General features: G+C 65.5%; 51 protein-coding genes (1 of these 51 running past the window's edge). 32 read left to right on the forward strand and 19 right to left on the reverse strand.

All coding sequences use genetic code 11. The features are described 5' to 3' along the window. Positions 1–3: 3 nt before the first annotated feature. The 8 genes from O0880_RS09860 to O0880_RS09895 all read right to left on the reverse strand — a co-directional run bounded on the left by O0880_RS09860 (position 4) and on the right by O0880_RS09895 (position 5,953). A complete protein-coding gene (locus O0880_RS09860) occupies positions 4–363 on the reverse strand; it encodes a hypothetical protein (protein ID WP_289886217.1) in 360 nt (119 codons plus the stop codon). 105 nt (positions 364–468) lie between these two features. Further along, positions 469–789, reverse strand: a complete 321-nt coding sequence (locus tag O0880_RS09865; protein WP_289886218.1) for a DUF2288 domain-containing protein — start codon at positions 787–789, stop codon at positions 469–471. 49 nt (positions 790–838) lie between these two features. Continuing rightward, positions 839–1,537: an RES family NAD+ phosphorylase gene (locus O0880_RS09870; RefSeq protein WP_071326379.1), complete on the reverse strand. Its 699-nt coding sequence runs from the start codon at positions 1,535–1,537 to the stop codon at positions 839–841. 2 nt (positions 1,538–1,539) lie between these two features. After that, positions 1,540–1,977 carry an MbcA/ParS/Xre antitoxin family protein gene (locus O0880_RS09875; protein ID WP_034755432.1) on the reverse strand — a complete coding sequence of 146 codons (438 nt, stop codon included), beginning with the start codon at positions 1,975–1,977 and terminating at the stop codon, positions 1,540–1,542. 81 nt (positions 1,978–2,058) lie between these two features. Further along, the gene (gene fos / locus O0880_RS09880; RefSeq protein ID WP_289886220.1) at positions 2,059–2,478 is read right to left on the reverse strand and encodes a fosfomycin resistance glutathione transferase; all 420 of its coding nucleotides are present in this window, start codon (positions 2,476–2,478) and stop codon (positions 2,059–2,061) included. A gap of 17 nt (positions 2,479–2,495) precedes the next feature. Further along, complete coding sequence (locus O0880_RS09885; RefSeq protein ID WP_289886221.1) at positions 2,496–3,083, reverse strand: RDD family protein; 588 nt, start codon at positions 3,081–3,083, stop codon at positions 2,496–2,498. A gap of 120 nt (positions 3,084–3,203) precedes the next feature. After that, a complete protein-coding gene (gene recJ, locus O0880_RS09890) occupies positions 3,204–4,904 on the reverse strand; it encodes a single-stranded-DNA-specific exonuclease RecJ (RefSeq protein ID WP_289886222.1) in 1,701 nt (566 codons plus the stop codon). Next, positions 4,901–5,953, reverse strand: coding sequence for a hypothetical protein (locus O0880_RS09895; RefSeq protein ID WP_289886223.1), 1,053 nt, complete (start codon positions 5,951–5,953; stop codon positions 4,901–4,903). The genes recJ and O0880_RS09895 overlap by 4 nt, the downstream gene beginning before the upstream one ends. A 395-nt stretch (positions 5,954–6,348) precedes the next feature. On the opposite strand from O0880_RS09895, the gene O0880_RS09900 reads away from it, so the two are divergent. The 10 genes from O0880_RS09900 (at position 6,349) to O0880_RS09945 (ending at position 21,176) form a co-directional block, all read left to right on the forward strand. Then, positions 6,349–9,855 carry an SdrD B-like domain-containing protein gene (locus O0880_RS09900; RefSeq protein WP_289886224.1) on the forward strand — a complete coding sequence of 1,169 codons (3,507 nt, stop codon included), beginning with the start codon at positions 6,349–6,351 and terminating at the stop codon, positions 9,853–9,855. Positions 9,856–9,973: 118 nt separating this feature from the next. After that, positions 9,974–10,639: a PEP-CTERM sorting domain-containing protein gene (locus tag O0880_RS09905; protein WP_071323249.1), complete on the forward strand. Its 666-nt coding sequence runs from the start codon at positions 9,974–9,976 to the stop codon at positions 10,637–10,639. Positions 10,640–10,839: 200 nt separating this feature from the next. Next, the gene (locus O0880_RS09910; RefSeq protein WP_289886226.1) at positions 10,840–13,056 is read left to right on the forward strand and encodes a type I secretion system permease/ATPase; all 2,217 of its coding nucleotides are present in this window, start codon (positions 10,840–10,842) and stop codon (positions 13,054–13,056) included. Continuing rightward, positions 13,053–14,366 carry an HlyD family type I secretion periplasmic adaptor subunit gene (locus O0880_RS09915; protein ID WP_289886227.1) on the forward strand — a complete coding sequence of 438 codons (1,314 nt, stop codon included), beginning with the start codon at positions 13,053–13,055 and terminating at the stop codon, positions 14,364–14,366. Before O0880_RS09910 ends, O0880_RS09915 begins: the two co-directional genes overlap by 4 nt. Continuing rightward, the gene (locus O0880_RS09920; RefSeq protein ID WP_289886228.1) at positions 14,366–15,661 is read left to right on the forward strand and encodes a TolC family protein; all 1,296 of its coding nucleotides are present in this window, start codon (positions 14,366–14,368) and stop codon (positions 15,659–15,661) included. The genes O0880_RS09915 and O0880_RS09920 overlap by 1 nt, the downstream gene beginning before the upstream one ends. A gap of 115 nt (positions 15,662–15,776) precedes the next feature. After that, positions 15,777–17,054, forward strand: coding sequence for a lipoprotein-releasing ABC transporter permease subunit (locus tag O0880_RS09925; RefSeq protein WP_071323252.1), 1,278 nt, complete (start codon positions 15,777–15,779; stop codon positions 17,052–17,054). A gap of 55 nt (positions 17,055–17,109) precedes the next feature. Further along, on the forward strand, positions 17,110–18,375 hold the full coding sequence (locus O0880_RS09930; protein ID WP_071323253.1) for a lipoprotein-releasing ABC transporter permease subunit: 1,266 nt from the start codon (positions 17,110–17,112) through the stop codon (positions 18,373–18,375). 16 nt (positions 18,376–18,391) lie between these two features. Beyond that, the gene (gene lolD / locus O0880_RS09935; protein WP_289886229.1) at positions 18,392–19,117 is read left to right on the forward strand and encodes a lipoprotein-releasing ABC transporter ATP-binding protein LolD; all 726 of its coding nucleotides are present in this window, start codon (positions 18,392–18,394) and stop codon (positions 19,115–19,117) included. A 12-nt stretch (positions 19,118–19,129) separates the two neighbouring features. Then, positions 19,130–19,927 carry a TatD family hydrolase gene (locus tag O0880_RS09940; protein WP_289887338.1) on the forward strand — a complete coding sequence of 266 codons (798 nt, stop codon included), beginning with the start codon at positions 19,130–19,132 and terminating at the stop codon, positions 19,925–19,927. A 4-nt stretch (positions 19,928–19,931) separates the two neighbouring features. Continuing rightward, positions 19,932–21,176 (forward strand): PQQ-dependent sugar dehydrogenase, encoded by a 1,245-nt coding sequence (locus O0880_RS09945; protein ID WP_289886230.1) that lies wholly within the window; start codon positions 19,932–19,934, stop codon positions 21,174–21,176. Between the two features lie 10 nt (positions 21,177–21,186). On the opposite strand, the gene O0880_RS09950 is transcribed toward O0880_RS09945, so the two are convergent. Beyond that, positions 21,187–22,698 carry a M6 family metalloprotease domain-containing protein gene (locus O0880_RS09950; RefSeq protein WP_289886231.1) on the reverse strand — a complete coding sequence of 504 codons (1,512 nt, stop codon included), beginning with the start codon at positions 22,696–22,698 and terminating at the stop codon, positions 21,187–21,189. A 302-nt stretch (positions 22,699–23,000) separates the two neighbouring features. On the opposite strand from O0880_RS09950, the gene O0880_RS09955 reads away from it, so the two are divergent. Continuing rightward, positions 23,001–23,474 carry a T6SS effector amidase Tae4 family protein gene (locus tag O0880_RS09955; protein WP_289886232.1) on the forward strand — a complete coding sequence of 158 codons (474 nt, stop codon included), beginning with the start codon at positions 23,001–23,003 and terminating at the stop codon, positions 23,472–23,474. Position 23,475: 1 nt separating this feature from the next. Here O0880_RS09955 and O0880_RS09960 read toward each other — a convergent pair whose 3' ends face one another. Together O0880_RS09960 and O0880_RS09965 are read right to left on the reverse strand one after the other, a co-directional pair. Next, positions 23,476–25,464 (reverse strand): helicase-related protein, encoded by a 1,989-nt coding sequence (locus tag O0880_RS09960; RefSeq protein WP_289886234.1) that lies wholly within the window; start codon positions 25,462–25,464, stop codon positions 23,476–23,478. A gap of 76 nt (positions 25,465–25,540) precedes the next feature. Beyond that, a complete protein-coding gene (locus O0880_RS09965) occupies positions 25,541–26,374 on the reverse strand; it encodes a class I SAM-dependent methyltransferase (protein ID WP_289886235.1) in 834 nt (277 codons plus the stop codon). Between the two features lie 66 nt (positions 26,375–26,440). On the opposite strand from O0880_RS09965, the gene O0880_RS09970 reads away from it, so the two are divergent. From O0880_RS09970 to O0880_RS09990, 5 genes are all read left to right on the forward strand, one after another. Then, entirely contained in the window at positions 26,441–26,908 is a 468-nt protein-coding gene (locus O0880_RS09970; protein ID WP_289886237.1) for a barstar family protein, read from the forward strand. 96 nt (positions 26,909–27,004) lie between these two features. Continuing rightward, a complete protein-coding gene (locus tag O0880_RS09975) occupies positions 27,005–27,280 on the forward strand; it encodes a hypothetical protein (protein WP_289886238.1) in 276 nt (91 codons plus the stop codon). 175 nt (positions 27,281–27,455) lie between these two features. Further along, positions 27,456–29,882, forward strand: coding sequence for a DNA internalization-related competence protein ComEC/Rec2 (locus O0880_RS09980; protein ID WP_289886239.1), 2,427 nt, complete (start codon positions 27,456–27,458; stop codon positions 29,880–29,882). Positions 29,883–29,987: 105 nt separating this feature from the next. After that, positions 29,988–30,500: a hypothetical protein gene (locus O0880_RS09985; RefSeq protein ID WP_289886242.1), complete on the forward strand. Its 513-nt coding sequence runs from the start codon at positions 29,988–29,990 to the stop codon at positions 30,498–30,500. Positions 30,501–30,552: 52 nt separating this feature from the next. After that, positions 30,553–31,074, forward strand: coding sequence for a hypothetical protein (locus tag O0880_RS09990; protein ID WP_289886243.1), 522 nt, complete (start codon positions 30,553–30,555; stop codon positions 31,072–31,074). A 3-nt stretch (positions 31,075–31,077) separates the two neighbouring features. On the opposite strand, the gene O0880_RS09995 is transcribed toward O0880_RS09990, so the two are convergent. Continuing rightward, complete coding sequence (locus O0880_RS09995) at positions 31,078–32,001, reverse strand: LysR family transcriptional regulator (RefSeq protein ID WP_289886244.1); 924 nt, start codon at positions 31,999–32,001, stop codon at positions 31,078–31,080. 153 nt (positions 32,002–32,154) lie between these two features. Between O0880_RS09995 and O0880_RS10000 the strand changes: the two genes are divergently transcribed. The 4 genes from O0880_RS10000 to dcd all read left to right on the forward strand — a co-directional run bounded on the left by O0880_RS10000 (position 32,155) and on the right by dcd (position 35,208). Then, positions 32,155–32,916 (forward strand): TSUP family transporter, encoded by a 762-nt coding sequence (locus O0880_RS10000; protein WP_071326384.1) that lies wholly within the window; start codon positions 32,155–32,157, stop codon positions 32,914–32,916. 34 nt (positions 32,917–32,950) lie between these two features. Next, positions 32,951–33,646, forward strand: coding sequence for an HAD family phosphatase (locus tag O0880_RS10005; protein WP_289886246.1), 696 nt, complete (start codon positions 32,951–32,953; stop codon positions 33,644–33,646). A 58-nt stretch (positions 33,647–33,704) separates the two neighbouring features. Then, positions 33,705–34,505, forward strand: a complete 801-nt coding sequence (locus O0880_RS10010; RefSeq protein WP_071323268.1) for an alpha/beta hydrolase — start codon at positions 33,705–33,707, stop codon at positions 34,503–34,505. Between the two features lie 133 nt (positions 34,506–34,638). Next, on the forward strand, positions 34,639–35,208 hold the full coding sequence (gene dcd / locus O0880_RS10015; protein ID WP_034755486.1) for a dCTP deaminase: 570 nt from the start codon (positions 34,639–34,641) through the stop codon (positions 35,206–35,208). Between the two features lie 38 nt (positions 35,209–35,246). On the opposite strand, the gene O0880_RS10020 is transcribed toward dcd, so the two are convergent. Continuing rightward, positions 35,247–36,479 carry a PrpF domain-containing protein gene (locus O0880_RS10020; protein ID WP_289886251.1) on the reverse strand — a complete coding sequence of 411 codons (1,233 nt, stop codon included), beginning with the start codon at positions 36,477–36,479 and terminating at the stop codon, positions 35,247–35,249. A 159-nt stretch (positions 36,480–36,638) separates the two neighbouring features. On the opposite strand from O0880_RS10020, the gene O0880_RS10025 reads away from it, so the two are divergent. Further along, the gene (locus tag O0880_RS10025) at positions 36,639–36,980 is read left to right on the forward strand and encodes a FlxA-like family protein (RefSeq protein WP_289886252.1); all 342 of its coding nucleotides are present in this window, start codon (positions 36,639–36,641) and stop codon (positions 36,978–36,980) included. A gap of 43 nt (positions 36,981–37,023) precedes the next feature. Here the strand turns inward: O0880_RS10025 and O0880_RS10030 are convergent, their stop codons facing one another. Both O0880_RS10030 and O0880_RS10035 read right to left on the reverse strand, forming a co-directional pair. After that, positions 37,024–38,529: an ATP-binding protein gene (locus O0880_RS10030; RefSeq protein WP_289886253.1), complete on the reverse strand. Its 1,506-nt coding sequence runs from the start codon at positions 38,527–38,529 to the stop codon at positions 37,024–37,026. A 3-nt stretch (positions 38,530–38,532) separates the two neighbouring features. After that, a complete protein-coding gene (locus O0880_RS10035) occupies positions 38,533–39,222 on the reverse strand; it encodes a response regulator transcription factor (RefSeq protein WP_289886254.1) in 690 nt (229 codons plus the stop codon). 217 nt (positions 39,223–39,439) lie between these two features. Between O0880_RS10035 and O0880_RS10040 the strand changes: the two genes are divergently transcribed. The 3 genes from O0880_RS10040 to O0880_RS10050 are packed head-to-tail and all read left to right on the forward strand — an operon-like array spanning position 39,440 to position 41,002. Then, entirely contained in the window at positions 39,440–39,985 is a 546-nt protein-coding gene (locus O0880_RS10040; RefSeq protein WP_289886257.1) for a periplasmic heavy metal sensor, read from the forward strand. Positions 39,986–40,010: 25 nt separating this feature from the next. Next, entirely contained in the window at positions 40,011–40,175 is a 165-nt protein-coding gene (locus tag O0880_RS10045) for a hypothetical protein (RefSeq protein ID WP_289886258.1), read from the forward strand. Then, positions 40,133–41,002, forward strand: coding sequence for an intradiol ring-cleavage dioxygenase (locus O0880_RS10050; protein WP_289886259.1), 870 nt, complete (start codon positions 40,133–40,135; stop codon positions 41,000–41,002). Before O0880_RS10045 ends, O0880_RS10050 begins: the two co-directional genes overlap by 43 nt. Before the next feature lie 11 nt (positions 41,003–41,013). On the opposite strand, the gene O0880_RS10055 is transcribed toward O0880_RS10050, so the two are convergent. Then, positions 41,014–42,459, reverse strand: coding sequence for a DUF1501 domain-containing protein (locus O0880_RS10055; RefSeq protein WP_289886260.1), 1,446 nt, complete (start codon positions 42,457–42,459; stop codon positions 41,014–41,016). Positions 42,460–42,468: 9 nt separating this feature from the next. Further along, entirely contained in the window at positions 42,469–44,298 is a 1,830-nt protein-coding gene (locus tag O0880_RS10060; RefSeq protein WP_289886261.1) for a DUF1800 domain-containing protein, read from the reverse strand. Between the two features lie 418 nt (positions 44,299–44,716). Between O0880_RS10060 and O0880_RS10065 the strand changes: the two genes are divergently transcribed. The 8 genes from O0880_RS10065 to O0880_RS10100 all read left to right on the forward strand — a co-directional run bounded on the left by O0880_RS10065 (position 44,717) and on the right by O0880_RS10100 (position 52,941). Then, complete coding sequence (locus O0880_RS10065; RefSeq protein WP_289886262.1) at positions 44,717–45,289, forward strand: hypothetical protein; 573 nt, start codon at positions 44,717–44,719, stop codon at positions 45,287–45,289. 63 nt (positions 45,290–45,352) lie between these two features. Further along, entirely contained in the window at positions 45,353–46,042 is a 690-nt protein-coding gene (locus O0880_RS10070) for a hypothetical protein (RefSeq protein ID WP_289886263.1), read from the forward strand. Positions 46,043–46,046: 4 nt separating this feature from the next. Further along, entirely contained in the window at positions 46,047–47,402 is a 1,356-nt protein-coding gene (locus O0880_RS10075; RefSeq protein ID WP_289886264.1) for a hypothetical protein, read from the forward strand. Positions 47,403–47,412: 10 nt separating this feature from the next. Beyond that, positions 47,413–49,575, forward strand: a complete 2,163-nt coding sequence (locus tag O0880_RS10080) for a hypothetical protein (protein WP_289886265.1) — start codon at positions 47,413–47,415, stop codon at positions 49,573–49,575. A gap of 20 nt (positions 49,576–49,595) precedes the next feature. Then, positions 49,596–50,663, forward strand: coding sequence for an aminotransferase class I/II-fold pyridoxal phosphate-dependent enzyme (locus tag O0880_RS10085; RefSeq protein ID WP_289886266.1), 1,068 nt, complete (start codon positions 49,596–49,598; stop codon positions 50,661–50,663). After that, positions 50,647–51,501 (forward strand): hypothetical protein, encoded by an 855-nt coding sequence (locus O0880_RS10090; protein ID WP_289886267.1) that lies wholly within the window; start codon positions 50,647–50,649, stop codon positions 51,499–51,501. Before O0880_RS10085 ends, O0880_RS10090 begins: the two co-directional genes overlap by 17 nt. A gap of 29 nt (positions 51,502–51,530) precedes the next feature. Continuing rightward, positions 51,531–52,181, forward strand: coding sequence for a hypothetical protein (locus O0880_RS10095; RefSeq protein WP_289886268.1), 651 nt, complete (start codon positions 51,531–51,533; stop codon positions 52,179–52,181). 25 nt (positions 52,182–52,206) lie between these two features. Then, positions 52,207–52,941, forward strand: coding sequence for an amidohydrolase family protein (locus tag O0880_RS10100; protein ID WP_289886269.1), 735 nt, complete (start codon positions 52,207–52,209; stop codon positions 52,939–52,941). 17 nt (positions 52,942–52,958) lie between these two features. Here the strand turns inward: O0880_RS10100 and O0880_RS10105 are convergent, their stop codons facing one another. Together O0880_RS10105 and O0880_RS10110 are read right to left on the reverse strand one after the other, a co-directional pair. Then, the gene (locus O0880_RS10105) at positions 52,959–54,338 is read right to left on the reverse strand and encodes a sigma 54-interacting transcriptional regulator (protein WP_289886270.1); all 1,380 of its coding nucleotides are present in this window, start codon (positions 54,336–54,338) and stop codon (positions 52,959–52,961) included. 263 nt (positions 54,339–54,601) lie between these two features. Next, positions 54,602–56,625 carry the 3' portion of an arginine/lysine/ornithine decarboxylase gene (locus O0880_RS10110; protein ID WP_071323284.1) on the reverse strand. 235 nt of this gene lie beyond the right edge of the window, so the window shows 2,024 of its 2,259 coding nt (coding positions 236–2,259); the start codon falls outside the window, past its right edge; its stop codon occupies positions 54,602–54,604.

Raw genomic sequence — 56,625 nt, forward strand, 5'->3', positions numbered from 1 at the left:
TGACTAGTCATCCATGCGAAGAAGATTGAAGCCGCTGACATAGTTCCAGCGCGCGGGCAAGTCTGGACACACCGTGGCGGAATCGGTGACCCACAAGGTGACGCTGCGGCCACTGGCTTGTGCCGCCAACAAGGTGGCGTACATCACTTTGCAGGTGGCGGGATTGATGCCGTTGGTGGCCGTTTCCACATTGCACAGAAACCCCCATTGCACTTTCCCGATGCTCTCCGCGACCACGGCGCCTAGGCCGTTAATCGACACGCCTTTTACCGGTCCGCTACACGTATAGTTTGCCGATGCGGGCATGGAAGTGATCAGGGAAGCGATGGCCAGCATGGCGGCGAGATATTTTTTATTGGTCATTGAGCGCCAAGTTGGTGAAGCGATGCCGTAGCTGGCGGTACGCAGATCTTGCCCGGCAGCGCCCCGGCATGCTTGCCGCCCGGCGCTGCGCTTGTCCCGCGGTGCTTAGTGCTTGGTGGGTTTTTCGTGCTGCACCAGGATAAACGGGCTGACCACGACGGCCCACAGGGCCGCGTCGGCCGCCTGCCAGTCCAGCGCCTGCTGGTCCGATACCTTGGCGACCTTGCCGTCGGCCATCCATTGCGTGATGGTGGCCTTGTCGTCGTGCGAGATGCGCACGGCGACTTCCACCAGGTCCAGCTCGTTGGCGACCCAGACGACGTTGCCCTGGGCGAAGTGCTTTTCCAGTTCGCTCCAGGCCAGGCGGGCCGTTTCGCTGTTGACTTTGAGGCGCAGTTCGGTGTCTTTTTCAGGATTGGTTTGCATGCGAAATATCAATGTTCTGTGAGTCGGATGCCGCGCCGCACAGGGTTCTTTACAGGATTTCCACGTGCGGCGTTGGCGTACCCCGCCATGTTAACCGATAGGCGGCGCCTTTGCGAACATTGCCCACGAGGGCGGGGCGGAAGCAGGCCAGGTTGGTGCCGCCCGCCAGCCTCGTGCTGGGGAAGATGATGCCCATGGAACCGGCCTCGAGCAGGATGGCGGCCAGGTCTTGCGAGGCGATATAGCTGGCCGGGTCGAGGCAGGCGCGGTAGCGCTCCTGGCCGCGCAAGTCGTGGAAGCTGGCGGAAAAATCGGCCAGCAGCGACTGGTAATTGACGCTGTCGTCGAAATAATCGATTTCCTGGTATTCCACGGTCTTGTGGAAAATGATCTCGGCCAGCGCCGTTTTCATGTCGAAGGCGCAATACCAGGCGCCCCGCTCGCCATCGTTGAAACGCGCGCCTTCCGGGCGGGCATAGGTGTAGGCGGCGTTGATGATGCGAAAGTGCGGCACGCCAAAAACCAGCTCGTCCACGCCAATTCCTGGTGCGCCACCGTACTCGGCCACCAGGCGCGCATTCGTCGCGTTATCGAGTTCAAACAGCTCGCGCAAGTGATCGTCGTCTTCCGCCAGCGGCGCCAGCACGGAGTCTTCCATGTCGGCAAAGCGCGACGGGATCAAACGGCAGGTATCGATCTGGCGCAACGCGGCCAGTGGCGGCAGGTTTTCAAGCGATGAGGGCGGCAAGATCACAACCCTCCACGCCGCGCATCGAGCAGCTTGCGCACCGTCTGCATGGCCAGCAAGCCGCCGGCCAGCATCTGCGACAGCGGCGTGCGGCCGCCAAACACGGGGTTTTTGTTGGGCAGGCTCACCCATTCATCGGCCAGCTTGTCGCCGTACAGGATGTGAAGCGCTTTATATATGCCCAGCAAATACGAGATGCGCGTGATGCGGTCCACCTCCAGCACGCGGTCCGGATGCTTCTTCCACTCGTAATAGGCGCTGCTGGACAGGCCGCCCAGCAATTCGCGCGCATCGTCGTCGCGCAGCTTCCAGGCGGCGGCCAGCTTGAAAAACCCTTTCAAGGCCGCTTGCGACAGGCGTTCGCGCTCGGCTTTCGCATTCAGGTCGACGAGCACGGCCGGTTCGAAGCGGCTCTTGGGGTAGGCGTAGGCAAGATTCATGATGAACTCCTTTTATGGATTAATATTACTCCTTTTTTGGAATCATTGCTGTCCTGCTCCAATTGTGTGCGATAACACCCCTCATGCGTCAAAGAAGACCATGCCGGTGTAGGGCGCGGCACGGCAGGCGGCCAGGCGCTGCGCCAGGCTGCCCGCATGCGCTTCCAGCCGGTGGCCGTCCGGGTCGAGAAAATACAGCGAGTCGCCCTCGCTGCCGTTGCGTTGCCATTCCGCCACGTTTGCCGCGCGCAGGCGGGCCGCGAACGGGGCGAAGTCGGCGGCAGCGATCGACAACGCGTAGTGCGTGTAGCCGGGGCTGGCGAGGGGCGCGTCCGCCGCCTGGGCGTCCAGCGACAGGCATAGCCACAAATCGCCAGCCGACAGGTAGGCGCCCCGGTCCCAGCGCGCATGCAGGCGCAGGGACAGGGTATCGCGGTAAAACGCGATGCTGCGCTCGAGTTCGCGCACGGACAGGGTGAGGTGGTTCAGGCCGCTCAGCATGGAAGTGGGGGCTGCTTTCAGGTGGGTGTGGTGGCCAGCGGTGGCGCTTGCGTTGTGCGGGCGGGGAGTTTGACGACGACCGTGCCGGCCATGAAGTCTTGCAGGGCCCGGCGCTGTTTATTCAGCATCAGTACGATAAATTCGCTGAGCATCCAGAGAAATGCAAGAAATATAGCCGACAGCTCCCAGGCGTACGCGTTCTCGAAGGACAGGGCTGTCTGTCCCGCCAGGCCAGGAAACGAGAGTCCCAGGAAGTGCCAGAGTTTCGGCAGGCTTGCCAGCAGATAGAGCGTGGCGACAACGCCGTAGCGCAGCCAGGCGGCGCGGCTGGTCACGGCCGATCCGTCCTGCAACTGCAGTTTTAATTTGCATAGCCACATGCCCGGCGTCACACCGTAGCGGGCGACAAGAAAGACGTTGTACGCCAGCAAGACAGGTAACATAAACAGCGGTATGAATTCCTGGTAAATCAGTGTCGGCCCCGGAGTGTCGAGCGCCCAGGAGGCCGTTAGCACAATCGACACTGGAATGATCATGCTCAATGATACGATTATTTGATCAATACAAAACGCGCCCAGCCGGCGCCAAAATCCCCCGTATTCCATGTGATGTCTCCCATTCATGGCAACCGGCGGCTGCCTGTATGACTGGATACGCCATTACTTAGGGGAAATGTTAGCTATTCGCCGCAGCATTGAGGTGGAGCAATAAGACTAGCTAGGTCATCAGGCAGGCTCCGCATGCTCCACCATCAGTTGCACCTTGGTCGTGCCATTGTATTCATTCGCATCGAGGCGGAAGGCGACGCGCGTGCGTTCGCCCAGGGCGTCCGTGTGGCCGAACCAGATGGCGTCGAAGCGCACGCCGTTCTTTTCCAGCAGCAACTTCAAATGGCGCTCCTTCAGGATGCGCTGGCTGACGACGCGGAATTCGTCGCAGAAGACGGGCGGGGCGAAGCCCTGGCCCCACACTTGCCCATCCATCAGCTCGATGAAGGCCGTCGTGTAGTAGGCGTCTTCCAGCGGGCCGTCCGTTTCCACCACGCGCTCAAGCTGCTGCTGGCTGAGCCAGGCCTGGCCCACGGCTTCGAAGGCCCTGGAAAATGCGTCGAAGGCGTCGGCGCGGATGGTCAGGCCCGCCGCCATGGCGTGGCCGCCGAACTTGTCGATCAGGCTCGGCGCCCGTTTCGACACGAGGTCGAGCGCGTCGCGCAGGTGAAAGCCGGGGATCGAGCGGCCCGAGCCCTTGATCCAGCCGTCGGCGCCCGGCGCGAACGTGATGGTCGGGCGGTAGAATTTTTCCTTCAGGCGCGATGCGACGATACCGATCACGCCCTGGTGCCACGACTCGTCGAACACGCTGATGGTGCTGCTGGCGGCCGGCTCGAAGTCATCGAGGTGGAGCAGGGCCGTATCCTGCATTTCCGCCTCGATTTCACGGCGTTTCAGGTTGATGTCGTTCAATTGCTGCGCCAGGGCCCAGGCGCGGCCTTCGTCGTCCGTGATCAGGCATTCGATGCCCAGCGACATGTCCTGCAGGCGCCCGGCCGCGTTCAGGCGCGGTCCCAGCGCAAAGCCCAGGTCGAACGGCGTGGCGCTGCGCGCTTCGCGGCCCGCCACGCGGAACAGGGCGGCCACGCCCGCGTGCATATTGCCCTTGCGCATGCGCTTGAGGCCTTGCGCGACGAGGATGCGGTTGTTCGTATCGAGGCGCACGACGTCGGCTACCGTGCCCAGCGCCACGAGGTCGAGCAGGTTATCGAGCTTGGGTTGCGTTTGCGCATCGAAAATGCCGCGCCGGCGCATTTCCGCGCGCAGGGCCAGCAAGACGTAGAACACGACGCCCACGCCGGCCAGGTGCTTCGATGGAAAACCGCAGGCCGGCTGGTTCGGGTTGACGATGACGGCAGCGTCGGGCAGGGTGTCGGCCGGCAAATGGTGGTCGGTGACGACGACCTGGATGCCGCGCCGGTTTGCCTCGGCCACGCCGTCGATGCTGGCGATGCCGTTGTCGACGGTGATGATGATGTCGGGCGACTTTTCGCGCGCCGTCAGCTCGACGATTTCCGGCGTCAGGCCGTAGCCGTACTCAAAACGGTTGGGCACGATGAAATCGACATCGGCGCCCATGGCGCGCAAGCCGCGCAAGGCGACGGCGCAGGCGGTGGCGCCGTCGCAATCATAGTCGGCGACGATGACCATGCGTTTCTTGGCGGCAATGGCATCGGCCAGGAAGACGCCGGCAGCGCCGATGTGCAGCAAGCCGGACGGCGGCATCAGGGCGGCCAGTTCGCTCGACAGTTCTGCCGCGTCGGACAGGCCGCGCGAAGCATACAGCCGGGCCAGCACGGGATGGATGCCACCCTGGCGCAGCAGTTCGGATTCGCGGTAAGGGCAGGGACGGGTGGCGATGCGGGTACGGGTCATGATGCTTTCAACTTGTTCAGGGTGGGCGCGCGCCAGAATTTGCGCTGCGCATGCTTGCTGGTGGTGACGTCCAGCCAGGCGTCGCGGTGGCTCAGCACCAGGCGCAGGCGCCCCAGGCGGCCATCTTTGAGGGCCGCCAGCAGCGGCGCGAACCAGTGTGCTTCGAGCGCCTGCAATTGCTGCAGCCACAGGCCCCATTCCTGTGCCTGGGCCGGTTCGATCAGCCCGCCCAGCACGACGAGCGCGTCCTGCTTGCCCGCCAGTACACTGTTTGGACTGGCATGGCGCTGCGCCGGTTCCGCCAGCGCCGCCAGCCAGCCTGGCGCGTCCGCCGTATGCAGGCTGGCCGCGCACGGCGGACGCTGCGCCGTCGCCAGACCGGCGCCCCAGACCCAGAAGGAATTGATGGCTTTCAAGCCGCGCTCTTCGCGCGCCGCATTGACCGGGTGTTCATGCCACAGCATCTGCACTTCGTTTTGCAGGCGGCGCGCGGCGCGCGCGTGCTCGCCTTCCGGCATCCAGACGGACAGGTCTTGCGTGGTGGCGCCGTCCGGCGACGCACATTGCAGGTCGGACCAGCCATCGGCGCGCATGAACCAGGTGCCGGCGTCGCCATACGCCAGCGGCTGGCCGATCTCGTCGAAATACGGGCGCGCCGTATCGAACAGGGCGCGGCCGTCCTCTTCGCTCAACTTGAGCTGGCGCAGGTCTTCCAGGCTGATATGGCTGCGGGCGATGGCCAGGTGGGCCGGGTGCAGCAGGAAATAGCGCGCGCCGGGCGCTGGCGCCAGGCCGTAGCCGCGCATGGCCTCCACGGCAAAGGCTGCCTGCGCCGCCGCGCCATTCGGCGCTGGCGCCAGGCCCAGCGCATGCGCCAGCCACGCTTCGTGCGGCAGCAGGCGCTGGGCGGTGTCAAATGTTTCTAAATTGGAACTGGAAGTGCGCGACAGGAGCGCCGCCAGCGCGGGCGCCTGCAAGACCTTGAGCAGATCGGCAGCCAGTTCGGCATTGGGCAGGGCGCAAGGCAAGACGAGGGTAAGTTGATTCATCCCGAGATTGTAGGCGATTGGGCAGTGCCGGAGTAGGGGCATGTCATTTTCATCGGCGGCGGCAGCCACATCAAGAGTATCAAAAATACATCAAAATTATAATAATTTAATCATTATTGATGGAAATCAATTTGCTTTTACAAATATCGACGATATAATTGCGCTAACTTAAATATCAGAAAGACAATCACCCCCTGCTGTGTGGTTGCGTCGTTTGGCTCCTGTGTCCCTCGAAACTGTATACAAGACGCTGCCGGCTTCATTTTTTAAACAAGTCTTTTTCTTGGAAGCCCACCCATGTATACATTCGCCGCTTTGCGCGGCCAGGCTGATCGCGCCCTGGCCTCCCACGTTGCCACTCCTGCCGCCACCGTTGCGCACCGCCAGGAGGCCGCATGACTACCTACAATCTGTCGACCACGGTCCACGTGTGCGAAGACATCAACAAGAATTTCGACATCCGCGACTTGCTGGTGCAAGCCGGCTATTCGGTGCAAGGTGAACTGAACATCAAGAATTTCACCGTGCTGTTGCCCGACGATACGGAGTCGACCGTCAATACGCCGCTGTTCGGCATGCTCGACGCGGACACCGTGTACGTGCGTCCCGGCGACTGGGCCGCCAACTACAACGGCAGCTTCTCGACCATCCAGGTGACGATCGACAAGGGCAATGGCGATATCGTCCAGCTGAGCCTGCAAGTCATCATCGACCCCGTCAATGACGCGCCCGACGCGGCTGACAAGACCTTCACCCTGGTCGATGGCAGCAGCGTGGTACTGAGCGAAAGCGATTTCGGCTTCCACGACGACGTCGAGCATAACGGCTTCAAATCCATCGTCATCACGAACACCACCACGGCCGGGCAAGTCTTGCTCAACGGCGTGGCCGTCGCCGTGGGCACGGAAGTTTCCATCGACGCCATCCGCGCGGGTCAGCTGGTCTTCGTGCCGAGCCAGACCGTGGCCGGCGACTTCGACCTGGGCTTCAAGGTGCGCGACGATGGCGGCACGGAAGGCTGCAACGCGCAAGACCTGAGCCTGGCGCCCCATTATCTGACCTTCAAGGTGCCGATGGCCCACCTGGGCGACTTCGTGTGGGAAGACAAGAACGCCAATGGCGTGCAGGATGCGGGCGAGGCGGGCATCGCCAATGTCGTGGTGCAACTGAAGGATGCGGCCGGCAATGTTGTCGCCAGCACCACCACGGACGCCAGCGGCGGCTACCACTTCGACGTCAATCCGGGCACCTATTCGGTGACGGTGGTGGCGCCGGCCGGCTATGTGCCGACGGCGGCCAACCAGGGCGGCGACACGGGCAAGGACAGCAATATCGATGCGGCCGGCAAGATGGCGCCCGTCACCCTGGCGCCTGGCGAAACCAATCTGAGCCTCGATGCGGGCCTGTACCGCACGGCCGAACTGGGCGACCGCGTCTGGCTCGACACCAACAAGAATGGCGTGCAAGACGCCGGTGAAGCGGGCGTGGCCGGCGTGAAAGTGACCTTGCTGGACGCCGCGGGCAACGCCGTCGGCAGCCCGCTCGTCACGGATGCGAACGGCAACTATCTGTTTACGAATTTGAAGCCGGGCGCCTACAGCGTGCAGTTCGACAAGACCAGTCTGCCTGCCGGCTACGCCTTCACGGGCCAGGACCTGGGCGGCGACGATCAGCGCGACTCCGACGCCAATGCGCTGACGGGCAAGACGGCGCAAGTGCTGCTGGCCTCGGGCGACAGCAACCACACGCTGGATGCGGGCATCGTGGCCCTGCCAGCCACCCTGGGCGACCGGGTATGGCATGACAGCAACGCCAATGGCGTGCAGGATGCGGGCGAAGCGGGCATCGCCGGCGTCACCGTGCAGCTGAAAAACGCGACGGGCAGCGTGATCGGCTCGACCGTCACCGACGCCACCGGCTACTACAACTTCAATGTCGATCCGGGCACGTATTCGATCGCCGTCGTCGCGCCACCCGGCTATCTGACCACGGTCAAGGATGCGGGCGGCAACGATGCGCTCGACAGCGACATCAACGCGGCTGGCAACAGCTCGCTGGTGACGGTGGCCGCCGGCCAGAACTACAAGGACCTCGATGCCGGCCTGTACAAGACGGCCGCCATCGGCGACCGCGTCTGGTGCGACACGAACGGCAACGGCACGCAGGATGCGGGCGAGGCGGGCGTGGGCGGCGTGAAAGTCAACCTGTACAACGCGCAAGGTGCCGTCGTGGCCAGCGCCACCACGGATGCCAACGGTAACTATCTGTTCAGCAACCTGGTGCCAGGCAACTATTACCTGGGCTTCGTGCCGCCGGCCGGCTATGGCTTCACCAAGGCGGACATCGGCGGCTATGCCACCGATTCCGACGTCAATCCTGCCACCGGCCTGACCACCACCTGGGCCACCTTGAAATCGGGCGAGACCCAGCTGGACTGGGATGCGGGCCTCGTCAAGCTGAACACGGCGTCCATCGGCGACCGCGTGTGGGAAGACAATAACTACAACGGCGTGCAGGATGCGGGCGAACTGGGCGTGGCGGGCGTGAAAGTCAATCTGCTCAATGCCAGCAACCAGATCATCGCCACGACGACCACGAATGCCAGCGGTAACTATCTGTTCGACAAGCTGGCCGCCGGCAGCTACAAGGTGGAAGTCATCCGTCCATCGGGCTTTTATTACACCAAGGCCAATGTGGGCAGCGACGCGGCCGATTCCGACGTCGATACGAGCACGGGCCGTTCCGGCCTGATCAACCTGGCCGCCGGCCAGAACGACATGAGCTGGGATGCGGGCATCTACCGCAAGGCCAGCCTGGGCGACAAGGTGTGGCGCGACGCCGACCATGATGGCGTGCAGGACGCCAACGAGGCGGGCATCGCCAACATCAAGGTGCAGCTGTACTCGGGCAGTGGCGCCTTGCTGGCCACCACGTACACGAATGCCAGCGGCAACTATCTGTTCAGCAACCTCGATCCGGGCAGCTATTCGCTCAAGTTCGACAAGTCGGGCGTGTACCACGCCGGCTACGCCATGGACAGCTGGCGCTGGGGTGTGAAGAACGTGGGCAGCAATGACAACATCGATTCCGACGTCAACAGCAATGGCACCCTGGCCAACGTGGTGTACACGGACATCCTGAAACTGGCATCGGGCCAGAACGACATGAGCTGGGACGCCGCCATCACGCCTATCGTGATCGACCTGAACGGCGATGGCGTGCACACGATCGCCCGCGCCGATTTCCACGGCAGTTTCGACTTGCTGGGCACGGGCAGCGCCATCCAGTCGGGCTGGGTTTCGGCCCACGATGGCTTGCTGGCCATCGACAGCAATGGCAATGGCAAGATCGACAATATCTCCGAGTTGTTCGGCGGCAACGAGAAGGGCACGGGCTTTGCCAAGCTGTCCAGCTATGACTCGAACCACGACGGCGTGGTCGATGCCAAGGATGACAAGTTTGCCGAATTGCGCATCTGGCGCGACGCCAACAGCAATGGCGTGACGGACGATGGCGAGCTGATGTCGCTGCACGACGCCGGCGTGGCCAGCCTGACGGTGGCCTACACGGAACTGCCTTTCCTCGACGCCAACGACAACCTGCACCTGGAGCGCAGCAGCGCCACTCTGGTCGACGGCAAGACGGTGGACATGACGGACGTGTATTTCAACGTCGACGCCAAGGATGCGGCCAAGGCTGGCATCACCTTGCCGAGCATGGCCGACCTGCTGCGCGACGACCATGCGCTCGACACGGCGCTGGGCCAGGACGCGACCGTCGCCACGGTGGCCGCCGCGCCAGCCGCGCCGGCCGCGGAAGCCCAGGCCCAGTGCGAAATGGCCGACCTGTTGCGCCGCGCCATGGCGCACAGCACCGCACAGCCCCAGGAAATGGCTGCCTGATGTTCCTTGCCGGGCCGTAATCCTGCCCGGCAATGCCGCACCGGCGCACCCGTCAAGGGGCGCCGGCGCTTTCCACACGTACTTTCTACACTTACATAATAGAAATAGGGAAACCACCATGAAACAATCCATGCACCTGCTCGTTCGCGGCGCCATCGCCGCAGCCGCCTTCGCCCTCGCCAGCGGCAGCGCCCTGGCGGCCTCCAACCTGCAAGTCGTCGATTCGCACAGCGTCAGCCTGTTTACGGCTGCCGGCGGCGCCTTCGGTTCGGGCAACGCCATCTCGCCGACCTTGTGGGAAGTCAAGTACGACAGCAATACCTTCCTGGCCTTTTGCCTCGATCCCCATGTGGCCGTGAGCAACAGCGCGAACAGCTACAGCAGCGGCGCCTTTGCCGCCAGCGATGCCGTCAAGCGCCTGTACGAGGGCTATTACGCGTCTTCGATCGCCAATGTGTCGACCAGCGCCAACAGCGCCGCCGCCTTCCAGCTGGCCCTGTGGGAATTGAATAACGACAACACGAACCTGTTGACGGGCGACCTGCGCTTCAAGAACCTGAGCAACGCCGTCGTCAGCCAGGCCAACAGCATGCTGGGCGTGGCCACGGGCAATGGCGCCATCCAGAACCTGTACAACTACACCAGCCTGACAAGCGTCAACCCGGCCTCGCAAACGCTGCTGGCCGTGTCGCCGGTGCCGGAAGCGCAGACCTGGGCCATGCTGGTCGCCGGCCTGGGCTTGCTGGGCTTCATGGCGCGCCGCCGCAAGTCCGGCGCCGCGTAAACCGGCAATAGCGGTATTGAGTTAGTAGTTTCTGCTGCGGCGCGTCCATCACGACGCGCCGCAGTTTTTCATTTTTACAACATCATTCTGAATAGCTGTTATTACTATGGCACAATGTTTCTGCAGGTTATCGCAGCGCGACCGTGACCATAGTCTCTTACTGTTTATTGCAATTGCCTGAGATAGGACTTGAGTTCCTCATGACGCCACCTTCTGACGCGCACGCCGCCGTCGATGCCTCCCCCTCCACGGCCCGTGCCGACACGCTTGCCGACGCCATCGTCTTCCTGGCCCGCTTTCTTGGCACCGGCGTGCAAGCCGAGCGCCTGCGCGCCAGCGTGACCGCGCATGGCGATCCTGCCGCCGCCGATTTTCTCGAGCAGGCGCTCAGCCATGCCAGCCTGGCCGGCACGCCGCTGCCGATGGACAGGCCGCGCCGCGCCACGGAAATGCCGGCCTTGCTGGTGAATGGCGCCGGCCAGGCGCTGGTGGTGCTGGGCATTGCCAATGATAAATATGAGTGCCATGTGCCCGGCATCGCCGGCACTTCCTGGCTCGATGCGGCGACGCTGGCGCAGGAAGTGCCGGACGGGCGCTGGGTGGCCGTGCGCCCGGTGATGTTTTTCGACCAGCGCAGCCTGCTCTACAACATGCCGGCGGCGGGGCGCTGGTTCTGGGACGTCTTCAACCGCAACCGCTGGGTCTTCCGCTGGGCCTTGCTGGGCACGCTGGTTTTGAATGTCATCAGCGCGCTGGTGCCGTTCTACGCGATGGCCGTCTACGACCGCGTGATTCCCAACAACGCCACGTCCAGCCTGTGGGTGCTGACCGTTGCCGTGGTGGCGCTGACGGGCTTCGAGCTGGCCATGCGATTGCTACGCGGCGAGCTGGTGGAAACGGCGTCGCGGCGCATGGACGTGGCCCTGTCGTCGAATATCTTCGCCCAGTGCCTGCGCCTGCGCGCGGCCAGCCGGCCCGCCTCGGGCGGCGCCCTGGCCAATACCGTGCGCGATTTCGAATCCGTGCGCGAATTCTTCGCCTCGACCACCCTGACCACCCTGGGCGACTTGCCATTTTTGCTGCTGTTCCTGCTGGTCATCGCCCTGGTCGGCGGCTGGCTGGTGCTGGTGCCCCTGGCCGCCATCCCCATCCTGCTGCTGGTGGCCTTCGCCTCGCGCGCGGCGCTGGCGCGCCACGTGGCCGCCTCGATGCAGGAGAGCGGCCAGCGCACGGCGCACCTGTTTGAAACCATGAATGGCCTCGATACCATCAAGGCGCTGGGCGCCGAGGCGTGGAGCCGCCGCAAATGGGAAAGCCTGACGGTGGCCATCGCCGCCAACAGCGTCGAGACGCGCGAAATCGTCAGCCGGGTCAATTACATCAACACGGCCGTGCTGGCCCTGTCCGGCGTGGCCGTGGTGGCCGTCGGCGCGCTGCTGATGGGCGAACACCTGCTGACCCTGGGCCAGATCATCGCCGTCAGCATGCTGACGGGGCGCGCGCTGGCGCCCGTGAGCCAGATCGCCGGCCTGATCATGCGCTGGGAGCAGACCAAGCTGTCGTACGAGGCGCTCAACAAGATCATGGAAGCGCCCACCGACGACGATGCGGCCAGCCTGCAGGCGCCGCCGCTGTCCGGGCGCATCGAGTTCCGCGAGGTGGGCTTCGCCTACCCGAACTCGCCGCCGCTGCTCGATAAACTGAATCTGCAAATCCGTCCCGGCGAACGGGTGGGCGTGATCGGCAAGCTCGGTTCCGGCAAGAGCACCTTGCTGCGACTGCTGCTGAACCAGTATGGCCCGCAAAGCGGCAGCGTGCTGTTCGACGACCTGGCCAGCACCCAGCTGGAACCCCTGAGCCTGCGCCGCCAGATCGGCTATGTGCCGCAGGACGTGACCCTGTTCCATGGCACCCTGCGCGAAAACATCGAACTGGGCCGCAGCCAGGCGGACGACGCCGGCCTGCTCGACGCCATCCGCCTCGCCTGCCTCGACGACATCATTACCCAGCTGCCCAATGGCGTGGCGACGGAAGTGGGCGAGCGGGGCGAGCGCCTGTCCGGCGGCCAGCGCCAGGCCGTGGCCATGGCCCGCGCCCTGCTGGCGAAACCGCCGATGCTGCTGCTCGATGAGCCGAGCAGCATGTTCGATCCTGCCACCGAGCAGCGCCTGATCGCCCGCCTGCGCACCTTGCAGGACACCACCATCGTGCTCGTCACGCACCGCATGGCGATGCTGGCGCTGGTGGACCGGCTGATCGTCTTCGACAAGGGGCGCATCGTGGCCGATGGCCCGCGCGATGAAGTCCTGCGCGTGATCAATGGGCAAAGCAATGGACAAAGTAATGGACAAAGCCCGGCTCAGAGCCAGGCCGCCAGGCCTGCCGCCGTTGCCACCACGACGGGAGCACCGGTATGAGCGCCCTGAATGCCCGTCCGCTGCCGCAGGCGCACCCGGACCCGGAACGCGAGCCGCGCCGCATCATCATCCGCATGCTGGCCCTGACGGCCGTGCTGCTCGTGCTGACCCTGGCCTGGGCCACGTTCGCCCAGCTTGACGTCTCCGTGAATGGCCGCGGCGCCATCACGCCGCCGTCGCATCTGCAGGAAGTGCAAAGCCTGGAAGGCGGCATCGTGCGCGAAATGCTGGTGAAACCGGGCCAGCAGGTGCGCCGCGGCGACTTGCTGCTGCGACTCGATACGGCGCAGTACGACGCCAACCTCGGTGCCAGCCTGCAGAACCGCCTGGCCGCGCTGGCGGGCAGGGCGCGCCTGGACGCGCTGCTGACGGGCGGCACGCCCCGGTTCGCGCCGGAATGGCAGCGCGAGGCGCCCGAGCTGATCGCCAAGGAAACCCAGTTGTGGCGCGACGGCCAGCGCGAATTCGCGTCGGCCACGGCGGCCGCGCGCGAAGGCGTGACGCGCCGGCGCGGCGAACTGGCCGAGGCGCACAGCCGCATCGCCCAGCTGGACGCGGGCATGAAGCTGGCGCTGGAAAGCCTGTCCATCGAGGAGCGCTTGTTCAAGGAGGGCGCCGGTTCGCGCGGCGATTACCTGAACGCGCAGCAGCGCGTGCAGCAGCAGCGCACGGAACTCGACGGCCTGCGCAGCTCCGTGCCGCGCCTGGTGGCCACCCTGGCCGAGGCGCAGGCGCAGGCCGGCGAAGTGGAAGCGCGCATGCGCGGCCAGTGGGGCGCGCAGCGCAGCGAGTACGAAACCAAGGCCGGCGCCCTGGCCAGCACCGTCAAGGGCCAGCAGGACCAGGTCAGCCGGCGCGATGTGACGGCGCCCGTCGACGGCGTCGTCAACCGCGTGCTGGTGGCCACCGTGGGCGGCGTGGCGCAGCCGGGCAAGCCGATCCTGGAAATCGTGCCGGCCGATTCCGAGGTGCTGATTTCCGTGCGGGTGAAGCCGTCCGACATCGGCTTCATCCACGTGGGGCAGGGCGCGTCGGCGAATGTGCTCGCGTATGACGCCACCACGTACGGCCGCATGAAGGCGCAGGTGGTGCGCGTGGGCGCCGACGCCATCCCCGACGAGCGCAACGAGCCGTATTTCGAAGTGCAGCTGAGTACCGACCGCAGCCAGCTGACGGCGCACGGCAAGGTGCTGCCGATTACGCCCGGCATGCCGGTCGACGTCGGTATCCTGACGGGACGCCGCTCGGTGCTGCAATATGTGTTCAAGCCCGTGCTGCGCGGCTTGCAGTCTTCCCTGCAGGAGCGTTGATGCGTGCCTTGCTGATATTTGTCATGCTGGCGTGTGCCGGCATCGTGGTGGAAGCGCAGGCCCAGCTGCCCGGCACCTTGTCCGTCCAGCCGGCGCCCATGCGTGGCTTGCCGGCCCTGCTGGCGCGCGCCGTGCCGCGCGACCCGCAGGTCATCGCGGCGCAGGCGGCGCTGGCCACCACCGAGGCGCGCTACAAGCAGGCCCGTTCGCGCCTGTTCCCGAATGCGGCGCTGCAGGCCAGGCGCGGGCGCAGCAACGACCTCGATGGCACGCTGGACGTGCAACGGCGTACCCATGAAGTGGAGGCGAGCCTGCGCTGGAATGTGTACAACGGCGGCGCCGACCGCGCCGAACTCGATGCGGCCGACCGCGAGATGGCGGGCGCCGCCTTCGACGTGGAGCGGGCGCGCGCGGAAAGCGCGGAAAAGCTGGCCGAAGCGTATTTCGACATGCAGCGCCTGGAGCGCAGCCTGCTGCAGTCGCAGGAACGCCTGCGCGACGTGACGCAGCTGGTGAAGCAGGTGGCGCGCCAGGCGGAGCTGGGCAAATCGTCGGAAGTGGACCGCGAGCTGGCGCAAAGCTCGCAGCTGGACGCGGAACTGGTGCACGACGGCTTGCTGACGGACCGCCTGGCCGCGCAGATCAAGCTCGAGGCACTGGCCTTCGAGCCGGTGGCGCAGTTTGCCGATTTTGTCTTTGCGCCGCTGCCGGCGCGGGCGCTGGAGAACGCCGACGCGCAGCAGGCGCAATTGCGCGCTGCGCGCGAGCGGGCGGCGGCGGCCCAGCTGCGCGTGCGCAGCGTGGCGGCCACCCTGGCGCCGAAAATCGACCTCGATGTCAGCCATCTGCTGAATAACAAGACGACGCCGCCGCCATCGACGATCCAGCAGCGCGGCTGGTCGGTGGGCGTCAGCTGGGAATTTCCGCTCGGCGGCGGCAACCTGGCGCAGCGCGACGAGAGCATCAGCCGCGCCCAGGCGGCCGAGGCGGACGTGGCGCGCGCCGAACAGGGCACGCGCGCCGACCTGGCCAGCATGCTGCCGCGTATCGCCAATGCGCAGCGCACCCTGGCCCTGCTTGACGAGCAGGAGCGCAAAATGGCGTTTGTCGTGCGCGGCGGCACCATCCAGTACGAGGCCGGCCGGCGCAACCTGCAGCAGGTCATCCAGACGCGCGACAGCTACTTCACGATACAGCAGCGCCGGATCGACCAGCAGCACCGCCTGACCCTGGCGCAGATGCGCCAGTACGCGCTGGCGGGACAGTTGCTGCAGGTGTTCGGACTGGCGCAATAGGGCGCTGGCGCCGGATTTGGCGCCAGCGTGCGCTGTTTCACGCACAGTTTCATGCATGAAATGGCCATTGTGTGGCACACTGCGCGCTCGCATATCATCGTTGTCGCGGGAGCGCATGAGCATCATCAAACAATTTCCTTTTGAGTGGCAGGTCGGCGTGCGCTATACGCGCGCCGGGAAACGCAGCGGCCGCAACAGCTTCATTTCCTTCATCTCCCTCATTTCCGTGGCCGGCATCGGCCTGGGCGTGGCCGCCCTGATCGTCGTCCTCTCCGTCATGAACGGCTTCCAGAAGGAAGTCACCGACCGCCTGATGTCGGTGCTGGCGCACGTGGAGGTGTTCGACACGAGCGGCTCCATGCCGAACTGGCAGGCGCAGGAGCGCGCCGCCTACGCCAACCCGCAAGTCAAGGCCGTGGCGCCCTTCGTGGAAACCCAGGGCATGCTGCTCAATGACGAAACCATGCGCCCGTCCGTCGTGCGCGGCGTGCTGCCGCAGCAGGAAGCCACCGTTTCCAGCGTGGCCGCGCAGATGAAGCAGGGCAGTTTCCAGGAGCTGACCCCCGGTTCCTACCATATCGTGCTGGGTATCGACCTGGCCAAGGCGCTGGGCGTGCAGGTGGGACAGAACGTCACCCTGATGCTGGAACGCGAGCCGAGGGCGGGCGATCCGGCCAACGGCCTGGTCATGCCGCGCATGCGCGCGCTGAAGGTGTCCGGCATCTTCGAAGCAGGCCATAACGAACTTGATGGCAGCCTGGCGTTCGTCAACATGCAGGACGCCGAGCAGCTGCTGCAGCTCGATGGCCCGTCCGGCCTGCGCCTGCGCCTGCACGACATGAACCAGGCGCCCCAGGTAGCGCGCGAACTGAAGGCCTCGATGCCGGGCCAGCTGTGGATGCGCGACTGGTCGCGCGCCAGCGCCAGCTGGTATGCGCTGGTGCAAAGCCAGAAGAACATGATGTTCATCATCCTCAGCATGATCATCGCCGTGGCCGCGTTCAACCTCGTCTCGACCCTCGTCATGTCGGTCACCGACAAGCAGGCCGACATCGCCATTCTGCGCACCCTGGGCGCTTCGCCGTTCTCCATCATGAAGATCTTCATGATCCAGGGCGCGCTGGTGGGCTTGCTGGGCAGCGCCCTGGGCGTGATCGGCGGCGTCGTGCTGGCGTTGAACGTGGGCGTGATCGTGCCTTTCATCGAAGGCATCTTCGGCCTGCATTTCATTTCGAAAGAGGTGTACCAGATCAGCGCCGTGCCGTCCGATGTGCACTGGTTTGACGTGGCGCAGATCGGCCTGATCGCCTTTGGCCTGGCGCTGGTCGCCACCATCTACCCGAGCTGGCGCGCCGCCCGCGTGAAACCCGCCGAGGCGCTGCGCTACGAATGATCGCCGCCGTTTGCAAGCTGAAACGAAACCTGAAACGATAAAGACCGCCGGAACAATGAGTATTTTCAAGAATTTGCCTTTCGAATGGCTGGTCGGCCTGCGCTACACGCGGGCCGGCAAGCGCAGTGGCCGCAACAGCTTCATCTCCTTCATCTCGCTCATTTCCATGGCCGGCATCGGCCTGGGCGTGGCCGCGCTGATCGTCGTGCTGTCCGTCATGAACGGCTTCCAGAAGGAAGTGACGGACCGCATGCTGTCCGTGCTGGCCCACGTGGAAGTGTTCGACAACAGCGGCAGCATGCCGGACTGGCGCGCCGAGAAGGCGCAGGCCTTCAAGAATCCGGCCGTCAGGGGCGCCGCGCCGTTCGTCGAAACGCAGGGAATGCTGCTGCGCGACGACGCGCTGCGCCCCGCCATCGTGCGCGGCGTGCTGCCCGAGGAAGAGCCGAACGTCTCCGACATTGCCGGCCAGACGCGCATGGGCAGCTTCAAGGCCCTGCAGCCGGGCACCTTCAATATCGTGCTGGGCATCGAGCTGGCGCGCGCACTGCGCGTCAACCTGGGCGACAAGGTCACCCTGATGCTGGCCCAGGGCCAGGTCACGCCGGCCGGCGTGCTGCCGCGCATGCGCAGCTTCACCGTCAGCGGCATCTTCCAGGCCGGCCACAATGAATTCGACGCCGGCCTGGCCTTCATCAATATCGAAGACGGCCAGCGCCTGTTGCGCCTCGACGGCCCGTCCGGCCTGCGCCTGCGCCTGGCCGACATGAACCAGGCGCCGCAAGTGGCGCAAGAGCTGAAGAAAACCATGCCGGGCGACCTGTGGCTGCGCGACTGGTCGAAGCTGAATGCCAACTGGTTCGCTGCCGTGCAGACGGAAAAGCGCATGATGTTCATCATCCTGACCCTGATCATCGCGGTGGCCGCCTTCAACCTGGTCTCGACGCTGGTGATGACGGTGACGGACAAGCAGGCCGATATCGCCATCCTGCGCACCCTGGGCGCTTCGCCGGCGTCCATCATGAAGATCTTCATGATCCAGGGCGCGCTGGTGGGCATACTGGGCACGCTGCTGGGCGTGGGCGGCGGCGTGCTGGTGGCGCTGAACATCGACGTCATCGTGCCCTTCATCGAACACCTGCTGGGCGTGCAGTTCCTGTCGAAAGATATCTATTTCATCAGCACCGTGCCGTCCGACCTGCGCTGGCCCGACGTCAGCAAGATTGGCGTGCTGGCCGTGATCCTGGCCTTTTTGGCGACCCTGTACCCAAGCTGGTGGGCCGCGCGCGTGAAACCTGCGGAAGCCCTGCGCTATGAATAACCCACTGACTACGACCATGACCGATCTGAATAAACCTGCCTCCAACGGCGCTTCCGCTGATACTGCCGTCCTTTCCTGCCGTGGCCTTGGCAAGACGTTCACGCAGGGCAGCTACAAGGTACAGGTGCTGGCCGGCATCGACATCGACATCCATCGCGGCGAAAGAGTGGCCATCGTCGGCGCCTCGGGCTCGGGCAAATCGACCCTGCTGCACCTGCTGGGCGGCCTCGATACGCCGACCAGCGGCAAGGTGAGCCTGCTGGGCAAGGATTTCGCCACCCTCAGCGAAAAGGCGCGCGGCGACCTGCGCAATGCCTCGCTGGGCTTCGTCTACCAGTTCCACCACTTGCTGCCCGAGTTTTCCGCGCTGGACAACGTCGCCATGCCGCTGATGATACGGCGCATGCAGCGCGCGCCCGCCACCGACCTGGCGCAGCAGATCCTCGCGCGCGTCAACCTGGCCAAGCGCGTGACGCACACGCCGGGCGAGCTGTCCGGCGGCGAACGCCAGCGCGTGGCCCTGGCGCGCGCGCTCGTCACGCAGCCGGCCTGCGTGCTGGCCGATGAGCCGACGGGCAACCTCGATCACGCCACGGCCGAACAGATTTTCGACCTGATGCTGGAACTGTCGCGCACCCTGGGCACGGCCTTCGTCATCGTCACGCACGATATCGAACTGGCCAAGCGCTGCGACCGCGTGCTGCGCCTGACGGACGAAGGGCTGCAGCCGTACCAATACTAAGGAGCCGCCATGCTGTGGATCGACACGCACTGCCACCTCGACGCGCATGAATTCGGTGATGAATCGCTGCAGGTGGCGGCGCGCGCGGGCGCTCAAGGCGTGGCGATGATCGTCCTGCCGGCCGTCGAACGGGCCAATTTCGCCATCGTGCGTGGCCTGGCCCATGCGGCGCCCAACGCCTGCTATGCGCTCGGCATCCACCCGATCTACGTGCCGCATGCCATGGAAGACGATTTGTCGGCCCTGCGCGCCGTCGTGGAGCTGGCCATGGCCGATCCGCGCTTTGTCGCCATCGGCGAGATCGGCCTCGATTTCTTCCTGCCCATGCTGTGCGAGCCGGCCATGCGCCTCAAGCAGGAGCACTTCCTGCGCGAACAGCTGAAAATCGCCCGCGATTTCGACTTGCCCGTGCTGACCCACGTGCGGCGCTCGCAGGACATCGTCCTCAAGCACGCGCGCCAGATCCGCCCGAACGGCGGCATCGCGCATGCGTTCAACGGCAGCTTCCAGCAGGCGCAGGGCTATATCGATCTGGGTTTCAAGCTCGGTTTCGGCGGCGCCATGACGTTTACGCGCGCGCTGCAGATACGCCGCCTGGCCGCCGACTTGCCGCTCGACGCCATCGTGCTGGAGACGGATGCGCCCGACATTTCCCCCAGCTGGCTGCATCCGGGCCGCAACAGCCCCGAAGAATTGCCGCGCATCGGCGCCGTGCTGGCCGAACTGCGCGGCCTGGATATTGCGCAAGTGGCGGCCGAGACCAGCGCCAACGCGCGCGCCGTGATGCCCCGATTACCCCTGATGGAATGAGACCATGAACAAGAAAATGCTCGCGGGCGCCCTGGCAGCCTGCCTTTCCGGCGCGTTGGCGCCCGCCATGGCGGCGGCCGGCGCCCAGTGCGACGGCTTGCCGCGCCTCGACGTCGCCACGCCGCCCGGCTTTTGCGTGGCCGTGCTGGCAGACGGCCTGAAATTTCCCCGTGGCGTGCTGCCGCTGACGAATGGCGACATCCTCGTCACGGACATGGCGGGCTGGACACCCAAGCAGGGCAAATTATGGCTGTTGCAGCGCAAGGCGGCTGGCCCCGGCTATGAACGCAAGTTGCTGCTTGACAAGCTCGACCGCCCGAACGGCATCGTGCAGGGACCGGATGGCATGGTGTACGTGGGCGTGGTGGGCCGCATCTTCCGTTTCGACTTGCGCGACCCGACCCGCGCCATCACCGACGTCATCGGCGGCACGGCCAGGACGCCGGGCTTGCCGGGCCTGGGCCTGCATTTGCTGACGAACATGCGCTTCAGCGCGCAGGGCGACCTGTACGTGAACGTGGGTTCCAGCACCGACCATTGTGAAGGCGCGGATGGCAAGGCGCCCGATCCGGCCAAGGCCTGTCCCTCGGCCGAAGGCGAGCAGGCGCTGGGCGCCATCCGCGAATACAAGATGGCCTGGCCGGCCGGCAGCGTGACGAGCTGGCGCACGCATGCGCGCGGCTTGCGCAACTCGATGGCGCTGGCCTTCCACCCGGCCACGGGCGAATTGTGGCAGGCGGAAAACGCGCGCGATGCCATCCAGGCCGCCATGCCGCAGCTGAAAAGCGATGAAAACCTGCCGCACGAGGAATTGAACCTGATCAAGGCCGACCGGCACTATGGCTGGCCCTATTGCTACGACGATAATGTGGCCAGCCCGGAATACCCGAAGACGGCCTGCGCCGCCCAGTATGCGGCGCCGCAGCGCTTGCTGCCGGGCCACGCGGCACCGCTGGGCATGACGTTCTATACGGCCAGCCGCTTCCCCGAGCTGTATAAAAACAGCCTGATCATCGGCTACCACGGTTACCGCAGCAACGGCCACCGCCTGGTGGCCTTGCTGCCGGATAAGGCCGGCGCGCCGCTGGGCAAGTCCGTCGAGTTGATCGGCAACTGGGAGCGCAAGGGCAAGCAGGGCCGCGGCGCGCCCGTGGACGTGAAGCAGGGCCAGGATGGCGACATCTACCTGGCCGACGACCACAACGGCCTGGTGCTCAAGCTGCACTACGAGGCGCCGGCCAAGCCCTAGCCAGCGCGCCCTACAGCGTGCGGAACGACACCGTCGGGCCGGGCGCGCCGATCTGCACCAGGTGCAGCCCCGACTGCGCGCCGCTCCACCACTGGCTGTCCGGCAAGGTATCCGGCCCGAACTGGTTGTTGCCCGCAGCGGCAAACAGGTCGCCGGCGTCGCCGCGGTTCGATGAGTCGCGCTCCAGGTCGCACAAGCCGTCGGCCTGCACCAGCGAACATTCATAGTGGCGTTCGGCCGTCATCTGTTCATTCTGGTTGTCGCCCAGTTCATCGATGTGCCATATGGCCAGCCCTTGCGCGGGCAGGGCCAGGTCGCGGCCGCTCGCCTGGCGGTTTTCGATGATGAAGTACTCGGTGGCGCTCTTGCGGTGGATGTAGAACTGGTTTTTCTCGGCCGCCGCCGCCGCGCTCATGCCGGGATCGAGGCGCACGGTGGAGGTGGCCCAGCCGGCGCGGTATTTCAGGTAGGCATTGACCTGGGTGGGATTCTTCCTGTCGACGTTGGCGCCCGTGCACATCAGGCAAAAGCTGCCCACGCCCGACGATTCGGCGCCGTAATCGTACAGGTCGGGGAAATCGCAGATCAGGTGGCCGTTTTCATGGCAAAACGTGCCCAACGACAATTCCTTGTCCATGTCCGTGATCTGGTAGTCGAAACTGCAGGTTTCCGGCCCCAGCTTGTATGGCGTGAGCAGGTGGAACGAGTGCGGCCACAAGCCCTTGGCCCAGTTGTTGACCCGCTTGCCCGCGTAAAAGACATTCGTCGCATACACGTAATCCTGCTCATCCGTCGACAGGGTTGAGAAGTCGAAGCCCTGGGCCTTGAAATGGTCGAGCGCTTCCTTGATCAGTTCGCGCGCCCGTTGCGGCTGGCGTATTTTTTCATTCGTGTAGTAGTCGCGTGGCTGGCGCGCCGTGTAGTACGGCGTGACGAGGTTGGTATAGCGCATGCGCCCGGCTGAATTGTCGAAGAAGTAGTCGTAGACGGATCCATGGTTGCCGAAGCCGCTGTAGCCTGGCTGGTTGCAAAAGTCGCTGACCTGCTGCTGCGTGATGGTGCCGGGCACGTCGGGGAAATCGATCAGCAGGCACAGGCCGACAAAGTCGCCCACCGTTTCGCGCTTCGGCGGCGCCGGCATCATGGCGGGCGCCAGGCTGTGCGCGCGCAAGTCCGCCTTGTATTGCTTGCGCCGCTGTTCCCAGCGCGACGTGCCCGGCTTCAGGATGGCGTTGTCGCGCACGCTGGCCCTGGCCGCCTCGGGCTTGACGCGCAGGCCCGGCTCCAGCCCCAGCGCCTGCACGGCCACCTGCCTCGGCCGCGCGCCCGCCGATTCCAGCTGCTCGGCGTCCGCGCTCAGCTTGGCATACATATAGTAGTTGGTGGCCGGATTTTCCACCACCGTATAGCCATTCTGGGCTTCGAATACGGCGTGATACTGGTTTCCCCAGCCGCGCACCGTCAGCGCACTGCCGTCGGGCTGTCTGAAGGTGAACTCTTCTCCGTGAAATGGTGTAGACATGGCATGCTCCTGTTCTCATTATCGTTTCGACACGGCCAGTCCGCTCCAAGCGGCGGACCAGCCTGACCTTGCCCGGCCAGCGGCTCGCAAATCGCTGGCGGGTCTTGATGGACAGGTGGTGGAGGGGAAGGTTCATTGATGGGTTGGCAAGACGGTCCAATCCGCAGTGCGCAAGCGGGTTCTCATCCAGCCCTGCGCTTGCGCCCGCTCATGGTCCGCCCATGGCGGCGTCCTACAATGGAGCATGCTCGTGTCCATCCCGGCACGGCGTTGCTTCATTGCTACTCGAGCGGGAGGTTGACGTGAAACCTGCATTCATCACGCTGCGTGAGAATTACTCGAGCGTGGACGCCGTCGGCCAGGCGGCCCTGTTTGGCGAGATCGGCTGGGAAGACCTGATCGACCAGGAAAACTTCAGCAATACCTGCGCCATCCGCGTCAGCCTGGCCCTGATCAAGTCCGGCGTCCGGCTGAAGGGGCGCATGGCCATCCGCAAGGGGCCGTTCAAGGGCGCGCTGATCGAGCCGGGGCAGGCCAGGCTGTCGCACATGCTGGCCAGTCCCGCGCTGTGTGGCGCGCCCGAAAAATTCGGCAGGGCGACGGCGCTTGCCGGCGTCGGCCAGCGCCAGGGCCTCGTCGCCTTCTTCCGCATCCCCGGTTACCTGGACGGTGCGGGCGGGCATATCGACATCCTGCTGCCGTCGGCCGGCAGCAAGGAATGCGGTAGCGCATGCTACTGGGATTGCGGCGAGGTGTGGTTCTGGGAGCTGCGGTAGATTATTTGAACTTCTTGCCCGAACGTCCTCGCGAGGCCGCGTTGTGCGCGCGCAGGATGGAATCGACGCGCTCGGAGGCGTCGCGCGACAGGTTCTGCGCCACCGCGATATCGGGGAAGAATTCGGGCAGGCGGTAGCTGAGCCACGCATACGCCGAGTAATAGCGGCACGTGTCTTCCACCTGCTGCAGGTTTTGCGTGCCGCCGCCATACGCGTGCTGGCGCAAGGTGGAGGTCTTGCCCTGCGACAGATTCCTGGCCCAGTGTTCCCACGCCGTTTGCAGCGACGGCACCTTGCTGGAGATCGGTACCAGCGACAAGGTGAATTTGTCGGCCACGGACAGGGGCAGGGTATCGAGCCACAGCGCGCGCTCCTTCTGGTCTTCCGTGATGCGCGGGAAGAAGAAGCCGTCCGGCACGTCGATATTGTGGATGAAGCGGCGCAGCAGCTTTGACAGCGACAGTTCGCCCGTCACGGAGGAAATGCGGTGCAGATGCTCGAGCGACGGCGCCACGGCAAAGCCGCTGGTGTTCAGCGGATGCAGCTTCTCCTTGAGCAGGGCGCGCATCACTTCATGCGTCTCGTTGTCGTAGCCGGCCACGAGTCCCTCTTCGTGCACGCCGTAGCGGCCCGCGCGTCCGGCGATCTGGCGCGCCAGCGCGGCGGAAATCTCTTCTTCTTCGCGGCCGTTGTACTTGACGCAGGTGGTCATGACGATGCGCGCGATCGGCATGTTCAGGCCCATCGCCAGCGCATCGGTGCCGACGACGATATCGGCCGTGCCGTCGCGGAAGCGCTGCGCCTGAGCGCGCCGCACTTCGGGCGACAGGTTGCCGTAGACGGTGGCCACCGACAGCCCCGTTTCCGTGATCATGTCGCGCCACATCAGCACTTCGCGGCGCGAAAAGGCGATGACGGCGTCGCCGCGGCGCAGGTTGCGCACCTTGCGCACGGCGTTCGCCTCCATCGACAGCGGCGCCATGCGTTTCAATACATGCACTTCCAGCGGGCAGTCCAGGCGTTCGGCCAGCGCCTCGATGGCGCGCCGCGCCTCGGGCGCTCCCACCAGGTACACGGTGTGGGCCGGCGCGCCGCAGACGGCCGCCGTCCAGGCGGCGCCACGGTCCGGGTCGGCCAGCATCTGGATTTCGTCGATGACGGCCACCTCGACGACGGTTTTCGTGTCCAGCATTTCCACCGTGCTGGCCACGTGCGTGGCGCCGTCGACGACGCGCCGTTCCTCGCCCGTGATCAGGCTCACGGCCAGCGGCTTGCCATGCGGCGCGGCTTCCTGCAGGCGCTCGTAGTTTTCCAGGGCCAGCAGGCGCAGGGGGGCCAGGTAGATGCCGCTTTTCGCCTTCACCAGCGCTTCCATGGCGCGGTGCGTCTTGCCGGAATTCGTTGGTCCCAGCAGGGCGATGAAGCGGCGCGGCAAACGGCGCGCCATCTCGAACGAGGCCGGATACTCGGCCAGGTTGATGCTCTGGCGCGTGCGCGCCGCATGCTGTTCTTCCTGCTGGCGCTCGATGGCGTGGTTGAAGCGCTGGCGGATGCGGTCGAAGACCATGCCGGCCGGCTCCGACGTCTGCATGTCGCCCAGCGTATGCAGGAAGAGCATCGGGTCCGTGTCCACGTCCTCGCACTGGCCCGCGATATCGGCGACGAAATCCATCACGTGCTGGCGCAGTTCTTCGAAGATGGCGGCGCTGGCCCGTTCGCGTATCAGGGCCAGCTTGGCCTCGCGTTCCATCTTGCGCCACTTGGCCGGCCGCGCCAGTACGCCCTGCGCCGGCACCAGTGCATACGGCACGCGCAAGCCGCCCGCCTTGACCATGCCGGAAAAGCGCACGAAGACGCGGCCTTCCATCTTGACCAGGCGGATATGCTCGGCCAGTTCCCCCAGTTCCGCGACCAGGGTGGCGTCGTTATTGTCTTCGGTGCTGTCGGCGAGGTCGGTGGAAGTGTCGGGAGGAAGTGCGGAGGAAGTCATGTCGTGCCTGGGTGTTGAAGTAAGCGAGGCCGATTATACCGTCGATGGCGGACAGCTTGCTTCCAGGCATCCATTTTCAGGCAGCCTGCGCGCGCACCAGGCGCGAGCCCCAGCCCGTGGCGATGGTGCCGTCCGCGCGCTGCAGGCAGCGGACGGCGTCAAGAAAGGCTTGCCGCAGGCGCTGCCTGGCCACGTCGTCGAGCCGGTCGATGTCATAGGTGTCGAGCAGCGCGGCCCACAGTGCGTGCGGCGTCGGCGACCAGGGCACGTCGATGTCGTCGAACGCGACGTGCGCGAAACCGCCATCGAGCAGCTCGCGCCAGCCGGCTTCCGAGCCCGCGCGCCTGTCGCCAAAGCGCAGCGGCGGCAGCGCGTCGTTGGCGATCGGCTTGAAGACGTCCATGAAGGCGTCGTTCACTTCGCCCAGCAGAAAAGTCCGGCCGACGATGGCCGCGAACTGGCCGCCGGGGCGCAGCACGCGGCGTATTTCGCGCATCACCTGTTCCATGTCGTCCATCAGCATCAGCGCCATGTGCGACACGAGGCAATCGACGGCGGCGGACGCCAGGTCCAGCGCTTGGGCGCGTCCCTGTTGCAGGCGCACGGATGGGGGCAGGGTGGCGCGCGCCGCGGCCAGTTCGGCGGCGCTCATGTCGATGCCGATCAGCTGCAGCTGCGGCTGCTGCCTGGCCGCCAGCAAGCCTAGCAGGTGGCCGTCGCCGCAGCCGAGATCGAGCACTGTCAGTGGTGTATCCGTATCCGCTATGAGACTGCTCAGCACGGCATAGGACGACGCATGGTGCGCGCTGGCCGAGCGGGCCGGCAAGTGGCCGAATGCGGCGCTGGTGACGCCGGGCTGGCGTTGATGGAAGTCCTGCAGGTACATCTCGGCGGTTGAAAGCGCGGTCATGTGGCGTTCGATAAAGGGGGGAAGTTGGCGCCCGGGGCGCTGAAGGGCATGCTAGCATGGAAGCGCATGAGAATGCACCGCGATTGCTTTGGCTGGGCTGGCGTCGTTCGTAATATGGAGACTGGGAGAGTAATGATGTTGAGTCGCCGGGGTTTTTTCGCTGTAGATGCCGCAACTGCCGAGCAGATCATTCTCGATTCGCAAACGGACGGCATGCATGTGTTTCACCTCCCTGGGGAAATGACTTCCAAGGACACATTCTTTGATGGGGTACGCCAGACGCTTCCTCTCGATCCTCCGTTACATAGCAATACAAGCTGGGAGGCGCTAGCGGATTCCGTATGGGCAGGATTGGATGGATTGAAGGACGATGGCATCGTGATTGTCTGGCGGGACTCCGGTTGCATGGCAACATGCGCCCCGGAGGATTTCTGCATGGCCTTTGATATCTTGAATGAATTGCCCGGCACACTCGCCGATGTCACGCTAACATTGAATAACCCTAAGAAAGTGGTGGTGCTTCAGGTGGTTTAATCGCCATATGGCGCTGGACGGGCCGTGAATGGGCGATATCGCTTGCTAATGCGCCGCTCAGGCAAGAGCGGCACTGCAGGGTTGCAAGAGATCGTAATGAGATGGCAAACCTTGGGCTTTAACAAGATGCAAAGAAAAATGCAGCTTGAACTAAGCGCAGATGATGATAATGTTGCATATTTAATTCGTCCAGGTCATCGGGGGAAGGGCGTAGCCGGCGGCGTGAAAAAACAAATTCGGCTGCGCTCTGCTGCCAGAAAATTCAGGGAAAACTGGATACCTGCGGGAGCGAATTGGAAAAATTCTTCCTTCGTCCCATTCGATTGGAATTTGGTGGAGCAGCTGAGAAACATTCCTGTCGATTATCTTTAAAATCAGTATGGCGTGGTGTAGATGGGAAAGAAATGCAAGGTGGCTATTGCTTGGTATTAACTGAGCTATTTCGTCTTGTTCTGCTCCCGATCAAACTTGCAGCCTGCATGTGCGCGCGCACCCAGATAGTGCCGTTTATAGTGGTGAATCTGAGTCAGCGCCGCTTCGGCCTGCCATGCGCACCTTCATACTCGGCTTTTCCGCTGGCGCTTTCTGGCTGCAGACGCAGGCGGAACTGCCTGCGCATGCGGGTGCGGCGCTGCTGCTGGCCTGCTTGCTGTTCCTGGGGCTAGGCTACGTCGCGCGTGGCGGGCATGCGGTCTTGCGCCTGTCCCTGCGATGCTTCTTCGGCGTCATCTTCGGTTATTTCTGGGCCGCATTCCTGGCGCACGCGGCGCTCTCATCCCAGCTGGCATTGCAAGACGAGGGCGAGGACATCACCGTCGTCGGCACCATCGCCAGCCTGCCCTACCATTTCGAGCAGGGCGTGCGCTTCAACTTTGCCGTCGAAAAGGCGGTCGGGGCCAAGGTACCGCCCCTGATCGCCCTGTCCTGGTATGCAGGCTTTCGCGACGCGGTGGCGAATGAAGTGGGCAATGTGCAGCCGGGCGAACGCTGGCGGCTGACGGTGCGCCTGCAGCGCCCGCATGGCAATGCCAATCCCATGGGTTTTGACTACGAAGTGTGGCTGCTGGAGCAGGGCGTGCGCGCCACCGGCTATGTGCGGCCGCAGCCGCGCGCGGAGATGCCGAACCGGCGCCTGGCTGCCTTCGTGCCCGGTTTCGGCAATGTGGTGGAAGCGAGCCGCGCGGCCCTGCGCGCGCGCATCGTGCGCAGCCTGGAAGGCAGGCAGTACGCGGGCGTGATCGTGGCGCTGGTGGTGGGCGACCAGCGCGCCATCCCCCAGTCGGACTGGCAAGTGTTCAACCGCACGGGCGTCAGCCATCTGATTTCCATTTCGGGCTTGCACATCACCATGATCGCGGGATTGTTCGCCTTGGGTGCGGGCGCATTGTGGCGGCGCTCGTTTTTTATTGGCTGGCAACTGCCGTTGCGGCTGCCGGCGCAAAAGGTGGCGGCGCTGGCCGGCGCGCTGGCCGCGTTTTTATATGTGCTGCTGGCCGGCTTCGGCGTCCCGGCGCAGCGCACCTTATATATGTTGATGGTGGTGGCGCTGGCCCTGTGGCTGGGGCGCATCACCAGCATAGGCCACGTGCTGTGCCTGGCGCTGGGCGCGGTGGTGCTGCTCGACCCCTGGGCCGTGCTGTGGCCTGGTTTCTGGCTGTCGTTCGGCGCCGTCGCCACCATGCTGTACGCCGGCGTGGGGCGCACCGCGGCACCGATGCCGGCGCAGGCGAGCCGCTGGCGCCGCCTGCGCGCGGCCGTGGCGCTCGGTGCGCAGACGCAATATGTGGTGACGGTGGGACTGGTGCCGCTGACGATGCTGCTGTTCTCGCAAGTGTCGCTGGTGTCGCCTGTGGCCAATGCGCTGGCCATCCCCGTCATCAGCCTGATCGTGACGCCTTTGTCGCTGGCGGGCAGCCTGCTGCCGGCACCGCTGTCCGACTGGCTGTTGCTGCTGGCGCATGCCATCGTGCAGATGCTGGCGCACGTGCTCGATTGGCTGGGGGCGCGCCGTTTTGCCGTGTGGACGGCACCCGCGCCGCCGATGTGGAGCTTTTGCTGGGCGCTGTTCGGCACCCTGTGGCTGCTGGCGCCGCGCGGATGGCCGCACCGCTGGGCGGGCATGCTGGGCTGGCTGCCGCTGCTGACGGCCTTGCCGTCCAGCCCGCCGCCGGGCCGCTTGTGGGTGACGGCGTTTGACGTGGGACAAGGCATGGCCCTGCTGGTGGAAACGCATGGCCACCGCCTGCTGTACGACACGGGGCCAGCCTACGGTCCGGAATCGGACGGTGCCAGCCGCGTCATCGTGCCTTATCTGCGCGCGCGCGGCATTGCCAGTCTCGATGGCGCGATCATTTCGCACAGCGACCTTGACCATGCGGGCGGCGCCATGTCGCTGCTGGAAAATATCCCTGTGGGCTGGCTCGCTTCGTCGCTGTCCGGCGGCCACCCGGCCATCGAGGCGCGGCGGCAGTCTGGCCGTCCCTACCTGCGCTGCGTGGCGGGCCAGAGCTGGACGTGGGAAGGCGTGCACTTCGCCATGCTGCATCCATTGTCCGCCAGCCACGACGACATCGCCTTGAAACCGAACGCCCGCAGCTGCAGCGTGAAAATCACGGCCGGCAAGCACGCTATCCTGCTGGCCGGCGACATCGAGGCGGCGCAGGAAGCGCAGCTGCTGGCGCGCTCTGCAGAAGGTGAACTGGCGGCTGACGTGCTGCTGGCGCCGCATCACGGCAGCGGCACGTCTTCCACGCAGGCATTCCTGGACGCCGTGCATCCGACCCTGGCGATCTTTCAGGTGGGACACCGCAACCGTTATAAACATCCGAAGGCACAGGTGTATGCCCGCTATGGCGCGATGGGGATTACGCGGCTGCGCACGGATGTGGAAGGGGCGCTGGTGCTGGAGTTTGGCGAACGTATCGCCGTGACGCAGTACCGGGCCAGCCGGCCGCGGTATTGGCACGGGCGATAGCGGCCAGGCGCGCATGGCCAAGCTCGTTGAGTTAAATGCAATATCTCTCTATGATGGCGAGCGTAGCGGCGCGCGGCGCTGCCTGACGATGCTGAAAGGATAAGGATGGCGCTGTTTAACTGGTGGAAGAAGGAAGCGGCTATGCCGCAGCTCGGCTTCGAGGAGCGGATTCGTTCGCAGAGTACGCAGGCGACGTCCCGGCAGTTTGACTTGCAGGGGCGGCAGACTGACGCCGTTCGCCAGCAACATCCATATCTATTTCATGTGACCGACGCGGCAACGGCCGAGGCCATCGTAAACTCGCAGCAACTGCAGGGCATTTTTTCCTACGTTACGCTTTCCCAGGAATTGCAAGGCGCGGCACAACAGGCGGAAAGAAAAGGTTGTGCGCTGATTTTTCAATTCCAGGGGCTGTCGATTGTCGGGGACGCTCCGTCAACGAAAGCGAAGGAGGTGGCTTACCACCATGTCGGTTCCGAGGGCTATGTGGAGACGTTTATTGCTCACGGCACATTGGCACAGCTTACCCTCGTCGCGATTTCATTTCGGGGAGAGGCGCCGCTCTACGATGTCGCCTGGGTGCTGCATGCGCCGCTGGCCGTTTACGTGAAAAAATAGCCGCCATGATTGGACACGCCGGGCCAGCCGCCGCGATGAGCAAGGAGCATGAATGACGCACCCCGGCACAACTTACCTTGTCCGCCTGGCGCAGGCCGCCGACATCGACGCCATCACCTCCCTGTTGCAAGCCAACTCTCCTTCGCACGGCGGCAGCCTGACGGGCGAGTTTCCGCGCGACAAGGTGGCTGCCATGGCCGATGGCACGTCGCCCGTCGTCGTGGCGCGGCGCGTGGCCGATGGGCCGGTCGTTGGCGTGCTGTTCAGTGCGGCGATAGCCACCGCGCAGGCGCCCGTAGTGCTGGCCATGCTGGCCGCGTACGCGGGAGGAAACGGCGCCTATGTGTACGGCCCCGTCTGTATTGCGGAATCGGAACGGGGGCAGGGCTTGCTGGCGCTGCTGTATGCCGCCTTGCGCGAGCAGCAACAGGGCGCGGAAGCGGTGCTGTTCATCCGGCGCGACAATCTGGCGTCGCTGCGCGCGCATGCACGGCTGGGCATGCGCGGGGTGGCCGGGTTTGTCTTCGATGGCGCCGAGTTTGCCGTGTATAGCGATGCGATCGTCGCGCAATAGTCGCTAACTTATGCGTTCATCGGGTATGTCCAGTCCCCGCTGCCGCACGTATTCGAGGAACAGCCGCGCCCCCTTGGCCATGCGCGAGGTGCCGTACACGGCGTGGATGCTGGGGTCCAGCTCCTTTGACGAAGTCAGCCGGTACGCCGTGCAGACGCGGCGCAGGGTGCCGGCGGCCACGGCGGGTTCGGCCAGCCAGCTGGCCAGGCGCACGATGCCGGCGCCTTCCAGGGCCGCCTGGAAGGTGGCGATGCCGGAGGTGAAGCGGAAGCGCGGCTGCACCTGGTAGCGCACGTTGCGCTCGTCGGAGACGAAGTGCCAGTCGCGCAGGATGCGCGGCGCCGAGTGCATGATGACGTCATGGCTGGCCAGCTCTTCGGGCTCTTCGGGCGCGCCCATGCGGGCTATATAGTCGGGCGAGGCGTACATGTAGCGGCGGTAATTCCACAGGGGATAGCCGATCAGTTCGCTGGACTGGGGAAAGGCGCCGCGGATGGCGAAATCGAGCTTTTCCTGGATGGGGTCGATCGACTTGTCCGAAAAATGGATGTCCACCGACACGTTCGGATAGTCGCGCGAAAACTGTGCCACGACTTTCGGCAAAAAGCCCAGCGACAGGATTTCCGGCGCCGAGAGGCGCACCCAGCCTTGCGGCGAGTTGCTCAGCTCGGCCAGCTGATCTTCCGCCTCGGCCTGCGTTTCCAGCAAGTGCTTGGCCGATGCGTAATAGGTTTCGCCGGCCGTCGTCAGGGTGAACTGTTTTTGCGTGCGCAGGATCAGCTCGGCGCCGATGGCATCCTCGAGAAACTGGATGGCGCGCGTGACGGCCGACGGCGAGCGTCCCAGCATGCGCGCCGCATGGATGAAGCTGCGCTTCTCGACGACGGTGCAGAAGGCGCGGATTTCCCACATCAGTTTCATCGACATCGTACGGCCCCGGCAGCAAAAGAGGCCAGTAGACCGCACGGGGCGCATTCCGTCAAGCGTTACGCCTGATTGCGTTTTCCGCAATATGAAGTTGCATCCAGAAAAATGCCCTGCGCCTATACTGCCCCTGTTGCCCATTTCCTGCTGCCTATCATGCTGACCATTTCGCTGCTGTGTTTATTTGCCTTCTTTGCCGGCCTGATCGATGCCGCCGTGGGTGGGGGCGGACTGATCCAGCTGCCGGCCCTGTTCAACCTGATGCCGAACATGGCGTCCACCTCCTTGCTGGGCACCAATAAGCTGGCGTCGGCCTGCGGCACCACGTTCGCGGCCCGCTCCTTTGTCGGCAAGGTGCATATCCCGTGGCTGCTGGTGCTGCCGGCCGTGGCCAGCGCCTTCATCATGTCCTTCATCGGCGCGGCCGCCGTATCCTATGTGCCGCAGCAGGTGGTGCGTCCGATGGTGCTCGTATTGATCATCATCATGGCCATCTACACCTTCATCAAGAAGGATTTCGGCACCACGCGCGAGGCGCGTCCCATCGGCGGGCGCGAACGCATCCTGGCCATCGTCATCGGCGGCGCCATCGGCTTTTATGACGGTCTGTTCGGGCCGGGCACGGGCAGTTTCCTGATCTTCCTCTTCATCCGCGTCTTCGGCTTCGATTTCATCCTCGCTTCGGCCTGCTCGAAACTGGTGAATATCGCCACCAACGTGGCGGCGCTGGCCTTCTTCATTCCCGCCGGCCACGTGGTCTACGCCGTGGCCGCACCGATGGCCGTGTGCAATATCCTGGGCGCCCTGACGGGCACGTGGATCGCCGTGCGCCGTGGCGCCGCCTTCGTGCGCATCCTGTTCCTCGTGCTGCTGGTGTTGCTGATCGTGAAGCTGTCCTACGACATTTTCTTCAAGTAATCAGTTCAAGTAAGCATTTAAGCCGAACCTCGCCATGAAAACCATCCAGGGTGTGCTGTGGGACAACGATGGCGTGCTGGTCGATACTGAACAGCTGTTTTATGAAAGCAACCGCGACTTGCTGTTGCCCTACGGCATAGACCTGACGCCGAAGCAGTTCTTCGACTGGTTCCTGGACAATAACTATGGCGCCTGGCATGTACTGCTGGGGCAGGGCCACGATATCGCACTGGTCGACCGCCTGCGCCTGGAACGCAAGCGGCTGTTTGCCGACCGTTTGCGCCAGGCGCGCCGCTTGGCCCTGCCGGGCGTGCAGCAGGTGCTGGCAGCCTTGCGTCCGCATGTCGCGATGGGCGTCGTCACGAGTGCATATGAACAACATTTCGAGATCAGCCATGCCACCACGGGCTTGCGCGGGCATTTCGACTTCGTGCTGACGCGTGAAATGTACCTGGAAAGCAAGCCGGCGCCCGATGGCTATCTGCTGGGCTTGCAGCGCCTGGGCCTGGATGCCGCCCACTGCGTGGCCGTGGAAGACTCGCCGCGCGGCTTGCGCGCCGCCAACGCGGCCGGCCTGGAGTGCATCGTCCTGCGCAACCAGATGAACCGTCACCACGCGTTTGACGGCGCGTTTTGCGTGGTCGAGTCGATGGCCGAGCTGGGCGAAGTGCTGGCCTCGTTCGTGCCGGGCATGGCCGTGGAGCAGCGGCAATTAGAGGCCTTCCTCTGATACGTCTTGCCGGGCTGCCATTACAATTGCCTATCGCATTTACCGGCCCAGCCCCACGATGACACTCCCGCAGCTGCACTTTGCCCACGCCAACAGTTATCCCGCCGGCACTTACCGCAAGCTGTTCGGCTTGCTGGGCCAGTATTTCCAGGTACAGGCCCTCGACATGCACGCGCACGACCCCGCGTATCCCGTCAGCACGGGATGGCCCGAGCTGGTGCGCGAGTATATCGACGACCTCGAGCGCCGCTACACGGCCCCCGTGATCCTCGTCGGCCACTCGCTCGGCGGCATGCTCAGCGTGATGGTGGCCAAGCGGCGACCCGATCTCGTGCGCTGCGTGGTCTTGCTCGATTCGCCCGTCGTGGCCGGCTGGCGCGCCTTGCTGGTGCGCCTGGCGCGCAACACGGCGCTCGGTGAGCGCTTCTCGCCGGCACGCTTTTCCGCCAAGCGGCGCAAGCTGTGGCCCGATGCGCAGGCTGCGTATGAGCACTTCGCGGCCAAGGACATGTTCGCCATCTGGGCGCCGCAAGTCTTGCGCGACTACATCGCCAGCGGCCTGGCGCCGCATCCGGACGGGGTGCAGCTGCGCTTCACGCGCGAAGTGGAAACGGATGTGTACCGCAGCTTGCCGCACCATATCGGCAGCCTCGTGCGCGATGGCTTGTCCGTACCGATCGGCTTTATCGGCGGCACGGCATCGGTGGAATGCCGTCAGGCGGGCTTGACGGCCACGCGCAAGCTGGTCGGTCCGTTTTTCCGCCAAGTGCCTGGCGGCCATTTGTTCCCGATGGAAAACCCCGAGCTGACGGCGCAGGTGGTGCGCGAGATGATCGCTGCGTTGCTGGCGAAACACTAGACTATTGGCAATGATTTTCAGGGGGCAATGGCCAACGGCGGTGGATTTTCGCGTAAAATCCTGCCATCCGGGCCGCGCCTGCTTAAGGCGTGCCGCCCCAGCCATTCCGATATTCTAGAAAGATGCCCCTGCGATGACGATTAAAAGCGATAAATGGATACGCCGCATGGCGGAAACAACCGGCATGATCGAGCCGTTCGAGCCGGGCCAGGTCAAGGAACGCGACGGCAACCGCATCGTGTCCTACGGCACGTCCAGCTATGGCTATGACATCCGCTGCGCCGACGAGTTCAAGCTGTTTACCAACATCAATACCACCATCGTCGATCCCAAGGATTTTGACGCGAACAACTTCGTCGACGTGTCGGGCAAGGGTTATTGCATCATTCCGCCGAATTCGTTCGCGCTGGCCCGCACGGTCGAGTATTTCCGCATTCCCCGCAATGTGCTGACGATTTGCCTGGGCAAGAGCACCTATGCGCGCTGCGGCATCATCGTCAACGTCACGCCGTTCGAACCGGAATGGGAAGGTTATGTGACTTTGGAGTTTTCCAACACGACACCGTTGCCGGCGAAAATCTACGCCAACGAAGGCGTGGCGCAAGTGCTGTTCTTCGAATCCGATGAAGTGTGCGAAACGTCGTACAAGGACCGTGGCGGCAAGTACCAGGGCCAGGTCGGCGTCACCTTGCCAAAAACCTGAGCGACGGCGGGCAGGCGCCAGTCCTGCCTTGTGTCTGCTTAAAGCTGTTTCAGCAGCCAGGCTTTCAGCGGCGGCGATGCCTGATACAGCGGAACATGGCCGCGCAGCAAGATTTGCGTGCTGCGCCGGTAAGCCGCGCTGCGGATGGCCAGTGTATCGCCATCCTGGCGCGCCACGATGCTGGTGTCCAGGATGCCGGCCGGATTTTCTATGCCCACCGCGATTTCCGCCTCGTCCGCTCCCGCGGCCGGCAAGCCGCGCGCCAAGTCGTGCGCCACCGTGCCTGGCATCAGGCAGGCGGCCGCCAGGCAGCAGCCGCCCGAGACGGCCAGCGAAGCGTGGCCCGCCTGCGGCGTAAAGTAACGTACAGCAATATTTCCCTCTCCCGACGCCGGCCCCACGATGCAGAACTTGGGGATGGTTTCGCTGCGCCCGAGTTCATCCAGGCTCATCGGCTGGCCATCGCCCCGCCGCAAGCCCATCAGTTGCCCCGCCGCGCTCCACACCTGGCGGATGGCGTGCATGAAAGCCGCGTCCGCTTCCAGTTCCGCGATGGACTCGCGCGCCGTCTTGCCGAACTGGCTGGCCAGCGCGATGACCATGGGCACGGCCACATCCACGCACGAGGCGTCGTAGCCGAGCACCTTATCCTGCGCCTTGCCCGTCGGTAAGAGCTTGCCCGTCTTGGCGCCCACGGGTTGCTGCAGGAACAGATCGACGCGGGGAAAGCTGCCGGGCACGCCGGGTATGCCGGTCGCCGCAAAGCTGCCGTCCGGTTCGCGCGCCATGCGCGAGGTGGTGATGACGCCCGTGTTGGTGTTGCGGATGTCGATGGCGTGCGGGCCGATGGCCAGCGCCTCGATGACGCCGCTATCGAGGCCCCACAGTTGCAGGGCGGATGACATATTGCCGCAGTTCACGCTCCAGTCGATCCCGGCATGGCCGCCGGCCAGTTGCGCCAGGGTGCTGACGAGGCGCGGCTGGCCCGCATGCTGTTCCACTTCGACAAGAAAGACTTTATTGCTGGTCGGTGCGCCGCGCCCCAGCCCCGTGATTTGCCGGTTGCCCGGCAACTGGCCGGACAGGGGCGCGCCCATCAGGTGGCGCAGCAATTCCTCGCGCAAGGCCAGGTCGGCCGGCACGGACGCCGCGTGCAAGACCAGGCCCGTCGAGGTGCCGCCGCGCATGTGATGGACGGGAAACTCGATGACGCCGCAGCGCAGGCGGGGCAGGAAGTCGGGCAGGGCGGGCAGCAAGGATGTCGTCATCATTGATCAAGGCCAAGGAAGGGGAGCCCCAGTGTGCCAGTTTTGCATGCCGGGAGGCAAGCGTGCGCCGGAGCGGCGTCTTTACCTGGCTTTACACGCGCGCCACTACATGCGCAGCTGCCCGTGCCGTTAACATTGGTATCGACACACACAGGAGGCATCATGGTAGCGGCAATCGGTACAGGCGGCGCGGTCAGTGCCGCGGGAAGCAGCAGTTCGGGCGGCAGCTCGCAAATCGCGGCGCTGCAAAAGCAGATCACGGCGGCGCAAAAGGAATTGACGGAGTCGCAGAAGGGCGAGCAGACGGAAACGTCGCAAAAGCTGCAGCAGCAGCTGGCGCAGCAGATCCAGGCCTTGCAGGCGCAAATTGCCCAGTTGCAGGCCGCCGCCGCGCAAAAGGCGGCCCAGCAAAGCATGCAGGCGGCCGGCAGCGCCGATACGGCCACCAGCCCGGCCGCATCGGCCTCGTCCACCCTGGGCAGCATCATCGATACGCAGGCGTAACAGGGCGGCTGGCCATCCCCTGCGCCAGGCTGGCCGTGATGGCTCAGCCTGGCGTTTTCACGGGCAGCAGCATTTCCACGCACAGCCCGCCGCCGTCGCGCAGGCTGGCCCCGATGCGGCCGCCATGGGCGCCGATCACGTGCCGGGCGATGGCCAGGCCCAGGCCATGGCCATCCGTGCTGTGCCGGGTAGGGCTGGCGCGGAAGAACGGTTCGAAAATGCTGGCGAGGTCGGCCGTGGCCACGCCCGGCCCCCGGTCCAGCACGGCGATGCGCAGCATTGCCTGCCTGCCATCGTCTTGGCGCGACATCGCCACGTCCACCGTGCCGCCGTCCGGGCTGTGCTTGACGGCATTGCGCACGACATTTTCCACGGCGCGCGCCAGCAATTCCGGCTGGCCCGTGACCATGGCGTCGGCGCTGGCCGCGTCGCCCGCCACGGCGATGGCCACCTGGCGCGCCCCGGCCTCGTAGCGGGCGTCTGCCACGATATCGTGCACGAGGTCGGCGATGGCGACGTCTTCGCTGTGCGGTTGCGCGGCGCCCCCCTGCACGGCGCCTGCTTCCAGCCGGGACAGGGTCAGCAGCTCGCCGATCAGCTTGTCCATGCGCTCGCTTTCGCGTTCGATGCGCTGCATCGAGGCGGCCATCTTTTCCGGCTGCTGGTGGGCCAGGCCGATGGCCGCCTGCAGGCGCGCCAGCGGCGAGCGCAGCTCGTGCGAGACATCATGCAGCAGGCGCGTCTGGCTATCCATGAGGTGGCGCAAGCGTCCCGTCATGCGGTCGAAATCACGGCCCAGGTCCGTCAATTCGTCGCCGCGCTTGCTGCTGGCGTGGAAGCGCGGCGCCAGGTCGCCATGCGATGCGGCCTCGAACGCCTGCCGCAGGTCGCGGATGGGACGGGCAAAGTACCAGGCCAGCAGGAAGGCGAACAGCAGGCTGGCGGCGATGGCGGCTGCGAGGGGAATGAAGGTGCGGTAAGGACTGTCCAGGCGCGGGCCGGGCGGCGGGCCCCGTTCGAACTGCGGGCGCGGCGGCGCGGCGCCTGCTGCGCCGGACCGTGGCCCTGGCGGCATGCCGCGCGGACCGCTCATGGTGACGGCATTGAGGGTATCGCGCGCGGCGCCTGCCTCGGCATTGCGGAAGCGTTCGGACGAGGGCAGGAACAGCAGGTAGCGCTTGCCGTCGCTGCCGCCCGCCTCGCGCACGACGGGATGCGACTGCGGCTGCGCCAGCAAGGTGCGCGCCTTGAGCAGCATGGCGGGGTGGACATTGCGTCCCATCAATTCGTGCCCTTGCGCATCGACGGCAAACACGCGCAGCCGCTCCATCTTGCTGAGGAACTGGAGCAGGGCCCCGCTGCCGCCCGCTTCCAGCGTGGCGCTGGCCGCTTCGATGGCCATTTGCGCGGGCGGGCTGGTGTCGATGTCGAGCGCCCGTTCCTGCAGGGCGGCGCGGTTTTTCAGCCAGAAGGTGCCGCCGATGCCGATGGTGGCCGTCACCTGGGCCAGCATGATGCACAGGAAAAACTTCCAGAACAATCGGCCCACGGCTTACTCCTTGATCAGCTGGTAGCCGAGCCGGTACACGGTTTGCAGGCAGGAGCGGCCATCGGCCAGGCTGCCCAGCTTGCGGCGCAGGCTGCTCAAATGCACGTCGATATTGCGGTCGAAGCGGGCCATGGGCCGCCCCAGGCCCAGTTCCGACAATTGATTCTTGCTCACGGGCTTGCCCGCGTGGCGCACCAGCACTTCCAGCAGGTTGAATTCCGTGCTCGTCAGTTCCAGGTGCGTGCCGGCCCAGGCGGCGCGGCGCTGCTCCGGCCACATCGTCAGCTGGCCCACGGCCAGCGGCGCCGTGCCCCCGTTGTCGTGCGGCGCCGCCTGCGCGCGGCGCAGGATGGCGCGGATGCGCGCCGTCAGTTCGCGCGGCGTGCATGGTTTCGTCACGTAATCGTCGGCGCCCAGTTCCAGGCCCACGATGCGGTCCGTGTCGTCGCCGCGCGCCGTCAGCATCAGGATGGGCAGGTTGCTGCCGGCGCGGATGCGGCGCAGCGTTTCCAGGCCATTCATGCGCGGCATCATGACGTCGAGGATGGCGATCGCATACTTGCCCGACAGGGCTTCTGCCGCGCCGCTTTCGCCGTCGTGCACGGCCTTGGCGTCGAACCCTTCCTGCGTCAGGTACTCCTGGAACATGCCGACCAGCTCGACGTCGTCGTCGATTAACAAAACCTTGCTCATGCCTGTACTTTTTCGGTGGATATCGCCCGATGATAGCAGCCAAACGCGGGTGTTCACGGCCGTTTTACCCACTTTTACATGCCGGCGCGCCCGTTCCTGCGACCATTCCCGCCCACATGCCTGCTTACATTCCTTTACACGCTTTTACGCCGCCCTAACGCTGCTTTACATGGCGGACGCCGACAATCAAGGCTGATCGCCACGAAAGGAATGTCCCATGAAATACCTGAGCATAGTCGTCTCCCTGTTGCTGCTGTCGGCCTGCAGCATGCCGCTCGTCGCCCTGGCCCAGCAGGCGACGGCTTCCGACGGCCCGCCGCCGCATCCGATGGAGGGCGCGCCGCCCGGAGCCGGACGCGGTCCCGGTCCCGGTCCCGGCTTCGGCCACGGTGCCGGGGCGGGCTTGCCGCCATTCCTGCGCGGCGTCGAGCTGAGCGAAGCGCAGCAGGACAAGGTCTTCGCCGCCACTTATGCCCAGGCGCCGCTGCTGCGCGAACAGCACAAGATCGCCTTCAAGGCCCATGAGCAGCTGCGCGAACTGGCCGCCTCGTCAGCCTATGACGATGCCAGGGCCGCCACGCTGGCGAACACGGCGGCCCAGGCGATGGCGCAGATCAGCTTGCAACAGGCGCGGCTGGACCAGCAATTGCTGGCCGTGCTGACGCCGGAACAGCGCCAGCAGGTGGAGCGCCGGCGCGAAGACGGCCCCGGACCACGCGGCCAGGCCGTTGAGCGCGTCCAGTCGGCTGCGCGCCAGCGCTAGGCTGCCCGATACAGTGGCCTGAACCATGGAACGCCAGTTCGCCCTTGCTGTCAGGAAAGCGCTCGCGGAACGGGCCGTGCAAGCCCTGTTCCTGTGCGCCAGCCTGAACCCGGCATTGGCGGGCTTGCCCCACTTGATGGAGTATTTATGGACTTACATGACCACGGTCTGGCATCCGACCTCGAAATGATGGCTGCGCTGGTGGCCGAGCGGCGCCAGGTCTTGCGCTGGCTGCTGGCGGGCGCGGCCGGCTTGCCCCTGATCAGCTGCGGCGGCGGTTCCGACGCCGGCACGACGGCCGTGGCCGGCAGCGGCGCGGGCGCGAACGGCGCAGGCACGGTCGCGACGCCCACCGTCCCCGCCACGGGCGCCTGCGTGGTGATCCCCGAGGAAACGGGCGGGCCGTATCCGGCCGACGGCACGAACACGCATGGCGGCAGCATCGTCAACGTGCTGAACCAGTCGGGCGTCGTGCGCAGCGACATCCGTGCCAGCTTCAACGGCGCCACGGGCGTGGCGGCCGGCGTGCCGTTGACCATCAACTTGCAATTGCTTAACGCCAGCGGCGGCTGTGCCAGCCTGGCCGGCTACGCCATTTACCTGTGGCATTGCGACCGCGACGGCCTGTATTCGCTGTATTCGAGCGGCGTGACGGCGCAGAATTACTTGCGCGGCGTGCAGGAAACGGACGGCGCCGGCACGCTGAGCTTTACAACCATCTTTCCCGGCTGCTACGCAGGACGCATGCCGCACGTGCATGTCGAGGTCTATCCCAGCCTGGCGAAGGCGGCCAGTGCCGCGAACCGCATCAAGACGTCGCAGTTTACGTTCCCTATGGCAACATTGAACGAGGCCTATACGGCCAGCGGCTACACGGCCAGCGTGCGCAACCTGGCGCAGATCAGCTATGCCACCGACAACGTCTTCAGCGACGGCACCAGCCTGCAGATGGCGACGGTGACGGGCAGCGCCACGGATGGCTATGTCGTTACCCTGAGCATCGCCGTCAACGGCTAGGCGCCCAGTGTTCAGGCGGCCATGAAGCCCAGGTCGCGCCGGCTGAAGTTGCCGATGTTGGGGAACACGCTGGCCAGCTGGCTGTCGGCCACGCCGAACCACCTGGCCAGGGTGGCGCCGTACTGGTCCACCGACGTGGTGGGCAGCAGGGCGCCGGAGCCGACGTCGAGTTCATGGCCCACGCCCGTGGTGGGGAAGGCGCCGTAGATGTCGCGTCCCTTCACGGCGCCGCCGACGACGAAGTGGTGCGCGCCCCAGCCGTGGTCCGTGCCGTCGCCATTGCTGCTGAAGGTGCGGCCGAAGTCCGACGCCGTGAACGTCGTCACCTGGCGCCGCATGTCGGCGCCCTGCAGCGCGGCCAGGGCCGTGTCGAAATACGCGAGCGCATGCGCAACGCGCGCCATCAGGTCGGCATGCAGCGCCTTTTGCCGGTCATGCGTGTCGAAACTGCCCAAGGTCACGTAAAACACCTGGCGTTTCGCGCCCAGCGGGCCGCGCCCGCCGATGATGCGCGCCACCGTCTGCAATTGCACGGCCAGCGGATTGGCACCGGACGCGCCCGTGTTCGGATTGACATAGGGCGGGGGATTGGGCACGCCGCCCGGGCCGGCCGGCAGCATGGCGCTACTGAGGATGCTTTGGCTGGAGATGGCGCGCCCGACCGTGGCCACATATTCCTGTTCCATCATGTCGCTGCCGGCCGTCGTGATGATTTCGCGCAAGGCCGCTGGTCCCTGTGCCGTGCCGAACAGGCTGCCGCTGAGGTTGATATTGCGTATCGGCACCGCCCCGGCCTGGCCCACCTGGAACTGGCGCACCTGGCGCCCGCTCAGGAACAGCGCGTTCGATGCCGCGGACACGGCCGTGAACATGGCGTTGCTGTTGCCGGTGCCCACCAGGTCGCCCAGGCGACCGCCCCAGCCCACGCTGGCCCCTTCGGGCAAGCCCGACTGCCAGGTCGATTGCTGGTCGTTGTGCGAAAACAGCTTGGGCGGCAAGGCCACGCTGCCCGCCTTGTATTGCGCCAGGGTGACGGGCTGGATCAAGGTGCCCACATTGGCGACGACGGCGGCGCGGCCGTCATCGAACAGGCTTTTCAGCGGCCCCAACGCGGGATGCAGGGCAAAGCTGCGTCCCGCTTGCGCGGTGGCCGGCACGATGGGCAGCACGCCACCGGCTGCGCCGACGGCGGGCAGGTGGATCGAATCATTGCCGCCCGTGTTGCGCAGGCGCAGGTATTCATTCCAGGAAGGCGTATCGGTCGCCAGCACCGTGTTGAAGGCATCGTTGCCGCCGGCCATGAACAGGCATACGAGCGCCTTGTAGTCATCGGCCGACTGGGCGGCGGCCTGGCCCATGGCGGCCAGGTTGAGGGCGAATGGCGCGGCTGTGCTGCCGGCCAGGCCCAGCATGGAACCGAGGAAGCGGCGGCGGGAAAAAGGGGGGAGTTGGGACATGCGGCTTCCTTATTTCTGGACCAGGTATTCAGGCGAGGCCATCGACAGGAAAATGGCCAGGCGTACGCGGTAGGTTCGTGCGAGATTGACTTGTGCGGCATTGCTGCCGTTGGCGGCCGGAATCGGCACGCTGTTGACTGCGGACAGGATGGTGCCGCGCAGCTTGGCCGACATGTTGCCGGCCAACAGCAGCAGGTCGACGCGGTCGAGCAAGGCCGCCGGCTGGTCGGCCAGGGCCAGTTCGGCCGCATAGTCCGCCTTCACTTCGGCGCTTTCTCCCACGCCGCCGCTGATGGCATCCTGGATGAAGTTCAGATAGCCGGTGACGGACGGCTCCGCCGTGATCTGCATTTCCGGCGCCACCAGGCCCGCAGTGGCCAGCGGCGAATTGGGCGGCACATAGCTGGGACGGAAATAATTGAAGACGGATGGCGCATTCATGGGATTCTGGCCCAGGCCCGTGAGCGGATCGCTCAGATAATAGATGCGGTATTGCGAAGCGGCATCCTTGGCGTTAAAGGCGCGCATCCAGTTGCCCAGGCGTACCAGCGGTTCACGCAGCTTCCCCGTGCGCAAGGTCGTGCCGGCCGGGGCCAGCGCTTCCGGATCGAGCAGCACGGCGCGCAGCACGGCCTGCATGTCGCCGCGCACGCCCGCGCCATTGTTGGCAAATGCGGCGGCGACCCTGCCTACATAGGCGGGGCTGGGATTGCTGGTGACGAGGCGCTGGATCAGCTGGCGGCCAAAGAAGGGTCCCGTGTTCGGATGGTTGAACAGGGTGTCGAGGGCTTGCGCCAGGTCGGCTTCGCCGCTGGTCGCGCCCGAAATGCTGACTCCCAAGAAACGTTTTTCACCGGTGGAGTGGAAGGCCGCGTAATTCTGCATCGGTTTCCAGTCGCGGTCCGGGTCGGCAACGCTGCCGTTGAAACGGTTGGCGCCCTGGTCCGGGCCGGCCCAGCTCCAGCCCGTAAACACCTTCGCCAGGCCGCTCACGTCGTCGCGCGAGTAGGTGTCGATGGGTTTACCGCCGGACAATTTCAAGCTGCCGTCCGCGTTCAGTTGGTACAGGCCGATGGTAAATAATTGCATGACTTCGCGGGCGAAATTTTCATCCGGCGTACGCGTCGCCGATTCCTTCTGATTGCGCAGGTGCGACAGGTACAGCCCCATCATCGGGTGCGTGGCGACGCCTTGCAGCAGCGTGCGGAAGTTGCCGAACGCATGTTGCCCCAGCATGTCGTAATAGCTGGCAACACCCCGTGCGTGCGGCCACACGGCTTCGTTTTGCGTGGAAATGACAAAAATTTCCGACAAGGCGAATGCCGTGCGTTGCCGCAGCTGGTCGTCGCCGCGCACGGCCTGCTGCCAGAACGTTTCATAGAAATCCTGCGGCAAGGCCTTGCTGGCTGTCGCGCCCGCCGGTGGAAACTTCGCATCGATATATTTGCGATGCAAGGTTTGCGGCCTGGAAAACTGATATTTGAACCAGGCGTCGCTGTCGCTGGCGGCCAGCGCATCGATGGCCGCCATATTCGGGCCGAACGTGGCCCGGCCCAGGAAGCGCGACGCCTGCTGGCGCGTGAAGGTCGTCGCCTGCACGGCGGGTGGGATGGTCAGCGGTGGCGGCGGGACGGTTTCCCCGGGGACCGCCGGCTCGCCCGGCGTCACATCCGGGGGCGGCACCACCGTGACGGGCGGTTCCACCGTTGCCGGCGGCACCACCGAGACATCGGGTTTCTGTACCGGGGTAGCCGGGCTGTCGCCACCACCGCCACAGGCGGCAAGCAAACTCAGGAGTGTTACGGTTGCGAATAAGCGGCGCAAAGTAGGGGAGATCATTTAGTTTCTTTATGGCAATCAAATTCTGACCTCGTAATTGTAGAGCTTACTTACTGGAAGTGCGTTCTCAAAAGAATATTTATGTCTTGTCCATCTTTTAAATTGATAAGTTTTTTGGCGAAGTTGCCGGATGATCTGCTCAATTTGAGGGAACTTTATTTTTTGTAAATGGAAAAATATTTTTGCGTGCACGCCTACTTGTGGTCGATGCATGACGTAAAAATTCCCTCGAATTAAGCTTGTTTAAAAAATCATGGACACAGCGAAAATAGCTTCGCCGGAAACCATGGTTTTTACGCCATCGGCGAAACGCCGTTCGCCGCCGCGCCCTCCATTCCCCCGACTCCCTGCTGGCACGGCCCTTGCGACAACAGGGCATGGGCCGCGTGCCTTCCCTTGTGTTTTGCCGGAGCCTGCCATGACCAGCCGCCTGCTTGCCTACCGTCCCGAAATGGAATTGCCCGAGTCGCCGGGCACGCTGCCCTTGCAGCACGAGGATGAACTGGCGCTGGCCGCGCAGCTGCTGGAAGTGCCGGCGCCGGGGCGCTTCGACGCTTTCCTCGCGCGCCAGCTGGCGGGCACGGTGGCGGGGCGGCAGGTGCGCGGCACGCCGCTGGAAAGACCGCTGCGCCAGTTGCTGGGCAGGGTGGTGGCGCCCATGCTGCCCCTGCATGGCGGTTCCGCGCAGGCGCTCAGGCAGCGTGCCGCGCACATCTTCGGCATGGAACTGGAGGGACTGAGTCCGGAAGACAAGGAATTCGAACTGGCGCGCCATGTCGTGCATCTGATCGACGCCGTCAATACGGAGCTGGCGCGGCAAGGGCGCGCCGCCGCGCGCACGCCGGCGGCGCGGGTGGAGGCAGCAGTGCTGCAAGCGGCGCGCACCCTGGCGCCAGGCTTGCTCAAGCAGGCGGCGCAAACGCCAGGGCCGGGGCGGGACGGTGGCTACTGGCGCCGCGAAGGCGGGCACATCGTCGTGTTCGATGGTTAGCCGGGTGGTCATGCCATCCGGCACGGTAGGGTCAACTGAGGTTTCAACTTTTAGGAGTTCATCATGCATGACATAGATCGTACGACCCTGGAATATGGGCAGGAGATGTCCGGCTTTGAGGCGGAACAGTTCGAATTTGGCCAGGGCGAGTGGAGCGGCGAGGGTGGCTCGAACGCCATGTTTTCCGAGGCGGAAGAAATGGAGCTGGCCAATGAATTGTTGTCGGTCAGTAATGAGGCCGAACTCGAGCAGTTTCTCGGCAATTTCCTGCGCAAGGCCGCCTCCGTGGCGGGCGGCATCATCAAGTCGCCCGTGGGCCAGGCCATCGGCGGCGTGCTCAAGGGTGTGGCGAAGAAAGCCATTCCGCTGGCTGGCGGCGCCATCGGCGGTTATTTCGGCGGCCCGCTGGGCGCCAAGATCGGCAGCGGCCTGGCCTCGGCCGCCGGCAGCGCGCTGGGCCTGGAGGCGGAAGCGTCATCGAACGAGGACCGCGAATTCGAGGGCGCCAAGCAATTCGTGCGCCTGGCCGCCGATACCGTCAACCGCGCGGCCCAGGCACGCGGTTCGGGCGATCCGCGCGCCATCGCCCAGGCGGCGGCCAGCGCCGCGGCGCGCCAGTTCGCGCCCGGACTGCTGGCGCGTCCGGGCAGCCAGGTCGCCACGCAGAACGGCGCCGGCAGCCAGGCCGGCATGCGCCCGGCCAGCGGCCGCTGGGCGCGGCAGGGCCACAAGATCGTCCTCTACGGCGTCTGAGATCATGGCCATCGGCGCTTACGCTGCCTGGATGCTGGCGCAGGAGGCGCGCTCGCTGCTGACGCGGCTGGCGCGGCTGGAGCCGTTCGCGCTGATCGAGCCGACGGTGCTGGCGGCCGCCCTGATGCCCAGCGCCCAGTCGGCCATCGAAAGCCAGCTGGTGCAGGGCCGGCGCGAATTGCGGCGCATGGTGGCCCAGTTCCAGTGGTGGCTGCGGCGCGAGCAGGCCGACGGCGCCAGCATGGCCACGGCCGCCGAGGCGCAGCGCCGGTTTACCTTCCTGCGCCTGAAATTCAATGCCGCGCTGACCCAGTTCGACCTGTTCAACGAGGTCATCACGCAGCGCAGCGAGCACAAGACGGGCGTGTGGCTGGCCGGCCTCGACATCGTCGCCGCCGACGCGCTGGCGCTGCCTGGCGACGTGTACCAGGCGCCGCCCGTGATCTGCTACCTGGACCGGGGGCCGGGGGCGGCCATCCGCCGCGCGCGCACGCGCCTGCCAGGCGGCGGCGACAATCCCGTTGCCATCATCCGCCTGCCGCGCGAACGCATGATCGGCAGCAGCATCGCTTCTTCGCTGGTGCATGAGGTGGGGCACCAGGGCGCGGCGCTGCTGGACCTGGTGGCTTCGCTGCGGCCCGTGCTGCAAGCGATGCAGCATGGCGGCAGCGGCGCCGTGCACGTGTGGCAGCTGTGGGAACGGTGGATCTCCGAGATCGTGGCCGATTTCTGGTCGCTGGCGCGCGTCGGCGTGGCCGCCACCCTGGGCCTGATCGGCGTCGTCAGCCTGCCGCGCGTGTTTGTCTTCCGCCTCAACGTGGACGATCCCCACCCGGTGCCGTGGCTGCGGGTCAGGCTCAGCTGCGCCATGGGCCGGGCCCTGTATCCGCACCCGCAATGGAGCAGCCTGGAGCAGCTGTGGCTGTCGTACTACCCGCTGGCGGGCCTGCCCTTGTTCCAGCAGCGGCTGCTGGAGCAGCTGCAAGCGAGCATGGCGGCCCTGGTCGGCCTGCTGGTGCAGCACCGGCCACCGGCCCTGCGCGGCGCCTCGCTGGCCGAAAGCATGGCAGTGCAGGCACGCCAGCCGGCCAGGCTGGGCCATTTGTTTCGCAGCTGGAACCTGGCGCCCGGGCAGATGTACGAGGCCGCGCCCACCCTGGTGTTTGCCGTGCTGGGCCAGGCGCGCGCCAGCGGCAGCCTGAGTCCCGAAGACGAAAGCGAGCTGCTGGGACGCCTGCTGACGCACTGGGCCTTGCGCAGCACCCTGGACACGTCGGAACTGTGCGCCGATGTCGTGCGGCATGGCCGTCAGGCTGGCGGGACGGTGCCGCCCCCGGCATCCCGTTTGATTATCCATTGAGGAGAATGACATGAGCAGCAAGATGAGCAGCAAAATGAGCGGCAAGGGCGGGGCGGCGGGCCAGGCGGGCCCGAAAAGCCGGGGCGGCAGCATCGCCGTCACCGTGCACGAGCACGATAGCGGGGTGCGGGTCGTCAACGCGGCCGTCAGCCTGTACCGGGGGCTGGATGCCGATTGCCATAATTTCAATGCCGCCACGTGGGTGGCCGATCCGGCCATGCTGGTCGGCGTGCGCTGGACCGATGGCAATGGCTGCACCGTGTTTTCCGACCTGGCGACGGGCAGCTACGTGGGGCGGTACGGCAATTTTCCGGCCACGGCGCCCCAGTGCGTGACGGTGCAGTCCGGCTGCAGCGCCGTGCTGTGCTTCAAGCCCCAGCTCAACCCGCAGGTGGGGCTGACGTTTGAAACGGCCGACTGCCACCCCAGCGACTGCAATTTCGGCCGCGTGGGCGACCGCGCCATCGCCAGCGTGTCGTTTGACGGCGATCAAAGCGCCGATGGGCGCGACCTGGTGCAGGTGCTGGCCGCCTCGCCGTGGGTGCCCATGCGCGGCACGCCAAACGCGTTTTCCACGCCCGTGCGGCGCGCCGGCATGCACCGCTTCGGCGCGCAGATGATGCTGTCGCAGCGGCCGGAGCTGCTTGGTGCGCTGCCCGTGCCGGAGGGCCTCAGCCCGAACGCCATGCTGGCCGTGGATGCCGATTACGAGACGGAAGAGCGCCAGCCATCGCCGATCACGGGCAATGTGGGGGTGTCGCTGACGCGCACGGAAACGGAGCCGACCGAGGATTTGCCGCTGTGGACCCTGATACGCAACAGTACCGAGGCCATGTCGTTTACGAACTACCTGCATTTCATGGACAGCCTGTTCTGCGGCGACCTGGCGAGCGTGCGCGGCTTCGAGCAGGAACGCTTCGTCAAGAAGGCCGACATGTTCCAGCAGCTCAAGCAGCGCCGCGCGCTGCCGTTTTCCGATTCCGATTCCTACCGCGTGCTGAAAGTGGCGACGGAAGCGTTCGTGATGGTCAATTGCGGCGTGCTGAACCAGCCGCTGGCCTTCAATCCGGCCGAAGACAACGCATACCTGGACCGGCGCGACATTCCCCAGGGATGCGACCTGGAAACCGTGCTGCGCAACGACTACCTGGAAAACATCGACGGCGTCCAGACCTTGCCGTATCTGGCCGTGATCCGCCGCAAGCTGCCCGACATCCCGATCAGCATCCCGCGCGGCCAGGAAGGCGAAGTGGACCTGTGCTTTGGCATCATCCAGGAAAAGCTGGCCAATCCCTGCCTGCTGGAACTGATCTGGTCGTACTGGCATGAAGAGGGCATGCTGGTGCAGACCATGAATGCCATCACGCAGCGCTTCCAGAACCTGCGCGCGCCCGGCGGCGGCCTCGACCCGCTGTCGAATACGGAAATCGACATGCTGCGCCCGCTGAATAACTTGCTGTGGGGGTACACGCAAGATGAGCAGCACCGGCTGACCGTGGTGCGCCGCAATTACGAGTACGACCACCATTACGGCGTGCGTCTCGACGGCAAGGCGGTCCAGCACTTCCGGCCAGCCGACAGCCGCTCGAAGTTCCTCGAAGCCTTCCACCACCTGCTGCGCCTGCTCACCTCGTTCTACAAGCAGGACGACGACACCACCGTCAAGGCGGACGCCTTCCCCGTGCTGAATGCGCTCAAGGAAATCCATTTGATCCTGTCGCAGGGCGCGCACAACCAGTTCGGCGACTTGCCATCGACGGCGCGCATCGAGATGCTGATGCAGCAATGGATGCTGGCGCGGCCCGAATTCCGCGAATTCCTGCCCACGCGCGTGATGGTGGCGTATCCGGAACCGTGGATGGACCGCGTCGACGCCATGAAGAAACTGCAAGGCTGGACCGATACGAGCGTGATGCACTTCCGCAACCTGGCCATCTTCGGCGAACAGTTGCTGCTGTCTGTGCGCTATGGCAACTGGAGCGACATCTATGAACCGACGCAGGCGTTCAACTGGGCACGCTTCTGGCGTCCGCAAGTGCAGGGCTACATCCACGGCTACCGTGCCGCCACCGGGGTCGACCTGTCCGTCGACAGCAGCGACCCGGTGGTCGAAGCGACCATGCCCTCGGTGCTGCTGCGCCAGCGTTTGAGCCAGCAACTGCGCAGCGTCTAGGGTGGGAGCGGGGCGGGTGCATGCTCGACTTTACCAGCGCCCTCTACCTGGGCATGCGCCACCCCTCGGCCCAGCTGGCGCCGTGGAGCTGCCTGACCCTGGGCCAGCCGGCGGCCCTGCGGGAGCCGCCGGGCGCGCAGGCGGTGGCGGCCGACCTGGCGGCGCTGCAGGGGTGCGAGGCGGCTTGCGTGCTGCCGTCGACGCTGCACCTGTTCTGGGACCTGTTCGGCATGCTGGCGGCCGAACGGCTGGTGATCCTCGTCGACGGCGGCAGTTATGCCATCGCGCGCTGGGGCGCCGAGCGCGCGCAGGCGCTGGGCTTGCCGCTGCAGGTGTTTCCGGCCGGCGACGTGGTGGCGCTGCGCCGGCTGGCGGCGGCCTGGGGCAATGGCGGGCCGGCCGCCAGGCGCGGCGGCCGGCGGCCCCTGATCCTGGCCGATGGCTATGTGCCCGGCAGCGACGCGGCGCCGCCGCTGGCCAGCTACGCGGCCATCGCGCGGCACGGTGGCGGCTACCTGCTGCTGGACGATACGCAGGTGCTGGGCGTCTCGGGGCCGCACGGTGGCGGTTCGGCACGGCAACATGGTTTGCGGGACGGACACGACGGCGATGGCGGCCACCTGCTCATCGGCGCTTCGCTGGCCAAGGGCTTCGGCGTGCCGCTGGCCGTGCTGGCGGGCAGCGCCAGCCTGCTGCGGCGCTTTGCGGCGCAGAGCCAGACGCGCGTGCATGCCAGTCCGCCATCGGCGGCCGTGCTGGCGGCGGCGCGGCGGGCGCTGGCGCTCAATGCGCGGCATGGCGATGCCCTGCGCGCCAGGCTGGCGGCCAATGTGGCGCAATGGCGGGCCGCGATGGCGGCGGCCGGTATCGCTTGCCGTGGCGGCAGCTTTCCCGTGCAGCGCCTGCCAGGCCGCGCCGGCCTGCAGGACGCCTTGCGCGAGGCCGGCGTGCTGGCGCTGGCGCAAGCGGGGGGCGGCAGCGGAGCACTGACTTTTTTGTTGCGGGCGGACCATGCACCGGCGCAGTTGGCGCAGGCCATGGCGCTACTTGAACATCACACGAGGAGGCGATATGAACGAGGCATTTGAAATGCTGTCCTTTGTGGGGCAGCCTCAGGCAACTGGCGGGCAGGAGCAGGAGTGGGCCGGCGAATGGGCGACAGAGTGGGCAGGGGAGTGGATCGGGGAGGACGAAGGCGAGTGGGAAGGCGAGCGCCCGCGTCCCGGCGGCCCGCGCGGCGGCCTACGCAGCGGCGGCCTGCGCGCGCGCCCGCCGCTGCGCGGACAGCGCCGTCCCGTGCCGTCGCGCTACCAGGGGCGCCGTCCGCCGCGCCCGCCGCCGCCCTTGCCCTACCTGCCGCCGCGCTTCCGGGGCTGGGGCGGCAATGCGCCCGTCTATCCGGCCATCTATCCGGCGGCCTATCCCGTGCCGGAGCCTGCATTTGGCGACCAGCAGGCGCCGGATCAGGCGCCTGACCTGGATCAGGGACAGGACCAGGGTAGCGCGGACGATGACCAGCAACAGGGCGAAATCCCGCCCACCCTGGCCGGCACCCTGGGGCGGGTACCGGAAGCGGCTGCCTTGCGCTACCAGGCGCTGGGACCGCTCGCCGACGCCTTGCGCGATCCGAATGGCCGCGGCCCCGGGCTGTATGTGATCGAATTCGATGCGGGCGGGCGCCGCCGCGCCTACAGCGGGCAGACGGACGACCTGCACCGGCGTCTGCTGCAGCACCGCCTGTGCAGCCAGATGATGGGCGTCGACCTGAGCATGCACCAGGTGTACGTGGCGGCCCTGTCCTCGGCGGCGCAGCGGCGCCGCATCGAGCAGCGCATCCACGACGACATGTTTGCCCACCAGCGCGGCGTGCTGACCAACCAGCGGCGCGAGCTGGAACTGGCCGTGCTCGGTGAATTGTGGACTTGAAGCGCCCTAACTCAGCGAAGGAGAGCATCATGCACCGACTCGAATGTGAATGCGCGCAATGCCGGCAACGTGCCGGCGCCGCGTTTGAAGTGCTGGAATTCGGCCAGGACTGGCCCGGCAAGGGCAGCGCTGCGGCCATCATGAGCGAAGAGGAAGAGCTGCAACTGGCCATGGAATTGCTGGAAGTGTCCAGCGAGGACGAACTCGACCAGTTTCTCGGCAAGGTCTTCAAGAGCGTGTGGAAAGGCGTCAAGAAGGTGGGCTCGACCATCGCCAAGGTGGCCAAGCCCCTGGGCGGCGCCTTGAAAGCCGTGGCCAAGACGGCCTTGCCCTTTGTCGGCGGCGCGCTCGGCTCGATGATCCCCATACCGGGCGTGGGCACGGCGATGGGCTCGGCCCTGGGGCGGGCCGCCAGCAATGCGCTGGAGCTGGAAATGGCGGCCGGGGCGCCAGCCGACCGCGAACTGGAGATGGCGCGCCGCTTCGTGCGCATCGCGGGGCAGGCGGCGCGCCTGGCCACCGAAGGCGATGGCAGTCCGCGCGCCGTGGAAAGCGCGCTGACGCGGGCCCTGCACCAGCAATTGCCGCACTTCCGTTCGGCCGCGCCAGACAGCGAGGACGAGAGCGGGCGCTGGCGCCGGCGCGGCAACCGCATCGTCGTGATGGGCGACTGGAATTGAGCGGCCAGCGGCCGGGGAGGGCGGCGTGGTTCCCGTCATCGACTGCCATTGCCATGCCGGTCCCGGCGACGGCTTGAGCGGACCGTGGGACAGCGATGCGCCGCTGCAAGCGTACCTGCGCCGCGCGCGGGCGGCCGGCATCGCCCGCAGCGTGCTGTTTGCCACCTTCCATTCCGATTACGCCATCGCCAACCACGGCGTGGCGCGCCTTGTCGCCGGCGATCCGCAGCGCTACTACGGTTTTGCCTTCGTGCATGCGCGGCGCGACCGGGGGCGCATCATGGACCTGGTGCGCACGGCCGTCGAGCGCTACGGCTTTGTCGGCATCAAGGCGCACCGCCTGGACGCGCGCATCAGCGGCGAGCTCTGCGATGCGGCGCGCGCCTTCGGCTTGCCCGTGCTGTACGACCCGGCCGGCGAGGTGGCCGTGGCCGAATTGCTGGCGCAACAGTATCCCGACGTCAATTTCATCCTGCCCCACCTGGGCAGCTTCGGCGACGACTGGGCGGCGCAGCTGGCCTTGATCGATCACCTGGCGCGGCACGCGAACATCTACACGGACAGCTCGGGCGTGCGCCGCTTCGACTTGCTGGAGCAGGCCGTGCGGCGCGCCGGGCCGCACAAGATCCTGTTCGGCTCGGACGGGCCCTGGCTGCATCCGGGCCTGGAGCTGCACAAGATCCACTTGCTGAACCTGCCGCCGCTGGACGCGGCGCTGATCACGGGCGGCAATTTCTTGCGCCTGGCACGGCTGGCTTGAGGTGGATCAAGGGAGCATCAAGGGGCGGCCGGCGTGGCCGATGTCGCAGCCGCCTGCGCCGCGCAGGCGGCTGCCTTGCGGCGTATCTGCAGGGCGCGGTCGGTCACGCCCAGGCGGGCGGCGGCGCGCTGGTTGTTGCCGTGCTCTTCCGCCAGCACGAGGCGGATGGCCATGTCGGTGGCGCAGCGCGTGATGCATGACAGGCTCAGGGCGCGCCGGATGGCCGCTTCGAAATGCGGGTCGGGCCAGGGCGGCACCAGCAGCCGTTCTTCGGGCGGCAGGGCGCCGATGGTGATGGGGCCGGGACCGCAATGGCGGTGCCAGATGCGCGTGACCGTCTGGCGCAGTTCGCGCACATTGCCCGGGTAGTCACGCAGCAGCAGGTATTCGCGCACGGCGGCGTCGAGCGGGGGCGGCGACTGTTGCGCCAGTTCGGCCAGGAAATGCCGGGCCAGCGGCAGGATGTCGTCCTGGCGCTCGCGCAGCGGCGGTGTCTGGCAATGCCAGCCCGCGATGCGGTAATACAGGTCGGCGCGAAAGGCGCCGCGCGCCACTTCGCCCTCCAGCTCGCGGTTGGTGGCGCAGACGAGGCGAAACTGCGTCGGCTGCCAGCTGCTGCCGCCCACGCGCTTGTATTTGCGTTCCTGGATGGCGCGCAGCAGCTGCGCCTGCAGGGGCAGGGGCAGGGGCAGTTCGCCCACTTCGTCGAGGAACAGCACGCCGCCGTCGGCCAGGGCGAAGGCGCCGTCGCGCGCGCCGGCCGCGCCCGTGAAGGCGCCCCGTTCATGCCCGAACAGCTCGCTGCCGGCCAGTTCCGGCGACAGCGTGGTGCAGTCGAGGATGGTCAGCTCGCCCCTGCAGTTGCTGAGGCGATGGATCAGTTGCGCCAGTAAATCCTTGCCCGTGCCCGTCTCGCCCGTGATGAGCATCGACGCCTGGCTGAACGCGGCCATTTCCACCACATGGTGCAGCAAGGCATTCCAGGCGGCGCTGTCGCCCACCAGGTGCCGGCGCACGGCGCCTGATGCCAGCAACTGCGCCACCGCCTGCCAGCGCTGCAGCCGCGCCAGCACCTGGCCGGCATCGGCGCTGCCGGGCGGCCACAGCAGCACGTCGAGCGCGCCGGCCGCCATCACGGCCCGCTGTTGCGCGCAGCTCAGGGGCTGGCCGCAGGCGGCAATCGCCAGCACGCGCGCCCGTTGGCACAAGGCGGGCAGCGTTTGCAGCAAGGCCGCATCGGCGTGCGAAAACAGGATGATGCCATGGCCGTCGCGCTCGCTGTCGCGGTGCGGCACGATAGTTACCTGAGCCTGCTTCAAGGCTGCAGACAGCAAGGCGCCACTGCCAGCCGCCGCCTGCTGCACGATTTCCAGCCACACCTTGAGCGCCATAGCCATCCCTCCTCGAGGGCAGGAGTCGCCCATCTTAGGAGCACGTCACCCCAGCCGTTTGATCTGGCGCAAGCGTGCGCGGTAGCCGGAAATGAAAAACGCCACCTGAAAGGTGGCGCTAATGCGTGCAGTTCAACGAACGTCACCACGGGTCATCCGATCGTAGCGGGCGGCAGCGAGGCCCGGCGCCCCCTTGTGGCCAGGAAGCGCAGCCGTACTTTCGTACGGTGAGCATCGCCGGCCGCAAAGCGCGACTGGATGAGCCGTCACTAGTCGTCCATCTTGACGCAGTCGACGAAATAGCCGCGCTTGCCGTCGACTTCGCGTTTCACGAGGCCATGCACGTCCGTCTCGAAGCCAGGGAAGCGCTCGTTGAAGTCGCGCGCGAAGCGCAGGTAGTCGACGATGGTCTTGTTGAAGCGTTCGCCCGGGATCAAGAGCGGGATGCCCGGTGGATACGGCGTCAGCAGGATGGACGTGATGCGGCCTTCCAGGTCGTCGATGGCGACGCGCTCGATTTCACGGTGCGCCATCTTGGCGAAGGCGTCCGACGGCTTCATGGCCGGGATCATGTCCGACAGATACATTTCCGTCGTCAGGCGCGCCACGTCGTAGGCCTTGTAGAAGTCGTGGATCTGCTGGCACAGGTCGCGCAAGCCCATCTTCTCGTAGCGCGGGTTGGCCGCCGCGAATTCCGGCAGGATGCGCCACATCGGCTGGTTCTTGTCGTAATCGTCCTTGAACTGCTGCAGCGCCGTCAGCAGGGTATTCCAGCGGCCCTTGGTGATGCCGATGGTAAACATGATGAAGAACGAATACAGGCCGCATTTTTCAATGATGACGCCGTGCTCGGCCAGGTACTTGGTGACGATGGACGCGGGAATGCCCGTGTCGCCGAACTGGCCGTCCAGCGACAGGCCCGGGTTGACGATGGTCGCCTTGATCGGGTCGAGCATGTTGAAGCCGGGAGCCAGGTCGCCGAAACCGTGCCAGTCGTCCTCGGCGCGTATCATCCAGTCGGCCTGTTCGCCCATGCCTTCGTCGTTGAAGTTGTCCGGCCCCCACACCTGGAACCACCAGTCCTGGCCCCATTCCTGGTCGATCTTCTTCATGGCGCGACGGAAATCGAGCGCTTCCATGATCGATTCTTCCACCAGGGCCGTGCCGCCCGGCGCTTCCATCATGGCCGCGGCCACGTCGAGCGACGCGATGATGGAATACTGCGGCGAGGTCGAGGTGTGCATCAGGTAAGCCTCGTTGAAGGCATCCTGGTCCAGCTTGACCGTATCCGATTCGCGCACGAGGATCTGCGAGGCCTGCGACAGGCCGGCCAGCAATTTGTGCGTGGACTGGGTCGAGAAGATCATCGATTCCTTGGCGCGCGGACGGTCCTTGCCGATGGCGTGCATATTCTTGTAGAAATCGTGGAAGGTGGCGTGCGGCAGCCATGCTTCATCGAAGTGCAGGGTGTCGATTTTGCCGTCCAGCATCTCGCGCAGGGTTTCCACGTTGTAGATCACGCCGTCGTAGGTCGATTGCGTGATGGTCAGGATGCGCGGTTTCTTGTTTTTTGCTTCGCGCGCGAACGGATTCGCCTCGATCTTGCGGGCAATGCTTTCCGGCGTGAATTCGTGCAGCGGGATGGGGCCGATGATGCCCAGGTGATTGCGCGTCGGCATCAGGAACACGGGAATTGCGCCGCACATGATGATCGAATGCAAGATCGACTTGTGGCAGTTGCGGTCGACGACGACGATGTCGCCCGGCGCCACGGTCGAGTGCCACACCATCTTGTTCGAAGTGGACGTGCCGTTCGTGACGAAATAGCAATGGTCGGCATTGAAGATGCGCGCCGCATTGCGCTCGGAGGCGGCGACCGGACCGGTATGGTCGAGCAGCTGGCCCAGTTCCTCGACGGCGTTGCAGACGTCGGCGCGCAGCATGTTTTCACCGAAGAACTGGTGGAACATCTGGCCGATCGGCGACTTCAGGAAGGCCACGCCGCCCGAGTGGCCGGGGCAGTGCCACGAGTAGGAGCCGTCGTTGGCGTAATGCACGAGCGCGCGGAAGAACGGCGGCGACAGGCCGTCCAGGTAGGATTTCGCTTCGCGGATGATGTGGCGCGCGACGAATTCCGGCGTATCTTCGAACATATGGATGAAACCATGCAGTTCGCGCAGGATGTCGTTGGGGATATGGCGCGAGGTGCGCGTTTCGCCATACATATAAATAGGGATGTCGGCGTTCTTGTAGCGGATTTCCTCGACGAAGGCGCGCAGCGACTTCAGGGCGA

Source organism: Janthinobacterium sp. SUN118, assembly GCF_030397695.1.
Taxonomy (GTDB): Bacteria; Pseudomonadota; Gammaproteobacteria; order Burkholderiales; family Burkholderiaceae_D; genus Janthinobacterium.

Coding starts and splice junctions, on each gene's coding strand:
- O0880_RS09975 (WP_289886238.1), top strand. CDS start 27,005: ATGAGATGGCAAACCTTGGGCTTTAACAAGATGCAAAGAAAAATGCAG.
- O0880_RS09990 (WP_289886243.1), top strand. CDS start 30,553: ATGACGCACCCCGGCACAACTTACCTTGTCCGCCTGGCGCAGGCCGCC.
- O0880_RS09910 (WP_289886226.1), top strand. CDS start 10,840: ATGACGCCACCTTCTGACGCGCACGCCGCCGTCGATGCCTCCCCCTCC.
- O0880_RS10085 (WP_289886266.1), top strand. CDS start 49,596: ATGCTCGACTTTACCAGCGCCCTCTACCTGGGCATGCGCCACCCCTCG.
- O0880_RS09860 (WP_289886217.1), bottom strand. CDS start 363: ATGACCAATAAAAAATATCTCGCCGCCATGCTGGCCATCGCTTCCCTG.
- O0880_RS09885 (WP_289886221.1), bottom strand. CDS start 3,083: ATGGAATACGGGGGATTTTGGCGCCGGCTGGGCGCGTTTTGTATTGAT.
- O0880_RS09915 (WP_289886227.1), top strand. CDS start 13,053: ATGAGCGCCCTGAATGCCCGTCCGCTGCCGCAGGCGCACCCGGACCCG.
- O0880_RS10050 (WP_289886259.1), top strand. CDS start 40,133: ATGGACTTACATGACCACGGTCTGGCATCCGACCTCGAAATGATGGCT.
- O0880_RS10005 (WP_289886246.1), top strand. CDS start 32,951: ATGAAAACCATCCAGGGTGTGCTGTGGGACAACGATGGCGTGCTGGTC.
- recJ (WP_289886222.1), bottom strand. CDS start 4,904: ATGACCCGTACCCGCATCGCCACCCGTCCCTGCCCTTACCGCGAATCC.
- O0880_RS10070 (WP_289886263.1), top strand. CDS start 45,353: ATGCATGACATAGATCGTACGACCCTGGAATATGGGCAGGAGATGTCC.
- O0880_RS09945 (WP_289886230.1), top strand. CDS start 19,932: ATGAACAAGAAAATGCTCGCGGGCGCCCTGGCAGCCTGCCTTTCCGGC.
- O0880_RS09905 (WP_071323249.1), top strand. CDS start 9,974: ATGAAACAATCCATGCACCTGCTCGTTCGCGGCGCCATCGCCGCAGCC.
- O0880_RS09950 (WP_289886231.1), bottom strand. CDS start 22,698: ATGTCTACACCATTTCACGGAGAAGAGTTCACCTTCAGACAGCCCGAC.
- O0880_RS10105 (WP_289886270.1), bottom strand. CDS start 54,338: ATGGCTATGGCGCTCAAGGTGTGGCTGGAAATCGTGCAGCAGGCGGCG.
- O0880_RS10000 (WP_071326384.1), top strand. CDS start 32,155: ATGCTGACCATTTCGCTGCTGTGTTTATTTGCCTTCTTTGCCGGCCTG.
- O0880_RS10060 (WP_289886261.1), bottom strand. CDS start 44,298: ATGATCTCCCCTACTTTGCGCCGCTTATTCGCAACCGTAACACTCCTG.
- O0880_RS10045 (WP_289886258.1), top strand. CDS start 40,011: ATGGAACGCCAGTTCGCCCTTGCTGTCAGGAAAGCGCTCGCGGAACGG.
- O0880_RS09900 (WP_289886224.1), top strand. CDS start 6,349: ATGACTACCTACAATCTGTCGACCACGGTCCACGTGTGCGAAGACATC.
- O0880_RS10010 (WP_071323268.1), top strand. CDS start 33,705: ATGACACTCCCGCAGCTGCACTTTGCCCACGCCAACAGTTATCCCGCC.
- O0880_RS10020 (WP_289886251.1), bottom strand. CDS start 36,479: ATGATGACGACATCCTTGCTGCCCGCCCTGCCCGACTTCCTGCCCCGC.
- O0880_RS10065 (WP_289886262.1), top strand. CDS start 44,717: ATGACCAGCCGCCTGCTTGCCTACCGTCCCGAAATGGAATTGCCCGAG.
- O0880_RS09965 (WP_289886235.1), bottom strand. CDS start 26,374: ATGACCGCGCTTTCAACCGCCGAGATGTACCTGCAGGACTTCCATCAA.
- O0880_RS10080 (WP_289886265.1), top strand. CDS start 47,413: ATGAGCAGCAAGATGAGCAGCAAAATGAGCGGCAAGGGCGGGGCGGCG.
- O0880_RS09980 (WP_289886239.1), top strand. CDS start 27,456: ATGCGCACCTTCATACTCGGCTTTTCCGCTGGCGCTTTCTGGCTGCAG.
- O0880_RS09925 (WP_071323252.1), top strand. CDS start 15,777: ATGAGCATCATCAAACAATTTCCTTTTGAGTGGCAGGTCGGCGTGCGC.
- O0880_RS09960 (WP_289886234.1), bottom strand. CDS start 25,464: ATGACTTCCTCCGCACTTCCTCCCGACACTTCCACCGACCTCGCCGAC.
- O0880_RS10095 (WP_289886268.1), top strand. CDS start 51,531: ATGCACCGACTCGAATGTGAATGCGCGCAATGCCGGCAACGTGCCGGC.
- O0880_RS10040 (WP_289886257.1), top strand. CDS start 39,440: ATGAAATACCTGAGCATAGTCGTCTCCCTGTTGCTGCTGTCGGCCTGC.
- O0880_RS09930 (WP_071323253.1), top strand. CDS start 17,110: ATGAGTATTTTCAAGAATTTGCCTTTCGAATGGCTGGTCGGCCTGCGC.
- O0880_RS09875 (WP_034755432.1), bottom strand. CDS start 1,977: ATGAATCTTGCCTACGCCTACCCCAAGAGCCGCTTCGAACCGGCCGTG.
- fos (WP_289886220.1), bottom strand. CDS start 2,478: ATGCTGAGCGGCCTGAACCACCTCACCCTGTCCGTGCGCGAACTCGAG.
- O0880_RS10090 (WP_289886267.1), top strand. CDS start 50,647: ATGAACGAGGCATTTGAAATGCTGTCCTTTGTGGGGCAGCCTCAGGCA.
- O0880_RS09995 (WP_289886244.1), bottom strand. CDS start 32,001: ATGTCGATGAAACTGATGTGGGAAATCCGCGCCTTCTGCACCGTCGTC.
- O0880_RS10075 (WP_289886264.1), top strand. CDS start 46,047: ATGGCCATCGGCGCTTACGCTGCCTGGATGCTGGCGCAGGAGGCGCGC.
- dcd (WP_034755486.1), top strand. CDS start 34,639: ATGACGATTAAAAGCGATAAATGGATACGCCGCATGGCGGAAACAACC.
- O0880_RS09970 (WP_289886237.1), top strand. CDS start 26,441: ATGAGAATGCACCGCGATTGCTTTGGCTGGGCTGGCGTCGTTCGTAAT.
- O0880_RS09920 (WP_289886228.1), top strand. CDS start 14,366: ATGCGTGCCTTGCTGATATTTGTCATGCTGGCGTGTGCCGGCATCGTG.
- O0880_RS10055 (WP_289886260.1), bottom strand. CDS start 42,459: ATGTCCCAACTCCCCCCTTTTTCCCGCCGCCGCTTCCTCGGTTCCATG.
- O0880_RS09985 (WP_289886242.1), top strand. CDS start 29,988: ATGGCGCTGTTTAACTGGTGGAAGAAGGAAGCGGCTATGCCGCAGCTC.
- O0880_RS10025 (WP_289886252.1), top strand. CDS start 36,639: ATGGTAGCGGCAATCGGTACAGGCGGCGCGGTCAGTGCCGCGGGAAGC.
- lolD (WP_289886229.1), top strand. CDS start 18,392: ATGACCGATCTGAATAAACCTGCCTCCAACGGCGCTTCCGCTGATACT.
- O0880_RS09895 (WP_289886223.1), bottom strand. CDS start 5,953: ATGAATCAACTTACCCTCGTCTTGCCTTGCGCCCTGCCCAATGCCGAA.
- O0880_RS10035 (WP_289886254.1), bottom strand. CDS start 39,222: ATGAGCAAGGTTTTGTTAATCGACGACGACGTCGAGCTGGTCGGCATG.
- O0880_RS09865 (WP_289886218.1), bottom strand. CDS start 789: ATGCAAACCAATCCTGAAAAAGACACCGAACTGCGCCTCAAAGTCAAC.